The organism is Bradyrhizobium sp. 195 (genome assembly GCF_023101665.1).
Lineage (GTDB): Bacteria > Pseudomonadota > Alphaproteobacteria > Rhizobiales > Xanthobacteraceae > Bradyrhizobium.
This window is the reverse complement of record NZ_CP082161.1, coordinates 514,150-570,211: the sequence shown is the minus strand read 5'-3', so window position 1 is coordinate 570,211 and position 56,062 is coordinate 514,150. Positions and strand designations below refer to the sequence as shown.

General features: G+C 65.4%; 56 protein-coding genes and 1 tRNA gene (2 of these 57 running past the window's edge). 24 read left to right on the top strand and 33 right to left on the bottom strand.

Features of this window, described 5'->3' with window-relative positions:
• Nucleotides 1–56 carry the final stretch of an Lrp/AsnC family transcriptional regulator gene (locus IVB26_RS02570; protein ID WP_126260215.1) on the top strand. Its footprint begins 454 nt before the window's first position, so only the last 56 of its 510 coding nucleotides appear in the window; its start codon lies beyond the left edge, outside the window; it ends in the stop codon at nt 54–56.
• Between the two features lie 162 nt (nt 57–218).
• On the opposite strand, the gene IVB26_RS02565 is transcribed toward IVB26_RS02570, so the two are convergent.
• The 4 genes from IVB26_RS02565 to IVB26_RS02550 all read right to left on the bottom strand — a co-directional run bounded on the left by IVB26_RS02565 (nt 219) and on the right by IVB26_RS02550 (nt 6,511).
• Entirely contained in the window at nt 219–1,718 is a 1,500-nt protein-coding gene (locus tag IVB26_RS02565) for a phosphomannomutase/phosphoglucomutase (RefSeq protein ID WP_247970481.1), read from the bottom strand.
• A 196-nt stretch (nt 1,719–1,914) separates the two neighbouring features.
• Nucleotides 1,915–2,427 carry a TIGR02281 family clan AA aspartic protease gene (locus tag IVB26_RS02560; protein ID WP_247970480.1) on the bottom strand — a complete coding sequence of 171 codons (513 nt, stop codon included), beginning with the start codon at nt 2,425–2,427 and terminating at the stop codon, nt 1,915–1,917.
• 168 nt (nt 2,428–2,595) lie between these two features.
• On the bottom strand, nt 2,596–5,070 hold the full coding sequence (hrpB, locus tag IVB26_RS02555) for an ATP-dependent helicase HrpB (protein WP_247970479.1): 2,475 nt from the start codon (nt 5,068–5,070) through the stop codon (nt 2,596–2,598).
• Nucleotides 5,071–5,194: 124 nt separating this feature from the next.
• Nucleotides 5,195–6,511: a UDP-glucose dehydrogenase family protein gene (locus IVB26_RS02550; RefSeq protein ID WP_247970478.1), complete on the bottom strand. Its 1,317-nt coding sequence runs from the start codon at nt 6,509–6,511 to the stop codon at nt 5,195–5,197.
• 194 nt (nt 6,512–6,705) lie between these two features.
• Between IVB26_RS02550 and IVB26_RS02545 the strand changes: the two genes are divergently transcribed.
• From IVB26_RS02545 to IVB26_RS02535, 3 genes are all read left to right on the top strand, one after another.
• On the top strand, nt 6,706–7,773 hold the full coding sequence (locus IVB26_RS02545; RefSeq protein WP_247970477.1) for an acyltransferase family protein: 1,068 nt from the start codon (nt 6,706–6,708) through the stop codon (nt 7,771–7,773).
• 196 nt (nt 7,774–7,969) lie between these two features.
• Entirely contained in the window at nt 7,970–11,038 is a 3,069-nt protein-coding gene (gene polA, locus IVB26_RS02540; RefSeq protein WP_247970476.1) for a DNA polymerase I, read from the top strand.
• 139 nt (nt 11,039–11,177) lie between these two features.
• Nucleotides 11,178–11,813, top strand: a complete 636-nt coding sequence (locus tag IVB26_RS02535) for a LysE family translocator (protein ID WP_247973397.1) — start codon at nt 11,178–11,180, stop codon at nt 11,811–11,813.
• A gap of 119 nt (nt 11,814–11,932) precedes the next feature.
• On the opposite strand, the gene IVB26_RS02530 is transcribed toward IVB26_RS02535, so the two are convergent.
• Nucleotides 11,933–12,559 carry a glutathione S-transferase family protein gene (locus IVB26_RS02530; protein ID WP_247970475.1) on the bottom strand — a complete coding sequence of 209 codons (627 nt, stop codon included), beginning with the start codon at nt 12,557–12,559 and terminating at the stop codon, nt 11,933–11,935.
• A gap of 186 nt (nt 12,560–12,745) precedes the next feature.
• Here IVB26_RS02530 and pyrE point away from each other — a divergent pair, with 186 nt between their 5' ends.
• Nucleotides 12,746–13,309, top strand: a complete 564-nt coding sequence (gene pyrE / locus IVB26_RS02525; protein ID WP_212277777.1) for an orotate phosphoribosyltransferase — start codon at nt 12,746–12,748, stop codon at nt 13,307–13,309.
• Between the two features lie 248 nt (nt 13,310–13,557).
• Entirely contained in the window at nt 13,558–14,334 is a 777-nt protein-coding gene (locus IVB26_RS02520) for a DUF2865 domain-containing protein (protein WP_247970474.1), read from the top strand.
• A gap of 119 nt (nt 14,335–14,453) precedes the next feature.
• Here IVB26_RS02520 and IVB26_RS02515 read toward each other — a convergent pair whose 3' ends face one another.
• From IVB26_RS02515 to IVB26_RS02485, 7 genes are all read right to left on the bottom strand, one after another.
• Nucleotides 14,454–14,885, bottom strand: coding sequence for a hypothetical protein (locus IVB26_RS02515; RefSeq protein WP_247970473.1), 432 nt, complete (start codon nt 14,883–14,885; stop codon nt 14,454–14,456).
• A gap of 301 nt (nt 14,886–15,186) precedes the next feature.
• A complete protein-coding gene (gene pdeM, locus IVB26_RS02510; RefSeq protein WP_247970472.1) occupies nt 15,187–15,858 on the bottom strand; it encodes a ligase-associated DNA damage response endonuclease PdeM in 672 nt (223 codons plus the stop codon).
• A 53-nt stretch (nt 15,859–15,911) separates the two neighbouring features.
• The gene (locus IVB26_RS02505) at nt 15,912–18,497 is read right to left on the bottom strand and encodes a ligase-associated DNA damage response DEXH box helicase (protein ID WP_247970471.1); all 2,586 of its coding nucleotides are present in this window, start codon (nt 18,495–18,497) and stop codon (nt 15,912–15,914) included.
• A 272-nt stretch (nt 18,498–18,769) separates the two neighbouring features.
• Nucleotides 18,770–19,135 (bottom strand): nuclear transport factor 2 family protein, encoded by a 366-nt coding sequence (locus tag IVB26_RS02500; protein ID WP_247970470.1) that lies wholly within the window; start codon nt 19,133–19,135, stop codon nt 18,770–18,772.
• A gap of 111 nt (nt 19,136–19,246) precedes the next feature.
• Nucleotides 19,247–19,597, bottom strand: a complete 351-nt coding sequence (locus tag IVB26_RS02495; protein WP_212084196.1) for a RidA family protein — start codon at nt 19,595–19,597, stop codon at nt 19,247–19,249.
• Between the two features lie 83 nt (nt 19,598–19,680).
• Nucleotides 19,681–20,598, bottom strand: coding sequence for a CE1 family esterase (locus IVB26_RS02490; RefSeq protein WP_247970469.1), 918 nt, complete (start codon nt 20,596–20,598; stop codon nt 19,681–19,683).
• Between the two features lie 3 nt (nt 20,599–20,601).
• The gene (locus IVB26_RS02485) at nt 20,602–22,260 is read right to left on the bottom strand and encodes an FAD-binding dehydrogenase (RefSeq protein ID WP_247970468.1); all 1,659 of its coding nucleotides are present in this window, start codon (nt 22,258–22,260) and stop codon (nt 20,602–20,604) included.
• A gap of 264 nt (nt 22,261–22,524) precedes the next feature.
• Between IVB26_RS02485 and IVB26_RS02480 the strand changes: the two genes are divergently transcribed.
• From IVB26_RS02480 to IVB26_RS02460, 5 genes are all read left to right on the top strand, one after another.
• Nucleotides 22,525–23,046: a hypothetical protein gene (locus tag IVB26_RS02480; protein WP_247970467.1), complete on the top strand. Its 522-nt coding sequence runs from the start codon at nt 22,525–22,527 to the stop codon at nt 23,044–23,046.
• Nucleotides 23,047–23,223: 177 nt separating this feature from the next.
• A complete protein-coding gene (locus IVB26_RS43305) occupies nt 23,224–23,349 on the top strand; it encodes a hypothetical protein (RefSeq protein ID WP_458309307.1) in 126 nt (41 codons plus the stop codon).
• A 24-nt stretch (nt 23,350–23,373) separates the two neighbouring features.
• A complete protein-coding gene (locus tag IVB26_RS02470; protein WP_247970465.1) occupies nt 23,374–23,964 on the top strand; it encodes an SCO family protein in 591 nt (196 codons plus the stop codon).
• 251 nt (nt 23,965–24,215) lie between these two features.
• The gene (locus IVB26_RS02465) at nt 24,216–25,151 is read left to right on the top strand and encodes a transporter substrate-binding domain-containing protein (RefSeq protein ID WP_247973396.1); all 936 of its coding nucleotides are present in this window, start codon (nt 24,216–24,218) and stop codon (nt 25,149–25,151) included.
• A gap of 179 nt (nt 25,152–25,330) precedes the next feature.
• Nucleotides 25,331–26,974: a lysine--tRNA ligase gene (locus IVB26_RS02460; protein ID WP_247973395.1), complete on the top strand. Its 1,644-nt coding sequence runs from the start codon at nt 25,331–25,333 to the stop codon at nt 26,972–26,974.
• Between the two features lie 101 nt (nt 26,975–27,075).
• Here the strand turns inward: IVB26_RS02460 and IVB26_RS02455 are convergent, their stop codons facing one another.
• Both IVB26_RS02455 and IVB26_RS02450 read right to left on the bottom strand, forming a co-directional pair.
• A complete protein-coding gene (locus tag IVB26_RS02455) occupies nt 27,076–27,828 on the bottom strand; it encodes a carbonic anhydrase (RefSeq protein WP_247970464.1) in 753 nt (250 codons plus the stop codon).
• Nucleotides 27,829–27,935: 107 nt separating this feature from the next.
• Complete coding sequence (locus tag IVB26_RS02450) at nt 27,936–28,547, bottom strand: TetR/AcrR family transcriptional regulator (protein ID WP_247970463.1); 612 nt, start codon at nt 28,545–28,547, stop codon at nt 27,936–27,938.
• Nucleotides 28,548–28,640: 93 nt separating this feature from the next.
• Between IVB26_RS02450 and IVB26_RS02445 the strand changes: the two genes are divergently transcribed.
• The gene (locus tag IVB26_RS02445) at nt 28,641–29,099 is read left to right on the top strand and encodes an ester cyclase (protein ID WP_247970462.1); all 459 of its coding nucleotides are present in this window, start codon (nt 28,641–28,643) and stop codon (nt 29,097–29,099) included.
• Nucleotides 29,100–29,144: 45 nt separating this feature from the next.
• On the top strand, nt 29,145–29,636 hold the full coding sequence (locus IVB26_RS02440) for a DUF3237 domain-containing protein (protein ID WP_246921246.1): 492 nt from the start codon (nt 29,145–29,147) through the stop codon (nt 29,634–29,636).
• 50 nt (nt 29,637–29,686) lie between these two features.
• Here the strand turns inward: IVB26_RS02440 and IVB26_RS02435 are convergent, their stop codons facing one another.
• A complete protein-coding gene (locus tag IVB26_RS02435) occupies nt 29,687–30,340 on the bottom strand; it encodes a S24 family peptidase (protein ID WP_247970461.1) in 654 nt (217 codons plus the stop codon).
• 295 nt (nt 30,341–30,635) lie between these two features.
• Here IVB26_RS02435 and IVB26_RS02430 point away from each other — a divergent pair, with 295 nt between their 5' ends.
• Nucleotides 30,636–30,980 carry a DUF952 domain-containing protein gene (locus IVB26_RS02430; RefSeq protein WP_247970460.1) on the top strand — a complete coding sequence of 115 codons (345 nt, stop codon included), beginning with the start codon at nt 30,636–30,638 and terminating at the stop codon, nt 30,978–30,980.
• Nucleotides 30,977–32,074, top strand: coding sequence for a quinone-dependent dihydroorotate dehydrogenase (locus IVB26_RS02425; protein WP_247970459.1), 1,098 nt, complete (start codon nt 30,977–30,979; stop codon nt 32,072–32,074). The genes IVB26_RS02430 and IVB26_RS02425 overlap by 4 nt, the downstream gene beginning before the upstream one ends.
• Nucleotides 32,075–32,309: 235 nt before the next feature.
• Here the strand turns inward: IVB26_RS02425 and IVB26_RS02420 are convergent, their stop codons facing one another.
• The 5 genes from IVB26_RS02420 to IVB26_RS02400 all read right to left on the bottom strand — a co-directional run bounded on the left by IVB26_RS02420 (nt 32,310) and on the right by IVB26_RS02400 (nt 37,814).
• On the bottom strand, nt 32,310–33,635 hold the full coding sequence (locus IVB26_RS02420) for an MATE family efflux transporter (RefSeq protein WP_247970458.1): 1,326 nt from the start codon (nt 33,633–33,635) through the stop codon (nt 32,310–32,312).
• 1 nt (nt 33,636) lies between these two features.
• On the bottom strand, nt 33,637–34,371 hold the full coding sequence (locus IVB26_RS02415; RefSeq protein WP_247970457.1) for an MBL fold metallo-hydrolase: 735 nt from the start codon (nt 34,369–34,371) through the stop codon (nt 33,637–33,639).
• A 22-nt stretch (nt 34,372–34,393) separates the two neighbouring features.
• Nucleotides 34,394–34,699 (bottom strand): DUF6460 domain-containing protein, encoded by a 306-nt coding sequence (locus IVB26_RS02410; protein WP_247970456.1) that lies wholly within the window; start codon nt 34,697–34,699, stop codon nt 34,394–34,396.
• Between the two features lie 203 nt (nt 34,700–34,902).
• Nucleotides 34,903–36,780, bottom strand: a complete 1,878-nt coding sequence (locus IVB26_RS02405; protein WP_247970455.1) for an ATP-dependent DNA ligase — start codon at nt 36,778–36,780, stop codon at nt 34,903–34,905.
• Entirely contained in the window at nt 36,777–37,814 is a 1,038-nt protein-coding gene (locus tag IVB26_RS02400; protein WP_247973394.1) for a ligase-associated DNA damage response exonuclease, read from the bottom strand. Before IVB26_RS02400 ends, IVB26_RS02405 begins: the two co-directional genes overlap by 4 nt.
• A gap of 132 nt (nt 37,815–37,946) precedes the next feature.
• Between IVB26_RS02400 and IVB26_RS02395 the strand changes: the two genes are divergently transcribed.
• Nucleotides 37,947–38,873 (top strand): class I SAM-dependent DNA methyltransferase, encoded by a 927-nt coding sequence (locus IVB26_RS02395; protein WP_247970454.1) that lies wholly within the window; start codon nt 37,947–37,949, stop codon nt 38,871–38,873.
• A gap of 116 nt (nt 38,874–38,989) precedes the next feature.
• On the top strand, nt 38,990–40,219 hold the full coding sequence (locus tag IVB26_RS02390; protein WP_247970453.1) for an ABC transporter substrate-binding protein: 1,230 nt from the start codon (nt 38,990–38,992) through the stop codon (nt 40,217–40,219).
• Nucleotides 40,220–40,420: 201 nt separating this feature from the next.
• On the opposite strand, the gene IVB26_RS02385 is transcribed toward IVB26_RS02390, so the two are convergent.
• The 11 genes from IVB26_RS02385 to IVB26_RS02335 form a co-directional block, all read right to left on the bottom strand.
• Nucleotides 40,421–41,272, bottom strand: a complete 852-nt coding sequence (locus IVB26_RS02385; protein ID WP_247970452.1) for an amidohydrolase family protein — start codon at nt 41,270–41,272, stop codon at nt 40,421–40,423.
• On the bottom strand, nt 41,269–42,252 hold the full coding sequence (locus IVB26_RS02380; protein ID WP_247970451.1) for an aldo/keto reductase: 984 nt from the start codon (nt 42,250–42,252) through the stop codon (nt 41,269–41,271). The genes IVB26_RS02385 and IVB26_RS02380 overlap by 4 nt, the downstream gene beginning before the upstream one ends.
• Before the next feature lie 100 nt (nt 42,253–42,352).
• A complete protein-coding gene (locus IVB26_RS02375) occupies nt 42,353–43,285 on the bottom strand; it encodes a sugar-binding protein (protein ID WP_247970450.1) in 933 nt (310 codons plus the stop codon).
• A 93-nt stretch (nt 43,286–43,378) separates the two neighbouring features.
• Complete coding sequence (locus tag IVB26_RS02370; RefSeq protein WP_247970449.1) at nt 43,379–44,449, bottom strand: ABC transporter permease; 1,071 nt, start codon at nt 44,447–44,449, stop codon at nt 43,379–43,381.
• Nucleotides 44,449–45,207, bottom strand: coding sequence for an ATP-binding cassette domain-containing protein (locus IVB26_RS02365; protein WP_247970448.1), 759 nt, complete (start codon nt 45,205–45,207; stop codon nt 44,449–44,451). The genes IVB26_RS02370 and IVB26_RS02365 overlap by 1 nt, the downstream gene beginning before the upstream one ends.
• A gap of 12 nt (nt 45,208–45,219) precedes the next feature.
• Entirely contained in the window at nt 45,220–46,542 is a 1,323-nt protein-coding gene (gene xylA, locus IVB26_RS02360; RefSeq protein WP_247970447.1) for a xylose isomerase, read from the bottom strand.
• Nucleotides 46,543–47,997 (bottom strand): xylulokinase, encoded by a 1,455-nt coding sequence (gene xylB, locus IVB26_RS02355; protein ID WP_247970446.1) that lies wholly within the window; start codon nt 47,995–47,997, stop codon nt 46,543–46,545.
• An 81-nt stretch (nt 47,998–48,078) separates the two neighbouring features.
• Nucleotides 48,079–49,122, bottom strand: a complete 1,044-nt coding sequence (locus tag IVB26_RS02350; protein ID WP_247970445.1) for a LacI family DNA-binding transcriptional regulator — start codon at nt 49,120–49,122, stop codon at nt 48,079–48,081.
• 94 nt (nt 49,123–49,216) lie between these two features.
• A complete protein-coding gene (locus tag IVB26_RS02345; RefSeq protein WP_247970444.1) occupies nt 49,217–49,678 on the bottom strand; it encodes a GNAT family N-acetyltransferase in 462 nt (153 codons plus the stop codon).
• A gap of 2 nt (nt 49,679–49,680) precedes the next feature.
• Nucleotides 49,681–50,193, bottom strand: coding sequence for a GNAT family N-acetyltransferase (locus IVB26_RS02340; protein WP_247970443.1), 513 nt, complete (start codon nt 50,191–50,193; stop codon nt 49,681–49,683).
• Entirely contained in the window at nt 50,193–50,774 is a 582-nt protein-coding gene (locus IVB26_RS02335) for a helix-turn-helix domain-containing protein (RefSeq protein ID WP_346732896.1), read from the bottom strand. The genes IVB26_RS02340 and IVB26_RS02335 overlap by 1 nt, the downstream gene beginning before the upstream one ends.
• Nucleotides 50,775–50,944: 170 nt before the next feature.
• Here IVB26_RS02335 and IVB26_RS02330 point away from each other — a divergent pair, with 170 nt between their 5' ends.
• A complete protein-coding gene (locus IVB26_RS02330) occupies nt 50,945–51,937 on the top strand; it encodes an alpha/beta fold hydrolase (RefSeq protein ID WP_247970441.1) in 993 nt (330 codons plus the stop codon).
• 6 nt (nt 51,938–51,943) lie between these two features.
• Here the strand turns inward: IVB26_RS02330 and IVB26_RS02325 are convergent.
• Nucleotides 51,944–52,017: transfer RNA gene (locus IVB26_RS02325), tRNA-Gly, on the bottom strand.
• Between the two features lie 173 nt (nt 52,018–52,190).
• On the opposite strand from IVB26_RS02325, the gene IVB26_RS02320 reads away from it, so the two are divergent.
• From IVB26_RS02320 to IVB26_RS02295, 6 genes are all read left to right on the top strand, one after another.
• Nucleotides 52,191–52,769 (top strand): methylated-DNA--[protein]-cysteine S-methyltransferase, encoded by a 579-nt coding sequence (locus IVB26_RS02320; protein ID WP_247970440.1) that lies wholly within the window; start codon nt 52,191–52,193, stop codon nt 52,767–52,769.
• A 94-nt stretch (nt 52,770–52,863) separates the two neighbouring features.
• Nucleotides 52,864–53,703, top strand: coding sequence for a helix-turn-helix transcriptional regulator (locus IVB26_RS02315; protein ID WP_247970439.1), 840 nt, complete (start codon nt 52,864–52,866; stop codon nt 53,701–53,703).
• A 131-nt stretch (nt 53,704–53,834) separates the two neighbouring features.
• Nucleotides 53,835–54,194 carry a hypothetical protein gene (locus tag IVB26_RS02310; protein WP_247970438.1) on the top strand — a complete coding sequence of 120 codons (360 nt, stop codon included), beginning with the start codon at nt 53,835–53,837 and terminating at the stop codon, nt 54,192–54,194.
• A gap of 104 nt (nt 54,195–54,298) precedes the next feature.
• Nucleotides 54,299–54,658 (top strand): VOC family protein, encoded by a 360-nt coding sequence (locus IVB26_RS02305; protein WP_247970437.1) that lies wholly within the window; start codon nt 54,299–54,301, stop codon nt 54,656–54,658.
• Nucleotides 54,659–54,840: 182 nt separating this feature from the next.
• Nucleotides 54,841–55,239, top strand: coding sequence for an SRPBCC family protein (locus IVB26_RS02300; protein WP_247970436.1), 399 nt, complete (start codon nt 54,841–54,843; stop codon nt 55,237–55,239).
• Between the two features lie 113 nt (nt 55,240–55,352).
• Nucleotides 55,353–55,838: a hypothetical protein gene (locus IVB26_RS02295; protein ID WP_247970435.1), complete on the top strand. Its 486-nt coding sequence runs from the start codon at nt 55,353–55,355 to the stop codon at nt 55,836–55,838.
• On the opposite strand, the gene IVB26_RS02290 is transcribed toward IVB26_RS02295, so the two are convergent.
• Nucleotides 55,835–56,062, bottom strand: partial view of an MATE family efflux transporter gene (locus IVB26_RS02290; protein ID WP_247970434.1) — the 3' portion only. 1,218 nt of this gene lie beyond the right edge of the window; the window shows 228 of its 1,446 coding nt (coding positions 1,219–1,446); its start codon lies beyond the right edge, outside the window; the stop codon is at nt 55,835–55,837. The genes IVB26_RS02295 and IVB26_RS02290 overlap by 4 nt on opposite strands.

Below are 56,062 nucleotides of genomic sequence, written 5' to 3'. Positions count from 1 at the left end.
TGGAGAAGATCAAGTCGGTCACCGCGCTGCCGATCCCGGCGGTGGTGGCGGCGTAGGGCGCACCCACACAGACTGTCATCGCCCGGCGAAGACCGGGCGATCCAGTATTCCAGAGATGTCAGTGATTGAGCCGAGAGGCTGCGGCGTACTGGATTCCCCGCTTTCGCGGGGAATGACAGCGGAGAGGGAGGCATGGATCACGCCTCTCACGAGCAACATCAAATCGTCTGGTTGTACTCGCCCACCTCGGGATGCGTGCGCAGCACGCTGTTCACCATCTCGAACATGTCGTGCATGCGCTGCTCGGAGACCGGGCTCTCGACCACGACCACGAGCTCGGGCTTGTTGGAGGAGGCGCGCACCAGGCCCCAACTGCCGTCCTCGACCGTGACGCGCACGCCGTTGACGGTGACGAGATCGCGGATCGACTGGCCGCCAATCTTCGTGCCCTTCGCCTGCAGGCCCTCGAAGTGCTTCACCACGGCGTCGATGACACCGTATTTGGTCTCGTCGGCGCAATGCGGCGACATGGTCGGCGACGACCAGGTCTTCGGCAACGCGTTCTTCAGATCCGCCATGGACTTGCCCGGCGCGCGGTCGAGCATGTCGCAGATCGCGATCGCCGAGACGAGGCCGTCGTCATAGCCGCGGCCATAGGGCTTGTTGAAGAAGAAGTGGCCGGACTTCTCGAAGCCGGCGAGCGCGCCGGTCTCGTTGGTGCGGCGCTTCATGTAGGAATGGCCGGTCTTCCAATAGTCGGTCTTGGCGCCCTGCTTCTGCAGCACGGGATCGGTCACGAACAGGCCGGTCGACTTCACGTCGACGATGAAATGCGCGTCCTTGTGGATCGCCGACATGTCGCGCGCCAGCATCACGCCGACCTTGTCGGCAAAGATCTCCTCGCCGGTATTGTCGACGACGCCGCAGCGGTCGCCGTCTCCGTCGAAGCCGAGGCCCACATCGGCCTTGTGATGCAGCACCGCATCGCGGATCGCGTGCAGCATCTCCATGTCTTCCGGGTTCGGATTGTATTTCGGGAAGGTATGATCGAGCTCGGTGTCGATCGGGATCACCTCGCAGCCGATCGCTTCCAGCACCTGCGGCGCGAACGCGCCGGCAGTGCCGTTGCCGCAGGCGGCGACGACCTTGAGCTTGCGCGTCAGCTTCGGACGAGAGGTGAGGTCGGCGATATAGCGCGCCGGATAGTTCTCGTGGAATTGGTAGGAGCCGCCGGCCTTGTTCTTGAAATCGGCGCCCAGCACGATCTCCTTCAACCGCGTCATCTCGTCGGGGCCGAAGGTCAGCGGACGGTTGGCACCCATCTTCACGCCGGTCCAGCCATTGTCGTTGTGCGAGGCCGTGACCATGGCGACGCAGGGCACGTCGAGATCGAACTGCGCGAAATAGGCCATCGGCGTCACCGCGAGCCCGATGTCGTGCACCTTGCAGCCCGCAGCCATCAGGCCGGAGATCAGCGCATATTTGATCGAGGCCGAATAGCCGCGGAAATCGTGGCCGGTGACGATCTCCTGCTTGACGCCGAGCTCGGCGATCAGTGCGCCCAGCCCCATGCCTAGCGCCTGCACACCCATCAGGTTGATTTCCTTCTGGAACAACCAGCGCGCGTCGTACTCGCGAAAGCCCGTGGGTTTCACCATCGGCTCGGATTCGAAGGCGTAGGTGTTGGGCAGCAATACGGATTTCGGCTTCGGGAACATTGCGACGGTCTCGTGAAAAGGGGGGGCAGGATTTGCTGCAGCCTTAGCGAATGCCGGGCCGCAACGAAAGGCGGGAATGAAGGCTTATGGCCGTTAATTGCGGCAGTTTGGTAACGAAGAAACGTTACCGCGAGGGCGGTCGACGCAAAGAAATCTCTTTTGAAATGGAGGGCGCCTGATCGCGGAAAGGCTCCGCCTACTGCTCCAGCACCATCTGGCCGTTGGCGTATTCGAAGCGCTTGAGGCGGGACAGGAAGGAGAGGCCGAGCAGGTTCTCCGACAGCGCCGCATCGGGCAGCACCATGGCATCGACGTCGCGCACAATGAGGCCGCCGACATCGAGCATCGCGATGCGGGTGCGAGCGGCCTTGATGGTGCCGTTGGCGGTGGAGACGGTGGCGTTGTACTCACCGCGCGAGGGACGCAGGCCAAAGCGGGCGGCCGAGGTCTCATTCAGCGCAACCACGGAGGCGCCGGTGTCGACCATGAATCCGATGCGCTGGCCCTCGATCCTGCCCTCGGTCTGGAAGTGACCACGGCCGTCGCGGGAAATGGCGAGGCTGCGGCCCCCGGCCGGTGCCGCGGCCGCGACGGCAACCGTCGTACGCGGCGCCGAGGTTGCGGAAGCGGAGCTCATCTTGTCCGCCATCTGCGCCATGAAGGTGCCGAGGCCGATCATGACGGCCGCGATGATCATAATGTTACGCATTACACCACTTCCGAGCCGAAAGCTCGATTTCACCACGCGACACGCCGGGCCGCGAGCGGAGCTGCGGCCGGAGCGCTGCTATTTTGACGAAAAGGATGAGCGGAGGGTTAATGCGACCGCGCAGAACCCCTCACCGCGCGTCATGCCCGGGCTTGTCGCCGGGGGCAGTCACGTCCCGCGCGGCTTCGCCCGCCGGGTCGGCAGCGCAGTGGCGGGATCGTCCGGCCAAGGATGGCGCGGGTAGCGGCCGCGCAGGTCGGAGCGCACCGCGGCATAGCTGCCGCGCCAGAAGCCTGGAAGATCACGCGTCACCTGCACCGGGCGCTGTGCCGGCGACAGCAGCTCCAGCACCAGCGGCACCTTGCCGGCGGCGATCGAGGGATGGGTGTTGAGACCGAACAATTCCTGCAGCCGCACCGCGATGGTCGGTCCCTGCTCGGCCTCGTAGTCGATCGCGAGCACGCTTCCGGTCGGCGCCTCGAAATGCGTCGGCGCCTCGCGGTCGAGCCGTGCGCGCATCTCCCACGGCAGCAGCGCCATCAGCGCGTCGGAGAGATCGCCCGGCGAGATGTCCTTGAGCGCGATCTTGTCGTAGAGCGCCTGCACCAGCCAATCGTCGCGCCGCGCGATCAATCCATCATCCGACAGGTCAGGCCAGCTGTCGCCCTCGGCCTTGCGCAGGAACATCACGCGGTCGCGCCACTGCTTTGCGGCCTTCGACCAGGGCAGCCGGTCGAGACCGGCGGCGATCAAGCCGTCGGCGAAAATGCGCGCGGTGTCCTCGGAGGGCGAGACGGCAAGTGTCGCCTCCGAGAGTGTGATAGCGTGCAGCACGCGCTTGCGCCGCGCGCGCAACGCCATCGCGCCGCGATCGAAAGTGATCTCGTCGGCGGTCTCGATATGCTCGGCGAAATGGTTCTCGATCTCGCCCTCGGTGATTTGCGCAGCGAGCAGGATGCGGCCGCTCGCCGCCGTTCCCGTCATCTCGCCGATCGCGATGTAGGGTGCGCGGGCGAGCGAGGAGGTCTGCTCGACGGCGGCGCCGCGGCCATTGGCCAGCACGAAGCTGCCATTGCCTCGATTGCGCGCGACACGGTCCGGGAACGCATAGGCGAGCATGAGGCCGGTCGAGAGATCCTCCTGCTGCCCTGCTTTCTCCGATGCCGCGACCTGCGAAGCCCAACGCCGCGCCAGATCGCGTGCGCTGGCGGCGCGTGGCGAGCGGTCGCGGCGGAACTGGTCGCGGCGGTGCTCGAGATCGACGCTGTCGCCGCCCAGCCCGCGCTCGGTGATGATCGCGGCAATCTCCGCGGCAGCTTCGCCCTCGCCGGCACGATGCGAATCCACGATCATCCGCGCGAGCCGCGGCGGCAGCGCCAGTGCGCGCAGGCTCTTGCCTTCCGCGGTGATGCGGCCGTCACCATCGAGCGCGTTGAGCTCGGAGAGAAGGCTCTTAGCCTCCTTCCAGGCCGGCGCGGGCGGCGGGTCGAGGAACGACAGGGCTGAGGGGTCAGCGACGCCCCATTGCGCGAGATCGAGCACCAGCGAGGACAGATCGGCGCTGAGGATTTCCGGTTGGGTGTAGGGCGCGAGCGACGCCGTCTGCGGCTCGTCCCAGAGTCGGTAGCAGACACCCGGCTCGGTACGGCCAGCGCGGCCGCGGCGCTGGTCCACCGCCGCACGCGAGGCGCGCACGGTCTCGAGCCGCGTCAGCCCGATGTCCGGCTCGTAGCGCGGCACGCGGGCGAGCCCGGAATCGACCACGATGCGCACGCCTTCGATCGTCAGCGACGTCTCCGCGATCGACGTCGCCAGCACCACTTTTCGCGAGCCCTTCGGCGCCGGCGCGATGGCGCGGTCCTGCACGGCGGCATCGAGCGCGCCGAACAGCGGCACGATCTCGATCGAGGCGTCCTGCACGCGCTCGGACAGGAAATTCTGGGTGCGGCGGATTTCGGCAGCGCCCGGCAGGAACGCGAGCACCGAGCCGCTATCGGCGCGCAGTGCGGATGCGATCGCATCCGCCATCTGCCGCTCCACCGGCGCGTCCGCCTTGCGGCCGAGATAGCGCGTGTCGACGGGGAAAGCGCGGCCCTCGCTTTCGACGACGGGGGCTTCGCCGAGCAGCTTTGCCACGCGCGCACCGTCGAGCGTTGCCGACATCACGAGGATGCGCAGATCCTCGCGCAGGCCGGTTTGCGCATCACGGGCCAGCGCGAGACCCATGTCGGCATCGAGCGAACGCTCGTGGAATTCGTCGAACAGGATGGCGGCAACGCCTGACAGTTCGGGATCGTCGAGGATCTGGCGGGTGAAGATGCCTTCGGTCACCACCTCGATGCGCGTGGCGCGCGAGATCTTCGAGCCGAACCGGACGCGATAACCGACGGTCTCCCCAGCGCGCTCGCCCAATGATTTGGCCATGCGATCCGCGCTGGCACGCGCGGCGATGCGGCGCGGCTCCAGCACGATGATCTTCTTATCCCTGGCCCAGGGCGCATCGAGCAAGGCCAGCGGCACGCGCGTGGTCTTGCCGGCGCCCGGTGGCGCCACCAGAACGGCGGCGTTGCTGGCCCCCAGCGTGCGCGACAAATCGTCGAGCACGGCGTCGATCGGCAGGGGCGTGTCGAAGCTGCGAGGCAAGGTCTATCCACTCGTCACGCCCGGGCTCGTCCCGGGCATCCATGTTCTTTCTGGCGAGAGTGAACAGACGTGGATGGCCGGGACAAGCCCGGCCATGACGATTTTGACGGATAATTGTCCGTCGTCAGCCCTGCACCGGCGGGCGGCCAACGCTGTCATAGGTGAAGCCAGCGGCTTCCATGTCTTCGGGGCGGTAGATGTTGCGCAAGTCGACGACGACGGGCTGCGCCATGACGGTCTTCAGCCGATCGAGATCGAGTGCGCGGAACTGCACCCATTCGGTGACGATGACGAGCGCATCGGCGCCTTGCGCGCAGGAATAGGCGTCCTCGCAATAGGTGATGTCAGGCAGCTCGCCCTTGGCCTGCTCCATGCCGACGGGGTCGAACGCCTTCACGGTTGCGCCCATGTCGATCAGGCCTGTCACCAGAGGGATCGACGGCGCATCGCGCATGTCGTCGGTATCGGGCTTGAAGGTGAGGCCGAGCACGGCGATGGTCTTGCCGCGCAGCGAGCCGCCGAGCGCCTGGCTGACCTTGCGGGCCATCGCGCGCTTGCGGTTCTCGTTCACGGCCAGCACGGATTCGACGATGCGCAGGGAGACGTCGTAATCCTGCGCGATCTTGATCAGCGCCTTGGTGTCCTTCGGGAAGCACGAGCCGCCGAAGCCGGGACCTGCATGCAGGAACTTGGTGCCGATGCGGTTGTCCAGGCCAATGCCGCGGGCGACTTCCTGCACGTTGGCGCCGGCCTTTTCGGCGAGATCGGCGATCTCGTTGATGAAGGTGATCTTGGTCGCGAGGAACGCGTTCGCGGCGTATTTGATCATCTCGGCGGTGCGACGTTCCGTGAACATCAGCGGCGCCTGGTTCAGCGACAGCGGGCGGTAGATGTCGCCCATCACCTTGCGGCCGCGTTCGTCGGAGGTGCCGACCACGATGCGATCGGGAAACTTGAAGTCGCGGATCGCCGCGCCCTCGCGCAGGAACTCGGGGTTCGAGGCGACCACGATGTCGGCGTTGGGATTGGTCTCGCGGATGATGCGCTCGACCTCGTCGCCGGTACCGACCGGCACAGTCGACTTCGTCACCACGACGGTGAAGCCTTGAAGCGACTGCGCGATCTCGCGCGCGGCGGCGTAGACGTAGGACAGATCGGCGTGGCCGTCGCCGCGGCGCGAGGGCGTGCCGACCGCGATGAAGACGGCATCGGCATCCGCGACCGGCTTCTTCAGGTCGGTGGTGAAGTCGAGCCGCTTGGCCTTGACGTTGGTCGCAACGAGTTCGTCGAGGCCGGGCTCGTAGATCGGGATCTCGCCGCGATGAAGGCTGGCGATCTTCCTCTCGTCCTTGTCGACGCAGGTGACGTCGTGACCGAAATCCGCAAAGCAGGCCCCAGACACCAGTCCCACATAGCCCGTGCCGATCATCGCGATGCGCATGAAAATCCCTGTTTCAGATTGGTTAACGAAACCCCGACGCGTGGCGGTTTAGCATTTTCACGGCGGGAGGGAACAGTCCGCATGCAAAAAAGCGGCATGGGAATTGAACCGGTAAAGAAGTCGGAAACCGCTGGGGCCCCACACTGCCCCACGCTCGAACAGGACGGGCGAAAGGCGCCTCGAAAAGGGACACCATGGCACCATCAGGCACAATCGCAGGGAGCCGAGGCACCAGAGCCCTTTCTGCCGCGCGTGTCGACTGGGTCGACTACGCCAAGGGCATTTGCATCATCATGGTCGTGATGATGCATTCGGTGCTGGGGGTCGAGCTCGCCGCCGGCGAGACCGGTTTCATGCATGTCGCCGTCGCCTTCGCAAAGCCGTTCCGGATGCCGGATTTCTTCCTGATCTCGGGTCTGTTCCTGTCGCTGGTGATCGACCGGGACTGGCGAACCTATCTCGACCGCAAGGTGGTGCATTTCGCCTATTTCTATGTCGTCTGGGTGACAATCCAGTTCGGCTTCAAGGCACCCGCTTTCGCGGCGGAGACGAGCTGGCACCACGTTGGCATGTTGTATCTCGAATCCTTCATCGAGCCGTTCGGCACCCTGTGGTTCATCTATCTCTTGCCGATCTTCTTCGTCGTTACAAAACTGACACGCAAGATTCCGTCGCTCGCGATCTGGGTCATTGCCGCCGCGCTGGAGACGGCACGCATCACGACGGGGTGGACCGTCATCGACGAGTTCTGCTCGCGCTTCGTCTATTTCTATTCGGGCTATCTGTTCGCGCCTTACGTGTTCGCGCTGTCGGACCGCGCGCGGAAGCATCCGGCGCTTGCGCTCGCAGCGCTCGCGACCTGGGCGCTGGTCAATACCGGCCTTGTCGTGCTGGGGGCCGGCGAATGGAAGATCGTCTCGCTCGTGCTCGGTTTTGCCGGCGCCTGCGCGATCATCACGATGGGCACGCTGCTCGCACGCGCCCAATGGATGAATTTCATGCGCTTCTGCGGCGAGCATTCGATCGTGATCTATCTCGCCTTCTTCCTGCCGATGGCGGCGACCCGCACGCTGCTGCTGCGCACCGGCATCATCCCCGATATCGGCACGGTGTCGCTGATCGTCACCGTCGCCGGAGTAATCGGTGCGCTCGCGATCTGGCGGGCCGCCTTGCGGCTCAATGCCCGCTTCCTGTTCGAGCGGCCCGATGCGTTCTGGATTGCGCCGAAGAAGGCGGGCGTGCGGTTGCAGGCGGCGGAGTAGCCGCACCCCAGGTGTCGTCGCCCTGCTTGACAGGGCGACCCAGTATTCCAGAGACAGTCGTGATTGACCAATCGGCCGCGGCGTACTGGATTCCCCGGTCAAGCCGGGGAATGACAGTGGGGATAGCGTCGGCCAGTTGCCCAAAAATCCCCCTCCTAAGGCTGTCAAAGCCCGCAAAAATTCATACATTGCGGCCATGCCCAAAACCTCCCCGAAGACCTCCGCCAAAGCTGACACCAAGGCTGCGCCAAAAGCCGCCGACGCCAAGCCCGCCGCCGCGACAGCTGCTGCCAAACCTGTAGCAGCCAAGGCCGCCGGCAAGGGCGACCACGTGTTCCTGGTCGACGGTTCCTCCTATATCTTCCGCGCTTACCACGCGCTGCCGCCGCTGAACCGCAAGTCCGACGGGCTGCAGGTCAACGCCGTGCTGGGCTTCTGCAACATGCTGTGGAAACTCCTGCGCGACATGCCCGCCGACAACCGGCCGACGCACCTCGCGATCGTGTTCGACAAGTCGGAGGTCACCTTCCGCAACGCGATCTATCCCAAATACAAGGCGCACCGGCCGCCGGCACCCGACGATCTGATCCCGCAATTCGCGCTGATCCGCGAAGCGGTGCGCGCCTTCGACCTGCCCTGCCTGGAACAGGGCGGCTTCGAGGCCGACGACCTCATCGCGACCTATGTGCGCGAGGCGTGCGAGCGCGGCGCGAGCGCGACGATCGTGTCCTCCGACAAGGACCTGATGCAGCTCGTGACCGATTGCGTCACCATGTACGACACCATGAAGGACCGCCGCATCGGCATCCCCGAGGTGATCGAGAAGTTCGGCGTGCCGCCGAACAAGGTCGTCGAGGTGCAGGCTCTGGCCGGCGATTCCACCGACAACGTGCCCGGCGTGCCCGGCATCGGCGTCAAGACCGCGGCGCAGCTGATCACCGAATATGGCGACCTCGACCAATTGTTGTTCCGCGCCGGCGAGATCAAGCAGCCGAAGCGCCGCGAGGCGCTGCTCGAGAACGCGGAGAAGGCGCGGATCTCGCGAAAACTCGTGCTGCTCGACGACAAGGTCAAGCTGGACGTGCCGCTCGACGACCTCGCCGTCCACGAGCCCGACGCGCGCAAGCTGATTGCCTTCCTGAAGGCGATGGAATTCACCACCTTGACGCGCCGCGTCGCCGACTATTCGCAGATCGATCCCGCCAATGTCGATGCCGATGCGAGCAATAGCAGCGGCGCCAGGGCCGGCGACGGCGCATCGAAAGCAAGAACGTCCGAGGCTTCCGGCGATCTCTTCGCCGCTCCTGCCGCGAGCGCAACGGGCGGCGACAAGGGCGACAAGGGCGCCAGCCTGAAGGGCGCGCCGATCTCGCTGGCTGCGGCGCGCGAAGACGCCATGCGCAAGCTCCCGGTCGATCGGAGCAAGTATCAGACGATCAAGACGCTCAAGGAGCTCAACGCATTCGTCGCGCGCATCCATGATGCCGGCCATGTCGCGATCGAGATCAAGGCAAACTCCATCGATCCGATGCAGGCCGATCTCTGCGGCATCGCGCTGGCGCTGGCGCCGAACGAGGCCTGCTACGTGCCGCTGGCGCACAAGCAGTCCGGCGGCGGCGGCGGCCTGTTCGACGCCGGCCTTGCGCCCGACCAGGTCAAGCATGCGGATGCGATCGAGGCGTTGCGGCCGGTGCTGGAATCATCAGGCATCCTCAAGATCGGCTTCGACGTCAAATTCACTGCCGTGATGCTGGCGCAGCACGGCATCACCTTGCGCAACACCGACGATGCGCTCCTGATCTCCTACGTGCTCGATGCAGGCCGCGGCTCGCATGCGCTGGACTCGCTGTCGGAGCGCTGGTTCGGTCATGCCCTGCTCAAGGAAAATGAGCTGCTCGGCAGCGGCAAGGGCAAGATCACCTTCGACCAGGTACCGATCGACAAGGCTGCGGCGCTGTCGGCCGAAGGCGCCGACGTCGCGTTGCGCGTCTGGCACGTGCTGAAGCCGCGCCTCGTCGCAGAGCACATGAGCGCGGTCTACGAGACGCTGGAGCGGCCGCTGGTGTCGGTGCTTGCGCGCATGGAGCGGCGCGGCATCTCGATCGACCGCCAGGTGCTGTCGCGGCTTTCCGGCGACTTTGCCCAGACGGCGGCGCGCGTCGAGGCCGAGATCCAGGAGATCGCGGGCGAGCCGGTCAATGTCGGCAGTCCCAAGCAGATCGGCGACATCCTGTTCGGCAAGATGGGATTGTCAGGCGGGTCCAAAACGAAAACCGGGGCATGGTCGACCACCGCCCAGGTGCTGGACGAGCTCGCCGAGCAGGGCCACGACTTCCCGCGAAAGATCCTGGAGTGGCGCCAGGTCTCGAAACTGAAATCCACCTACACCGACGCGCTGCCGACCTATGTCAATCCGCAGACCCATCGCGTGCACACGACCTACGCGCTGGCAGCAACCACGACGGGCCGGCTGTCGTCGAACGAGCCGAATCTGCAGAACATCCCGGTGCGCACCGAGGATGGCCGCAAGATCCGCCGCGCCTTCATTGCGACGCCCGGGCACAAGCTTGTCTCCGCGGATTATTCGCAGATCGAGCTGCGGCTGCTGGCCGAGATCGCCGACATTCCTGTGCTGAAGCAGGCGTTCCGCGACGGGCTCGACATTCACGCCATGACCGCGTCGGAAATGTTCGGGGTGCCGATCCAGGGCATGCCGAGCGAAATTCGCCGCCGCGCCAAGGCGATCAATTTCGGCATCATCTACGGCATCTCGGCGTTCGGCCTCGCCAACCAGCTCGGCATCGCGCGCGAGGAAGCGTCCGCCTATATCAAGAAATATTTCGAGCGCTTCCCCGGCATCCGCGCCTACATGGACGAGACGCGCGATTTCTGCCGGAGCCACGGCTACGTCACCACGCTGTTCGGCCGGAAGATGCACTATCCCGACATCAAGGCGTCCAACGCCTCGGTGCGCGCCTTCAATGAGCGTGCCGCGATCAACGCGCGGCTCCAGGGCACCGCGGCCGACATCATCCGCCGCGCCATGACGCGGGTCGAGGATGCCCTCGCCGCAAAGAAGCTGTCGGCGCAGATGCTGCTGCAGGTGCATGACGAATTGATCTTCGAGGTGCCGGACGCCGAGGTCGAGGCGACGCTCCCCGTCGTGCAGCACGTCATGCAGGACGCGCCGTTCCCGGCCGTGCTGCTCTCGGTGCCGCTGCATGTGGACGCGCGGGCGGCGAACAACTGGGACGAGGCGCACTGATTTTCTTCACCTCTCCCCGCAAGTGCGGGGCGAGGGAGCGCACCTGCGCAACACCCTCAATTGTCCTCCGAGCAATTGCGCGATGGCCCCACGAGGCCGCGCATATTAGAACCGTGCCGTCTTCCGCACCGGTCCAATGATGCCCCACACCTCCGCCCTGCTCGGCTTCGCTCTCGTCTGCCTCGGTCTCGTGCTCACGCCCGGGCCGAACATGATCTATCTGATCTCGCGCTCGATCACGCAGGGGCCTGCGGCCGGCATCGTCTCGCTCGGCGGCGTAGCACTCGGCTTCGTGTTCTACATGCTGTGTGCGGCGTTCGGCATCACGGCGCTCTTGCTCGCCATTCCCTTTGCTTATGACGCGCTGCGCTTCGCCGGTGCGGGTTATCTGTTGTGGCTTGCGTGGCAGGCGGTGAAACCGGGCGGGCGCTCGCCATTCCAGGTGAAGCAGCTCGCCATGGACAGCCCGCGCAAATTGTTCGCGATGGGCTTCGTCACCAACCTGCTCAACCCGAAGATCGCGATGCTCTATCTGGCGCTGCTGCCGCAGTTCATCGATCCCGCCGCCGGCAGCGTGCTGGCGCAGTCGGTGGTGTTGGGGGCGATCCAGATCGCGATCAGCGTCAGCGTCAATGCGATGATCGCGCTCGCGGCCGGATCGATCGCGCTGTTCCTGACGAACCGGCCGAGCTGGATGCTGGTGCAGCGCTGGCTGATGGGCACGGTGCTGGCGGGTCTCGCGGTGCGGATGGCGGTGGAAGCGAAGAAGGTGTGAGGCACACTGTCATGCCCCGGCTTGACCGGGGCATCCAGTACGCCGTGGCCTCTCAGCTCAATCACCGCCGCCTCTGGAATACTGGATCGCCCGCCTTCGCGGGCGATGACACCGTCCAATCAATCCAGCTTCGCGTCCATGCCCCGCTTCACGGCCGGACGGGCGATCAGGGCCTCATACCAGCGCTTGACGTTGGGGAAGTCCGCCAGCTCAACCTTGTGGCGAGGATGGCGCCAGGCCCAGCCCAGGATGGCAAAATCGGCAATCGAGAGGTCGCCGGCGACGAAGTCGTGCCCCTCGAGCCGGCGGTCGAGCACGCCGTAGAGCCGGCGCGTCTCGGCCATGTAGCGCTTCAGGCCGTAGGCACGGTCCTGCTCGTTCTCGAGCGCGATGAAATGGTGCACCTGGCCGGGCATCGGGCCGAAGCCGCCCATCTGCCACATCAGCCATTCGTACACGGGGATACGGGCGCTGAGCGATTTCGGCAGGAATTTGCCGGTCTTTTCACCGAGATAGAGCAGGATCGCGCCCGATTCGAAGATGCTGACGGGCTTGCCGTCCGGGCCCTCGGGGTCGACGATCGCGGGGATCTTGTTGTTCGGGGAGAGCTTGAGGAACCCCGGCGCCATCTGCTCGCCCTTGGTAATGTTCACCGGGATCACCTTGTAGGGAAGCCCCATCTCCTCCAGCGCAACCGAGATCTTGCGGCCGTTCGGCGTGTTCCAGGTGTGCAGCTCGATGGTCATTCCCATGTCCTTCCCGAGGAGGCGTCGTGCCCCGACTTGGGCTCTCAACTACTCCAGAAGGTCGCGCCCCCACAACCGGCAGCCCTGGATGGCCCGATCCCTGTTGACGAGGGACGCCCCCTCTGGAATGTCGCGGCCGTCGCGGATAAATTCCGCCTCCTCTAAAAAGCTGTTCGAGGGACCGTCGTGTCGAAATCTGCCTCCCGCGCCCGCCTGTTCGAAATCATCCGTCGGCGCTCCTTCGGCCGCGGCGAGGTGACGCTCGCGTCAGGCCGCAAGAGCGATTTCTACTTCAACCTCAAGCCGACCATGCTCGACCCCGAGGGGGCGACCCTGCTCGCCGAGCTGACCTATGAGGCGCTGAAGGACGACAACCTCGATTTCATCGGCGGCCTCGAGATGGGCGCGGTGCCGCTCGCTGGCGCATTGGCGCAGATCTCCTGGATCAAGGGCCATCCGATCGCAGCCTTCTTCGTGCGCAAGAAGCCGAAGGAGCACGGCGCCAAGCTCGCGATCGAAGGCCTGCCGAAAGGCGAGACGCTGGAGGGCAAGCGCGTCGTGATCGTCGAGGACGTCACCACTACCGGCGGCTCGGCGATGAAGGCGGTGGAATCCGTGCGCGAGACCGGCGCCGAGGTCGTGCTGGTGCTGACCATGGTCGACCGCGAGGAAGGTGCTACCGATACGTTCGGTGCGGCCGGCCTGCCGTTCCGCTCGCTGTACAAGGCCTCGGAATTCTTGAAGGCTTGAGTCCGAAAAAAAGCCCACGCCGGCATGCCCGGGCGTGGCCCGGAAGCAACGATCCGTCGGAAGCTGGGTCCGGCCTCAAAGAGGTCACGGCCTCGACTTGAAACCGCCTCCGCTCAACTGCTCATTTACCATCCCGCTTTATGGTGAATCATGTGCCAAGACCTCGCTGGTCTTGGCCGGTTCAGTAGCGTCGGGTGGAGTGAGCATTGCGTACAATCATGTCCCATGCGCGCCGGCGGCGTCGCGCGATGCTCATAGCCGCCACACTGGCAGCCCCGCTGCTTGCAGCTCCGGCCCCGGTTTCGGCCGAAGGCCTGTTCGACTTCTTCTTCGGCGGCATGCAGCAGCGGCCGCAACGTGAGGTGCCGCAGCAGGCGAGTTCCTACACCGATCCCTTCACCGGTCAGCAAAATGCCGCGACCCCGCAATATGTGCCGCCGACACGCGCTGCCGCGGCAGGCGGTTCGGGCCCGGCCTTCTGCGTACGCAGCTGCGACGGCAAGTATTTTCCGCTGATGCGCGGCCTCGCCTCGCCGGCACAGATGTGTCAGGCGTTCTGTCCTGCCGCCGCGACCAAGGTCTTTTTCGGCTCCTCGATCGACGGTGCCGCTTCGCAGACCGGCGAACGCTACGCCGACAGCGAGAACGCGTTCGCCTACCGCAAGGCGCTGCGCGCCGACTGCACCTGCAACGGGCGCGAGCCGGTCGGCCTTGCCCCGGTCGATCTCGCGCTGGACTCCTCGCTGAAGGCCGGCGACGTGATCGCCACCACTGACGGCCTCGTCGCCTATACCGGCATCCGCGTCGGCAACGACCAGGCGGCGGACTTCACCCCTGTCGCCTCCTATCCCGGCCTCACCGCGCAGGTCCGCGCGAGGCTCGGCGAGATGAAGGTGGCGCCGGTGCGGGCAGAGACGGTGTCGGCAGATGCGCCGGCTGCGGAGATCGTGCGTGAGACGCTGCCTGACGTAACGGTGCCGAAGGCGGCGGCGCAGAAATCGGCGAAGCGCGCGGGATTGGATTAAGCCCAAACTCTCACCACGCCGTCATTGCGAGGAGCCCTTGCGACGAAGCAATCCAGACTTCCTCCGCGGAAAGATCCTGGATTGCTTCGCTACGCTCGCAATGACGGAGTATGGCGCGATCACCTCCCGATGATCACCCCGATCACGTTCGGCGCCGCCAGATATTTCTCTTCAATCGCCGCGCGTGCGGCGGCACGGTTGTCCGGCGTCAGGAGGCCGCGCTTCTCGGCCAGGATCATCCAGCAGAAGCCCCACCAGTCCGTCAGCATGCCCTGATCACCAACGAGGTCGTAGCCCTGCTCGGCCGCGAAGATGCGCGCATGCGCTTCGTCCAGCGCATCGAGAAACAGATGATCCTCGGTCGAGAACAGATCATCGCTGACGTCGTCGATGGTGTAGCCCCAGATCGACTGGCACACCGCGTTGAATTCGCGGTCGAACTGGTCGTCGTCGATCCTCTGGCGCCGCGCCGCCTGATGCAGCCGCGAGAGCGAGCGCGCGAAATCGGCGATTCGGGTGAGGGCAAATTGATCGAAGGCGATGGTGGACATGTAGTCCTCGCAAAGTCTGACAGACGCTAGATATTGTGTCGGCAACGTGCCGAATCACAATGATATATCAAAGACTTGCTAAAGTGTTCTTAATTTGTTCCGAGTTCGGTAGCGATCCTTCTAAGCCCGCTTTGGACCGCCGGAATCGAAAGGGGCCGCCTCGCAGCGGCCCCTTGCCGGTTACAATCTTGTTCGGGATCAGAAATTCCAGCCCCGGCAAGCGTGACGTTAGAACCGGCAACGGGGCTTGGGCGATTCCGGAAAACTACCGAACGTAGTGCTGTCCCAATTTCGGCCGGACTCAATAGCAGCGCGAGGCCGCAATGGCGTGGACGCGGCGGTCGCCCAGCAGATGGGCGACAAAACCATTGGTCGGAAAGATCTTTGCGAATGCCACGTCGCGGATGCTGAGGCCGCCAGCATAGGCGCCGAACGCCGGCATCACCGCGCGCATCCCGTCGGAGACGAAGCAGCGGCGCTCCATCGAGCGGCCGCGTGCGGAGACGCGCGCCTTTGGATGAAGATGCCCGGCGATCTCGCCGCGCGCACCCGTGGGCTCATGACGGAAGGTGATCGGGCCGATCGCGACTTCTTCGGCGATGGTGCCGCCGAGATCGCGCGGCAGCATGGGATCGTGATTGCCGGAGATCCAGATCCAGTCGCGGCCGGTCTGAAGCGCGGCGACGGCGTCGCGGTCGTCCGGCGACAGCCGCTCATGCGCCCTGCGATCGTGAAAGCTGTCGCCGAGCGCGATGACGATGCGTGGATCATGGCGGGAGATGGCAGCAGCGAGACGGCCGAGCGTCGCGATGGTGTCGTAAGGCGGCAGCAGCACGCCGCGCGTGGCGAAGCTGGACCCTTTTTCCAGATGCAGGTCGGAGACGACCAGCAGGCGCTGCTCTTCCCAGAACAGCGCGCCGGAGAGATCGGCGGCAAAGGTCACATCGCTGATGGTGACTCTGGACACGCGCATGTCGTCGACATCTCCCGAAACCTGCGCGCCAATCGTCACGTCCGAACCTGCTCTTATCCCATCGCCTCTTTGACGAGCTCATCGGCGGCTTCCGCCAAAAGCTCGTCTGCAGCTTCGCCATAAACCGACTCGCGCCCGATTTCCAGCATCACGGGCACCGCGAGCGGGGAGACGCGGTCGAGTTCCCTATGCGTGATGCGGCCGTGGATGCGGGCGAGCATGTCGCCAAGGCGGCGCAGGTCGAGCAGGCCGGTGGCGGCGTCGGCGCGGGCGGCGCGTAAGAGGACGTGATCGGCCTGATGCTTGCGCAGCACGTCATAGACGAGATCGGTCGAGAACAGCACCTGGCGACGGCTCTTCTCCTCGCCGGTGTGCCGGCGCGTGATCAGGCCGGAGATGATGGCGCAGTTGCGGAACGTGCGCTTCATCAGCGCGGATTCGGCGAGCCACGCCTCGAGATCGTCGCCGAGCATATCGGGGTCGAACAGGGCGTTGAGGTCGATCCGGCCATCGCGGATCATGAAGGAGAGATCGCCGAGCCCCCAGATCGCCACAGCATATTCATTGGCGACGAAGCCGAGCGGCCGCGCGCGGGCGCGCTCGAGGCGCCGCGTCAGCAGCATGCCGAGGGTCTGATGCGCGAGGCGTCCCTCGAAGGGGTAGCAGACCAGGTAATGCTTGTTGGCGCGCGGAAAGCTCTCGACCAGGAGCTCGCGCACCGCCGGCACCTGCGAGACGTCCTTTTGCAGCGACAGCCAGTCGCGCACCTGCTCCGGCAAGCCGCCCCAGGCGCGGCCGTCATCGAGCAGCCGGCGCACGCGTTCGGCGAGATAGGTCGAGAGCGGAAACTTGCCGCCCATATAGGACGGCACTTTCGGGTCCTTGTCATGCGCGCGCGAGACATAGACCTGGTCCTCGACCAGGGTCTCGTAGCGCACCACCTCGCCTGAGAACACGAAGGTATCGCCGGGGCTCAAGCCCTCGATGAAGGCTTCCTCGATCTCGCCGAGCAACCTGCCGCCGCGCGCGATCACCCCGGTCGAGCCACCTGCTTTTCCTTGACCGCCGCGCGAGCGCACCAGCCGCACCTTCAGCATGTCGTCCTCGACGATGGTGCCGACATTCATCCGGTAGCTCTGCCGCACCTTGGGATTGGCGACGCGCCAGCGTCCTTCCTTGTCCTGCTTGATGCGGGCGAAGCGCTCGTAGGTCTTCAGTGCGTAGCCACCGGACGCGACGAAATCGACGACGTCGTCGAAATCCTGCCGCGACAGGTCGGCGTAAGGCGCAGCGGTGCGGATCTCGGCATAAAGTTCATCGGAGAGAAACGGCTCGCCGCAGGCACAGCCCAGCACATGCTGGGCCAGCACGTCGAGGCCACCGGTACGCAACGGCGGCGTATCCTGCGCGTTCTCGGCGATCGCGTCGATCGCGACGCGGCACTCCAGCACTTCAAAACGGTTGGCCGGCACCAGCACCGCGCGCGAGGCTTCGTCGAGGCGGTGGTTGGCGCGGCCGATGCGCTGCATCAGGCGCGACGATCCCTTGGGTGCGCCGATATTGACGACGAGATCGACATCGCCCCAGTCGACGCCGAGGTCGAGCGAGGAGGTGCAGACCACGCCGCGCAGTCTGCCCGCCGACATCGCGTCCTCGACCTTGCGGCGCTGGGCGACGTCGAGCGAGCCGTGATGCAGCGCGATCGCAAGGCCGTCGTCGTTCATGCTCCAGAGATTCTGGAACAGCATCTCGGCCTGGCTGCGGGTATTGACGAAGACAAGCGTGGTCTTGTTCGCCTTGATCAGCTCGTAGATTTCAGGGAGCGCATGGCGCGCGCTGTGGCCGGCCCAGGGCAGGCGTTCGCGCGTATCGAGCATCTCGACCTCAGGCGGCGCCGCACCGCTGGCGATAACGATGTCGGCGGCAGCTTGCTTGCCGCCAGGCTGAGGCACCAGGAAGCGCGCGAGCTGATCCGGCTCGGCCACAGTTGCCGACAGGCCGATCGCACGCATCGGCGGCGCCAGCCGCCACAGCCTTGCCAGGCCGAGCGAGAGCAGATCGCCGCGCTTGGACGTCACCAGCGCATGCAGCTCGTCGAGCACGACGCGCTTCAGGGAGGAGAACAGGAACGGCGCGTCGTCGGAGGAGAGCAGCAGCGCGAGCTGCTCGGGCGTCGTCAGCAACACGTCCGGCGGATAGCGCCGCTGCCGCTGGCGCCGGGATACCGGCGTGTCGCCGGTGCGGGTCTCGACCTTGATCGGCAGGCCCATCTCGGCGATCGGCCACTCCAGATTACGCGCGATGTCGACGGCGAGCGCTTTGAGCGGCGAGATGTAGAGCGTGTGCAGGCCGCCGGTCCGTTGCACGCTGCGGCCGGTGGAGACGAGGCTTTTCTTCCCACTCGCCTCCCGTTCGATGGGTTGCATCGACAGTTCCACCAGCGTCGGCAGAAATCCCGCCAGCGTCTTGCCGGCGCCGGTCGGCGCGATCAGCAGGGCGCTGGCGTCCTCGCGCGCCTTCTCCAGCAGCGCCAATTGATGCGCACGCGGCGACCAGCCGCGGCCAGCGAACCATTGCTGGAAGCGGTCGGGCAGCAGCGAAGGCGTCTCGGCCTGAATTCTAGGGATACGGCGCGTCACACCATGACAGGTAAGCCGTAGGGATGGCTTCGTCGAGGGGCGTAACCCTCCCCGTCTGGACCGAGGGAGGTCGCCGCATCCAGCATTTTGCGCGACCTGAGCGCGCGCCTCGTCCTTCGAGACGACCGCTTCGCGGTCTCCTCAGGATGAGGCTAAGCGGCGTCGGTGCCCGTTGAAACTAGCGCAACGCACTCCATCCTCATCCTGAGGGCCCGCCAGCGGCGGGCGTCTCGAAGGATGGCCGCAGGCGAGCTCGTTTCCACGCAGCGATCTCACGCCCCGGCTGGCACCTGATCGAGAAATCCGGTCACGCTTCTGATACGGCCGTCCTTCAGCACGGCAAAATCAGTGCCCTTGATCGGGCTGTCGGTGCCGTCGGGACCCAGCCCCCACGAAAAGCGGACGTGGTCGCCGTAGCCATTGGGCTCGCCGATCAGACTGAACTGGAAGTCGGGAAAGCGCTGCTGCACGCCTGCGATCAGCGCCTCGATGCCGTCGCGGCCCTCGCCCTTCATCAGGGGATCGACATAGCTCGCATCCGTCGTCCAGTTTTCACTGAGCAGCTCACGGCGTCGGCCGGCGGTGCGCTCGTTCCAGAGCTCGATGTAGCGGCGGGCGATGGTGATGGGGTCGGTCATGGTGCTCTCCTTCGATGGCGCCGTATTCGGCTGACCGTCACTATCGAAGGTTCACGCGCGCTGATCGATTACCTCGGAGGTCATCAGCGCGCGCAAATGTTTTCGCGAAAACTACTTCGCCGCAATGACCATGATCTCGACGGTGTATTGCGGCGCCGCCAGCTTGGCTTCGACGGTGGCACGCGCCGGGGTGTTGCCGGGCGAGACCCAGGCGTCCCACACCGCGTTCATCTCGCCGAAGGTCTTCATGTCGGTGATGTAGATCGTGGCCGAGAGCAGCTTCGACTTGTCGGTGCCGGCCTTGGCGAGATGGCCGTCGATGGTCGCCAGGATGTCCTGGGTCTGCTTCGTCACGCTTTCGCCGGCGGCTTTGTTCGCGACGACACCCGCGAGATAGACGGTGTTGCCGTGCACGACGACCTGGCTCATGCGCGGGCCGGTTTCAAAACGCTCAATGCTCATTGGGGATCTCCTCACTGGAATGGCGGCCCTGTCTAGCCCAGCACCCCGCGCTCTGCCACCCCCGGGTTGCATGCGCTGCCCGCTCAATGAGACTGGCTGAAGAACGACCAGATCGTCTCGGCGCCGTCGATGTCGCCATTCTGCGGGCCCAGCATCTTGGTCGCGACCCTCGGAAAACGGGCATCCGGAGAAAATCCGGGCATGCGGTGCCCCCCATGGTTGACACGATAGAGCACGACGTCGTGCCCGCTCGGACAGCGCGAGGAAATCCGCGTCACCGTGGATTGATCCGCAACGTTCCTGTCGGGCAGATCAGTCACGCTGGCGTCGTCGGTCTCGCAGCCATTGAGCTTGCGCCAGAATGCCAGTGTCTCCTCGGTCGACCAGAATCCGTCTGCGGCATAATAGCTCGATCCGCGTCCGCCCTCGTAAGGCACCAGCGGATCGGCCGTGCCATTCATGAGCAGCATCGGCAGCGGCCGTGACGGATGGCAGGTGACCGCGGCCTCGTCGGTAAGATTCATGATCACGCTCGCGCCCGCGGCAAACAGATCGGCACGGGCGCAAACCAGTGTCATTGCCATGGCGCCGCCATTGGAGATGCCGGCGACATAGACGCGCTTTGCATCGGCCGTGCCGTCGGCCACCAGCTTTTCGACGAGCTTTGCGATGAAGGCGATATCATCGGTACCTATTGGTGGTCCACGCAGCGCCGGTCCCGCCTTCGTCCGCGCATCAGCCCAGGCGTGGTTGAGGCCGTCGGGAAACACCACGGCAAAACCTTCTCGTTTCGCGACCTGCGGCCACGCCGTCCGCGCGATCATGTCGGCGCCGCGCTGGGTCTTGCCATGCAGCACGATCACCAGCGCTGCAGGCTTCTTAGCCGGCAGTTGCGCGGTGTAGGAGCGCTTCACCCCGCCAACGTCGATCGTCTCGGCGGATGCAGCCGAAGCGGCGACCAATGCCGCGACCAGCGCCCCGAAGCGCATCCACCGCCGCATGATCTAGCCCACCGCCTTGGCCGCGGCACGGCCCGCATTGCGGCCCGAGAACAGGCAGCCGCCGAGGAACGTGCCTTCCAGCGAGCGATAGCCGTGCACCCCGCCGCCGCCGAAGCCGGCGGCTTCGCCGACCGCATAGAGGCCCGGAATGACGTGTCCCTCGCTGCCGAACACACGCGAGTCGAGATCGGTCTCGAAGCCGCCCAGCGTCTTGCGGGTGAGGATGTTGAGCTTGACCGCGATCAGCGGCCCGTGCGCGGGGTCCAGGATCCGGTGTGGGGAGGCGGTGCGGATCAGTCTGTCGCCGATATAGCGGCGCGCATTGTGAATGTTCATCACCTGCGCATCCTTGACGTAGGGATTGGCGATCTCGCGGTCGCGCGCCTCGATCTGCATCCTGATGTGCTCGAGCTTGAGGAGGTCGCTGCCGGCAAGCTTGTTCATCTCCGCAACAAGGTCCTCGATCTTGTCGCGTACGATGAAGTCGACACCGTGGCTTTTGAACGCTTCCACCGGCGCCGGCGCGCCCTTGTTGGTGGCGCGGCGCAAGGTCATGAGCCAGCTCTTGCCGGTCAGGTCGGGATTCTGCTCCGAGCCCGACAGCGCAAACTCCTTCTTGATGATGCTCTGAGTCAGGATGAACCAGGAATAATCGTACCCCGTCGACATGATGTATTGGAGCTGGCCGAGCGTGTCGGAGCCGGGGAACAGCGGCGCCGGCAGCCGCGTGCCTGTTGCGTCGAACCACATCGAGGAGGGCCCGGGCAGGATGCGAATGCCGTGGCGCGGCCAGATCGGTGACCAGTTCTGGATGCCCTCGACATAATGCCACATGCGGTCGCGGTTGATCAGCCGCGCGCCCGATTTCTCGGTGATGCCGATCATCCGGCCGTCGACATGTTCGGGCACGCCGGAGATCATGAATTTCGGGGGATCACCGAGCCGCTTCGGCCAGTTCTGCCGGACCAGCTCGTGATTGCCGCCGATGCCGCCGGACGCCACGATCACGGCCTGTGCCTTCAGCGCGAACTCGCCAACGACGTTGCGCGACGAGCTCTTGCCGCGCTCGACATCGTCGGGCGCGAGCACGGCGCCGCTGACGCCATCTACCGTGCCGTTGGTGATCGAGAGCGCGTCGACGCGGTGGCGAAACCTGAAGCTCAGCCGGCCGCTCCTCATCGCCTCGCGCGCGCGGCGCTCGAATGGCTCGACGATGCCGGGGCCGGTGCCCCAAGTGACGTGAAAGCGCGGCACGGAATTGCCGTGGCCCATCGCGTCGTAACCGCCACGCTCGGCCCAGCCGACCACGGGAAAGATGCGATGGCCCATGGCCCGCAGCCATGTGCGCTTCTCGCCGGCCGCGAACGCCACATAGGCCTCGGCCCATTGCCGCGGCCAGAAATCCTCGTCGCGGTCGAAGCCCGCCGCACCGATCCAGTCCTGCATGGCCAGGTCGAAGGAATCCTTGATGCCGAGCCGGCGCTGCTCCGGCGAATCGACCAGGAACAACCCGCCGAACGACCAGAACGCCTGACCGCCGAGCGACTGCTCGCCTTCCTGGTCGACCACGATCACGCGCTTGCCTGAGTCGGCAATCTCGGTGGCGGCCACAAGGCCCGACAGCCCCGCGCCGACGACGACGACGTCTGTATTCTCAGCCATGCATTCCCCCTCCATGAGTTCCCCCCGGTAATTGCCCGGATTGAAGCCAACGGTTGTAACTGAGATCAAGTGTGTGGCGCGCAAGACATCGTTAACTTGTTCCACTTTGGGATAGAGACGTGCCGAGTGCAGCGCGGACGCAACACTGGATTTGAATTTGTTTTGAGCGAGCCGGCCTGCCTAGACAAAACCTCGGTTACGACGGACGCTAGCCGTGCATCACCACCTGACACGCAGATTCGAATTCGACCGGGGCGGGGGCCAATGAAGTTTCTGACGGGGTTGCTTGCGGCGGTTCTGTTAATCGCTGGCATGGGGGCTTCTCACGCGGTGGTTCGAATCGCGGATGACCGCGGCGGCCGGATTGGAACCTACGTCGACAAGTATCAGGACCTGCGTCAATCAGGCGAAACCGTCATCATCGACGGCCTCTGCGCCTCCGCCTGTACCATCGTCCTCGGCGCCATCCCGCATGACCGCATCTGCGTGACCTCGAGCGCGACGCTTGGTTTCCACGCGGCCTGGGATTTCGGGTCCAACGGCCGTGCCGTCACCAATGCTGAAGCGACGCAGATGCTTTATGCGATGTATCCCTCCCAGGTGAGGCGCTGGATCAACCAGCGCGGCGGTCTCACCCCGCACATGCTGTTCCTGAAGGGCAGGCAGCTCCAGGCCATGTACAAGCCCTGCTACCTGGATGCCCAGGCCTCGGCGATCAAGCCGTCGCGCCGGCCTCTCCCGCAAGCGGACCAGATCGAATCCGCCCGGGGCCAGCTCCTGCACTGACGTTCTCGGCCTGACAGGGGCGTTCTGGCCCGCCGGCGGCGCCTTGCCCGCAGGCGGGCCGAAGCCTATCTGAGGGTTGGGAACCCGGGCTTTTGCCCCATCATTGCCATGGCTCAACCAGTGCATCCGGCACATCGCCTACAGGACAATTCGCCCACTGCCGGCCGGACGCCATCCGTGCTGCTGTTGGCGGGCGTGGCGATCGGTGGATTGCTGGTGCTCGGCGCGCTGGCGCTGTGGTTCCACTACGGCACGCAGATGTTCTTCGAAATGATCAGGATCGGTTTCGCCGCCTGCTTCTGATCCGCGACAGGAAGTTTTCCGCTCATGAGTTCCGCCGCCCGTCCGCTGGTGATCGCGACCGCCTTCGCCGCAAGCCTTGTTGTCGGCCTCCTGATCATGTTCTGGGCCATGGGCGGGGTCAGCAAGGTGGCGCAGCCGGCCGCGATCGGCGGCCCGTTCCAGCTCACCGACCAGAACGGCAAGGCCGTCACCGACAAGAACCTGAAGGGCAAGCCGACCCTGATCTTCTTCGGCTATACCCATTGCCCCGACGTCTGTCCGACCTCGCTGTTCGAGATCTCGGAGGTGCTGCGCGCGATGGGCAAGGACGCCGACAAGGTCAATGCCGTCTTCATCTCGGTCGATCCCGAACGGGATACGCCGGCGACCATGAAGGAGTATCTGTCGAGCTTCGATCCGCATCTCGAAGGGCTCAGCGGCGATCCCGCCGAGACCGCCAAGGTCATCACTTCCTATCGGGTCTACGCCAAGAAGGTCCCGACCAAGGACGGCGACTACACCATGGACCACACCGCGCTGATCTATCTGATGGACCGCGATGGGAGGTTCGTGTCGCCATTCAACCTGAAACGCACGCCCGAAGAGGCGGCGGCGGATTTGAAGAAGTATCTCTAGGCATTTGGCAGAATGATCGGGCGGCGATCCCGATGAACCTCTCCCGCATGCGGAGAGGTCAGCGCAAAGCGCCGAGTGAGGGCTCTTTCCTCTGGGGGACTGTCCCTTTGTCGAGACACCCTCTCCCCCTCCCTCCCCCGCAAGCGGGGGAGGGAGGGCACCTTCGCCTTGGCCACATTCCGCGCTCGCGTTCCCGGCGGGATGGTCTATAACGCCCTCCGATCCCAATGAAATTCGTTCATTTCCGGCCGATGGCTCCATCGCACCAGGCGAAATCGTCTAAATCTGCCCGCGGCTTGCTGACCGGGCTAGCCGTCGGCGCCTGCCTGGTCATGGGCCTGGGCGCCGCAAACGCTCAGGCTCCCGCCAAACGGCCCCCGGCGGCACCTCAGGCCACGCCGCAGGTCGCGCCCCAGGCTGCCCCGCAGGCCGTACCCGGCTTCTGGGATCCGCGGCGGCGACCGGAACGGCCGGACCTGTCGCGTCTGACCGTCATCCGCTTCCTGACCGAGACCGACTATCCGCCGTTCAACTACACCGGTGCCGACGGCAATCCGGCCGGCTTCAATGTCGACCTCGCACGTAGCCTGTGCGAGGAGATCAAGCTCACCTGCACCGTGCAGATGCGGCGCTTCGAGACGCTGGTCGATGCGCTCTCCTCCAATCGCGGCGATGCCATCATCGCCTCGATGGCGGTGAGCCCGCAGCTGCGCGCCCGGGTCGACTTCACCGATCCCTACTACCGGGTGCCGGCGCGCTTCGCCTCCCGCAAGGACGCGGTGATGCCGGAGATCCGGCCCGAATACCTCGAGGGCAAGAAGGTCGGCGCCATCGCCGGCTCCGCGCACGAGGCCTATCTCAAGGCCATGTTCACCGACGCCGAGCTGCATCCCTATCCCAACGACGACGCGATGCGCGCCGCTTTGCGCAAGGGCGAGGTCGATTTCATCTTCGGCGACGCCATCTCGCTTGCGTTCTGGATCAACGGCACCGATTCCGGCGATTGCTGCGCCTTCTCCGGCGGCCCCTTCGTCGAGAGCCGCTTCTTCGGCGAAGGCATCGGCATCGCCGTGCGCAAGGGCAACGACGTGCTGCGCCAGGCCCTGAACTGGGCGCTGTTCCGCGTCTGGGAAAAAGGCCGCTACACCGATCTGTGGCTGCGGTATTTTTCGGTGAGCCCGTTCTAACCCCGGTGCGGCGAGCGAACTACCGTAGGGTGGGCAAAGGCGCGCAAGCGCCGTGCCCACGTCTTTGAGGTGGTGGGCACGCTTCGCTTTGCCCACCCTACGATTCCGCGATAGCTGCGCCGCAGCTTTTGCATTCTGCCCGGAAATCGCTATTTTCCGCGGCCCGGAGGCCCTTCTTGATGTCCGTTATCGATCCCAGCATGAGCCCGAGCGATCTGCGTGCGCTCGCCGAACAATCCAACGCCTGGCCGTTCGAGCAGGCGAAGACCATTGTCGCGCGGCTGAAGAAAAGCCCGAAGGACGAGGTGCTGTTCGAGACCGGCTACGGGCCGTCAGGCCTGCCGCATATCGGCACGTTCGGCGAGGTCGCGCGCACCTCGATGGTGCGGCACGCGTTCCGCGTGCTGACCGAGGACAAGATCAAGACACGTCTGCTCGCCTTCTCCGACGACATGGACGGGTTTCGGAAGGTGCCCGACAACGTGCCCAACAAGGAGATGCTGGCCGAGCATCTCGGCAAGCCGCTGACGCGGGTGCCGGATCCGTTCTCGAACGAGTATCCTTCGTTCGGCGCGCACAACAATGCGCGGCTGCGCGCCTTCCTCGATCATTTCGGCTTCGACTACGAATTCGCGAGCTCGACCGACTATTACACATCAGGCCGCTTCGACGCGACCTTGCTGAAGATGCTGGCCGCCTACGACAAGGTGATGGCGATCATCCTGCCGACGCTCGGTCCCGATCGCCGCGCCACCTATTCGCCGTTCCTCCCGATCAGCAAGACCACCGGAATCGTGCTGCAGGTGCCGACGATCCGCCGCGACGTCGCCGCGGGCACGGTGACCTATGTCGACCCTGATACGAACCAGGAAGTCGAAACGCCCGTCACCGGAGGCAATGTGAAGTGCCAATGGAAGGCCGACTGGGCGATGCGCTGGGTCGCGCTCGGCGTCGACTACGAGATGGCCGGCAAGGACCTGATTGATTCCGTGAAGCTGTCCGGCGCCATCGCGAAGGCGCTCGGCGCCACGCCGCCCGAAGGCTTCAACTACGAGCTCTTCCTCGACGAGAAGGGCCAGAAGATCTCGAAGTCGAAGGGCAACGGCCTCACCATCGACGAGTGGCTGCGCTATGCCTCGCCGGAATCGCTGTCGCTGTTCATGTATCGCGAGCCGAAGGCGGCCAAGCGGCTGTATTTCGACGTCATCCCGCGCAACGTCGACGACTATCAGCAGTTCATCGACGGCTTTGCCAAGCAGGATGGCAAGCAGCAGCTCGGCAATCCGGTCTGGCACATCCACACCGGCAAGCCGCCAAAGTTCGACATGCCCGTCACCTTCCAGCTTCTGCTGACGCTGGTGTCGTCGTCGAACGCGGAGAATGCCGAGACGCTGTGGGGCTTCATCGGCCGCTATCGCCCGGGCGTGAGCCCGCAGACGCATCCGAAGCTGGATGCGATGGTCGGCTATGCCATCAATTATTACCGCGACTTCGTCGCGCCGACGAAGCAGTTCCGCGTGCCCACGGAGACCGAGCGAGCCGCCTTGCAGGATCTGCGCGATGCGCTGTCGCAGCTTGCGCCGGACGCATCGGCCGAGGACATCCAGAACGTCGTCTACGAGATCGGTCGCCGCGAGCCGTTCCTCGACCAGGTGAAGAAGGGCAAGGACGGCCGGCCCGGCGTCACGCTGGACTGGTTCAACATGCTCTACCAGGTCCTGCTCGGCCAGGAGAAAGGGCCGCGCTTCGGCTCCTTCGTCGCGGTGTACGGCGTGCAGAACGCGGTGAACATGATCGACGGCGCGCTGGCGCGATCAGCGTAACAGTGTGTAGCCCGGATGGAGCGAAGCGAAATCCGGGTCTTCACGAACGGCATCAGCGGGCCCGGATTGCGCTTCGCTTCATCCGGGCTACGAACTCCCGCTCAGATCGACCTTAGCACGTAACGCCGGTTATCCTTCTGCACCGGGCGCGCGTTCATCGGGTAGAGCTTTGCGAAGGCGGCGATATCCGTGGCCGAGACCTGAATCGGGTCGGTCAGCAGCAGCCATTCGACCACCTCCGAGCAGGGCGGCGTCGTCAGCGAGCCGGGATAGCGGAAATAGCTGAGCCGCTGCGGCAGCATGGCGTGGGGATCGATGGCCGCATCCGCCTTCACCGCGGGCCCTTCCGCCGCCGGCATGGTCTTGACGATCTTGCCGAAGGCCGCGTTAGGCCTGCCCTCGGCCATCAGCACGCCGACCACGGCGAGGCCGCCGGCCTCGTTGCGATGAACGAAATGCGCCTCCATCGGGAAATTCTTGCCGCCGATCATGTGCTCGCTCGGCCGGTGGAAGTGCACCTGAAGCAGCTTGTACTTGACGTTGCCGAGAATGAGCGTGCTGCCCTCGGCGAAGTTGAGCTGGATCGTATGCCCGTTGTTAACGATGGTGTCGGCGCTCTTGCCCCAGTCCAGCTTCAGCGCAGGCAATTGCGACTTGACGGTCGCCTCAATGTCGATCGGCGATTGCTGCAGGCCGACCGCGCAGGCCTTGTTGGCCGCGTCGAGATCGCCCCATTTGGCCGGAGCGCCGGCGCCCTCATAGCTCCAATGCGCACCCTCGGCGGCGAAGACCGGCTTGCAGAGCGGACAAAGCGCAAGACCCGCCAGGGCCTTCAACGCGTGACGGCGATTCATCGTATTCCCCTAAGATAAAGCTGGAGCGGTAATATCGGCCGCAACCTATGCGAGAGGGCCGGTGAGTCGCAATGGCGATCGGGGGCGATCGCGAGGTCGAAGCGGGTTCACGCCTTCTGGCGGAACGTCTCCAGCACGGCCGCGACGATCTTCTGTCCGTTTCTGCGCAGCTTCCTGGAATCCTCCGCGTGCGGGAGCAGCAGCCCGATCTTGCAGATCATGGCGTCGATCATCCGGCTCAGCAGATCGACATCGTCCGCGTTCAATTCGCCATCGCGCTTCAGGGCCCGCAGCGTCGCGATCAGCAGCGCGGTCGGATAGGTCTCCTCGATCTCGCGATAGCGCGGTTCGCCGAGCACGGCCTGCGCTTCCTGGATCACGATGCGCGCATAGTCCGGCTCTTCGCAGGCGTCGAGATAAGCGTCAATGCCGGCGCTGAGACGATCCCAGATCTTGCGCTCGCCCCGTGCCGCGGCCTCGATTTTGGCTGCGGCCTCGCGCTGCATGGCGACCACCACGGCGTCGAACAGCGCCTTCTTGTCCTCGAAGTGATGGTAGAACGCGCCGCGCGTGACCCGCGCCGCCCGCGAGATCGCCTCCATGCCGGCGGCCTGATATCCGTGGGCCGCAAACGCTTCGCGGCCAGCATCGAGCAGCGCCTGCCTCGTGGCCTCGCTGTACTCTTCCCGACGACTCTTCGGAGGATCCTTCGCCCGCATCACGCGCAACCTAATGCTTGACGCGCAGGTATCAAACCGCATATAACATACACAATGTATGTATTAAACACGTAGAATTTCAGGAGGCGAGCGATGGACGGCAAACGCATGTTCGAGCTGGCGGAACGGCTGGCGATCGCGAAGAGCCGGCAGGATGTCGCTGCAGCCCTGGAGGTTCTGCATCCGGATATGGTGCTGGAGACGCCGGCCTTCGGCAGCCAGGTGCAGGGCCTCGCGGAAAACGAGAGCATCCTGACGCGCTTCTTCAAGTCCTTCCCGGACTATCACGTGACGCTCGATGGCCACGCCTGCTCCGACGGCACGCTGGTCTGCTGGGGCACCGTGCGGATGACGATGACGGGCGATCGCTTCGGCGTCGTGCCGAACGGCCGTCGTGCCGAGCTGCCGGTGTTCATCACCTTTGCCTTTCGTGACGACAGAATCGCGCGTGAACGCTTCGTCTTCGATCTCTCCGAGCTCTGCGCCCAATCCGGCGTCTCGACCGATGCGGTCAGGCGCAAGCTGTTTGGCGACCCTGCGCAGGCCGCATAGATCGCCGACACCCTTCCGTCCACGACTACCGGGGAGCATCAGACCATGGCCGATCCACGCGTGAAGTCCGCCGGTGACCTTGCGACCCGGCATCTCTTCGACATCGTCGTCGATCTCGATCCGCGCCTCAATTTCGGCGCGGGGCCTGTCGGGCAGCGCGTGCTGTTCGGCGCAGCCAAGGGCTCGTTCGAAGGCCCGCGGCTGCGCGGCGAGGTGCTGCGGGGCGGCGGCGACTGGGCATTGTTTCGCGCCGACGGCGCCATGACACTCGATGTCCGCCTGTCGCTGCGCACTCATGACGGCGAGCTGATCTACATGACCTATGGCGGCCGCTGGGTGACGCCGCCGGGTTTGCGCGCCGAGATGGCGGATCCGGCGCGACGCACCAAGGTCGACCCCGCCGGATATTACTTCCGCACCAATCCGCTGTTCGAAACCGGCTCGCAAACCTATGCCTGGCTCAACGACATCGTCTGCGTCGGCAAGGGCTATCTCGTCGAAGGCGCCGTCGCCTATAAGATTTTCGAAGTGCTGTGAAGCCGCCTGTCGGTTCAACGGGAGGCCCGTGACCGGAACTATCTCCGCAATCACTGGCTCGCCCAGACGATCCGCGCGATCCAGACGACCTCGCTCGCCGAGATCGTCCGTGCCATTTGCGATGCATCGAGCGGCTGCAAGTCCAACGCCTTCGCGGTGCGGCGCTTCAGCGTCGCGATCGTCACCTCGTCCGTCCTCGTCTTCACCACGACGCGATCGCCCTTGCGGATCGGCGTGCCGGGCGAGACCAGGATGATGTCGCCGTCGCGATAGGCAGGCAGCAGCGCATCGCCGGAAATCTCCAGCGCAAAGGCGTGGCCGTCCTCGGCGGTGGGAAGCGCGATTTCGGTCCAGCCCTTGCCGGCGGGAAGGCCGGACTCGTCGAAAGCGCCGCTCGCGCCGGCCAGCGCGAAGCCGAGCAGCGGTACCGAGCGGCCGTCGCGGGCCTCATCGTCGATCAACCTCGCAAAACTGTCGATCGAGGCGCCGGCCGCCGTCAGCGCCTTTGCGATCGATTCGGTCGAGGGCCAGCGCTCGCGGCCGTCAGAGGTGACGCGCTTCGACCTGTTGAAAGTGGTGGGATCGAGCCCGGCGCGCTTGGCAAGGCCGGACGGCGACAGACCGGCGCGCTCCGCCAGCCGATCCAGCGCGACCCAGATCTGGTCGTGAGTCAGCATCCTCTGCGCTTTGGCCTGTTTGACCATGGAAGGTCCAGCCCGTCGCAACCCAGGAAAACTGTCCTCAAATCAACCGGTTTTCCGGTTTTCGCGCAAGAGGCGGCGGGAGAGGCGCTTTCAACCAAGACGGACACCGGTTCGTGTCCAGAAAACGCGTCAAAAACAGAAATTTGGAGCCTCGTTCCGATTTCATCGGAACGGAATAGGCTCTAAGCCTTGAGTTCGGAAGGGGCGGCCTTTACGGTCGCCCCCGGGGTTTTGAGAACCCGCAATAGACGAAAAAACCCAAAAGACTCAAAGAGCAAACAGGGCTGCGGTAGCGGTGGTCAAGATCTACAAAATCTGTCCGGCCTCGGCTTGGCGCGAGGCGGAACGACAGGGTGTCTACCGGGGCAGCGCGGACGATGCGCGCGACGGATTCATCCATTTCTCGACCGCTACCCAAGTGCCCGAAACCCTCCGCAAGCACTATTTCGGGCAACGCGCGCTGTTCCTGGTCGAGGTCGACGGTGACGCGCTCGGAGCTGCGCTGCGCTGGGAGCGCTCGCGCAATGACGAGCTGTTTCCGCATCTCTATGGCGAGCTCGATCTCGGCGCGGTGATCGCGGTGACGAACCTCAACATGCGCTCCGACGGCAGCCATGACACTCCGGAGCTCTTGCCGTGATTCGTGCTTTCGACGCCTTTTCGCTGCCGGTGCTGCGCTGGCTCGATCCGGAAGACGCGCATCGCCTCGCGATCCAGGGCCTGCGCTTCCTGCCACCGATCAAGCCACGCACTGATGATCCCAAGCTCGCGATGCGCGCCTTCGGGCTCAACTTTCCCAATCCGATCGGCATGGCCGCAGGCTTCGACAAGAGCGCGGAGGTGCCGGACGCGTTGCTGCGGCTCGGCTTCGGCTTCGTCGAGATCGGCTCGGTGACGCCGAAGCCGCAAGTTGGCAATCCGCGGCCGCGGCTGTTCCGGCTCGAGCGCGACGAGGCGATCATCAACCGCATGGGTTTCAACAATGACGGCGCGGATGTCGCGTTGCGCCGGCTCGCCGCGCGCGCGCAGCACGGCGGCATCGTCGGCGTCAATGTCGGCGCCAACAAGGATTCGCCGGACCGGGTCGCCGACTACGTCAAGCTGATCGAGACCTTTGCGCCGGTCGCGAGCTATTTCACCGTCAATGTCTCCTCGCCGAACACGCCCGGCCTGCGCAATCTGCAGGAAGGTGCCCTGCTCGACGATCTCCTCGCGCGCGTGATCGATGCCCGCGAGCGGGTGCGCCAGAAGGCCGGCGACACGCCGGTGCTGCTCAAGATCGCGCCTGATTTGAGCCTTGCCCAGCTCGACGACGTCGTGCAGGTCGCGCGCTCGCGCCGGGTCGACGGCATGATCGTGTCGAACACGACGATCGCGCGGCCGAGCACGCTGCGCGAGGAGATGCGCGCCAAGGAGCAAGGCGGCCTGTCCGGCCGGCCGCTCTTCCGCCTGTCGACGCGGATGGTCGCGGAGACCTATGTGCGTGTCGAGGGTGCATTCCCGCTGATCGGTGTCGGCGGCGTGGATTCCGGGGGCGCCGCGCTGACCAAGATCCGCGCCGGCGCCAGCCTGATCCAGCTCTATTCGTCGCTGGTCTACAAGGGCCTCGGCCTCGTCGATGAGATCAAGCGCGACCTCACTTCGACGCTGCTCCGCACCGGGCGGGATTCCTTGTCCGAGATCGTCGGCGCGGATGCCGCGACGCTGACGGCGGAAGACTGGCCGGGAATGTAAGACAGTCTCGTGCCCCGGATGCAGTGCAGCGCGCCGTCTTCGGCGTGGTGCGCTGCTGATCCGGGGCCCATGTGGCAGCGCTCTGGGTCCCGGCTCTGCGTCGCATCACTGCGTGCTGCGCCGCGTCCGGGACACGATCGTCATTGGAGACAGCGTAGCCCGGATGGAGCGCAGCGCAATCCGGGAATCCGTCCGCGGGCTCGAAGGCCCCGGATTACGCTGCGCTCCATCCGGGCTACGGCTTCGAAAACGTCATCCTGAACTGCACCGGATAGCGCGCGGCCTGCAAGCCGCCGCGCGAGAGGTAGGAGGCCATCAGCGCGCACCACAGTCCGGCGTTGCCGAACGATTGCAGCGCCCACCAGGTGCCGAGGAAGATCGCGAGCGAGGCCAGCATCAGATTGCGCATCTCGCGCGCCCAGGTCGCGCCGATATAGATGCCGTCGAAGCCAAAGGCGAACACGCCGGGGATCGGCGCGAGCACGACGAACGGCAGGAATTCGCGCGCGGCACGGCGGACGTCTTCACTCGCCGTCATGACATCGATCAGGGCCGGCCCGCACAGCGCGAATAGCACGGCGACGACGATTGCAAAGCCGAGCCCCCACAGCAGCACCAGCCGGGTCGAATCGGAAAATCCCCTTGGATCGCGCGCGCCGAGGGTGCGGCCGCAGAGTTGCTGCGCCGCGTTGGCGAGACCGTCGAGGAAGAAGGCGCTGACCAGCAGGAAGTTGTTGAGCACGGAATTGGCGGCCAGCGTGACGTCGCCGGCCTGCGCGCCCTTGGCGGTGAAGAACAGGAACACGGCGATCAGCGCCGCGGTGCGGATCATGATGTCGGAATTCACCGCCAACATCCGCAACAGCTTCTCGCGGTCGAGCAGCGTCATGGACGGCACTGCGAAGCCGCCCTCGGCGTAATGGCGGCAGACGATCACCCCGAGCGCGAACCCGACCGCTTCCGACAACAGCGCCGAGATCGCGGCACCGGCGATGCCGGTATCGTAGACCAGCACCAGCAGGACAGTCGCCGCCATGTTGACGAGGTTGATGACGACCTGAAGCAGCAAGGCTGAATTGGCGCGGGCCTTTCCGATCAACCAGCCGAGGATGACGTAATTGGCGAGCGCGAACGGCGACGACCAGATCCGGATCTTGAAGTAGGTCTGTGCTGCCCGCGTCACCCCCTCGCTGCCGCCCATGAGGTCGAACAGCACAGTGGCCAGCGGCAGTTGCAGCACGATCAGCGCAATACCGATCAGGCCGGCGACGATCAGGCCGCGCGCCAGGATCGCGGTCGGCTCGCGCACCTCGCCCGCGCCCAGCGACTGCGCGGTGAAGGCGAGCGTGCTCATGCGCAGGAAGCCGAACAACCAGAACAGGCAGTCGAAGATCACCGACGCGATCGCGACGCCGCCGAGCAGCGCTGCATCGTCGAGCCGGCCGATCGCCGTGGTCGAGACAATGCCGATCAGTGGCGTGGTAAGGTTCGCGACCATCGCGGGACCTGCGATGGCGAACACCTGGCGGGAGCCGATCTTGAGGGGAACGGGGGCGTGCATCTCAGAATACGAGGACCATGCCGTCTTCGGCGGCGAGATGCGCAATATCGTCCAGGCGTGAGAGCATGTCGTCGTTCATATGGGTGAGGACGAGGCGTTTTGCGCCGACGTCAGGCAAATGCTTTTCCAAGGTCTTCAGGCTGAGATGGTTCTTGACCACCTTCTCGTACATATAGGCTTCGGCGATGAAAAGGTCGGCGCCGTGCGCCAGCGGAATGAGCGTGTCCGTCCATTCGGTATCGGCGCTGTAGGCGAGCGTGCGGCCCTCGGCCTCGACGCGGTAGGCGAGGAAGGGACCACCGGATTCGCCGTGCACCACCGGATAGGGCGTCACCATCACCGCGCCGAAGGTTTTGCTTTGCTCGGGCGCGAGCTCCACGACCTCGAGCTCGAATCGCTGTTTGGTCTTCGAGGAGTGCTCGAACAGCGCCTCCATCACCTGGTTAAGCCGCGTCTCGATGCCCGCAGGGCCCGCGATCGTGAGCGGCCGCGTCCGCCGCGAAAATTGCGCGTCGAGCAGGACAAACGGCAACCCGGCAAAATGGTCGCCGTGGAAATGCGTGATCAGGATCAGATCGATCTCGTTGCGATCGATCACGAGCCGCTTCAGCGCCGGCAGGGCCGACGCGCCGCAATCGATCAGGAAGTTGGCTTTGCGCCCCGAGACGTGGAAGCAGGTGTTGAGCCTGCCGCCGGAGCCAAAGGCGTCGCCGCAGCCGACAAAGCGCAATTGCATCGGCTGCGCAACTCCTTGATGGTCACCGGCCGCGCGGCGCGCCGAACACGCGCGAGAGCAGCCAGATCGGAATCACGATGACCGCGCCGAGCAGGAAGTAGCGCCACAGCCAGTTCACGGTGTCGAAGCCGAGATCCCACAGACGCTGGAACAGCAGGCGGATGCTATAGAGGATGTTCCAGGGATCGAAGCCGATCGTCGCCAGCACGACGCCGACCAGGATCGAGAGCAGGACCAGGCGAAACGCGACCGCGAGCGGCGAGCCGCCGAGAAAGCGGTTCAGCCCGTCGTTGCGGCCGGCCGGCAAATCTCTGACGTCTTGGACCATCTCAAACTCCTCAGGGGATTCGACCCCATTATAGGGCACGGCGAGGGACATGGGGAACCCGGATCGGTGCGTCAATCGGGTTACGGGAGTTTAATTCGGGCGGAAGACTGGGCTTTGATTTGGGCAAGCTGCCGGCCGCGGGCTCCTCACCTCTCCCGCAAGCGGGAGAGGGAGCGCATGGCCACCGAGGCGAGATCGATGCCTCAAACCTCCACCTCGGCCGGCTCCGCCTTCAGCATCCTCTCCAGCGTCTCCAGCCGATCGGCCTCCTTGGGCGGCTTGTCCCAGCGCAGGCGGCTGATGCGGGGAAAGCGCATGGCGACGCCGGATTTGTGCCGCGGCGAGCGCTGCAGGCCCTCGAATGCCACCTCCAGCACCAGCCCCTGCTCCGGCTCGTGCACGACATGGCGAACGGGGCCGAATTTCTCCGTGGTGTTGCGGCGGACGAAGCGATCGATCTGGAGCAGCTCCTCGTCCGTGAAGCCGAAATAGGCCTTGCCGACCGGCACCAGTTCGTCGCCGCCATCGCCGGCGGTCCAGACGCCAAAGGTGTAGTCGGAATAATACGACGAGCGCTTGCCGTGGCCACGCTGCGCATACATCAGCACGGCATCGATGATGTGCGGATCGCGCTTCCACTTCCACCACTGGCCCTTGGGTCGGCCCGGCAGATAAGGTGCATCGCGCCGCTTCAGCATCACGCCCTCGACGGCGTCCGCATCCTCGCCGGCGCCGGCGCTTGCCGGATCGGCGCGCGCCGCAGTCAGCGCCCCCCAGCTCGTGAAGGACACGGTGGGCGACAGATCGATGCGGGTATCATCGAGCTTTGCGATGAAGGTCTCCAGCCGCTCGCGCCGCTCCGCGAACGGCAGCTCGCGCAGATCGTTCTCGTCATCGCCGAGCAGATCATAGGCGCGCAGATGAATCGGAAACTCCTTGATCAGCTTCGGCGAGACGACCTTGCGGTTGAGCCGCTGTTGCAGGACGTTGAAGCTCTGCACGCGGCCTTCGCGCAGGATCAGCAGCTCGCCGTCGATCGCGCCGGGCAGACGCAGTGACGGCACGAGGTCCGGGAAGCTTCCCGTGATGTCCTCGCCGGTGCGCGAATAGAGCCGCGCCGTGACGTGGCCGTGCTCGTCCCGCCCCGCCACCGCCTGCACCCGGATGCCGTCCCATTTCCATTCGGCGATGTAGTCGGCGGGATCGAGGCTTTTGAAATCCGTCTCCTCGATCGCATGCGCCAGCATCACAGGCCGGAACGGCGCTGGATCGCGATTGACCGGCTTCTCGGCGCGGCCTTCCAGCCAGGCGAACAGGTCGAGATAAGGCGGCGCAAGGCCCGGCCAGATCAGCTCGACCTCATGCGGGTCCTTGTCGCCGAGCGCGGCGGCCGCGGTCTTGGCGAGGCGTGCGGAGATGCCGATGCGAAGCGCGCCGGTGACGAGCTTCAAGAGCGCCCAGCGGCCGGTCTCGTCCAGCTCGTCGAGCCAGCGCTCGAGCTGCTTCGGCAGCTCGGTCTTGCCGAGCGTGCGGAGCGTGGTGACGACTTCGCTGAGCGATGGGGGCGGCGGGTTGTTGTGGTTGCTTGGGTGGGGCGCATCGCTGACGTCTCGCCCGCGGTACCCCCCTCCCTGCCCCTCCCCCACAAGGGGGGAGGGAACGGTGAGAGCAGTGCGTCCATCACTCGCTGAATCGCTCTCACTCGTCGAACTCGCCTGCCGCCGCGCGCGCAACTGCGCTCCCTCCCCCCTTGTGGGGGAGGGCTGGGGAGAGGGGTAGCCCGGAAAAGACTCGCCGTTGTCTGCGGCTCGCCGCGGCCACATCAGCGCCACCGTCTCCGAGAGATCGCCGACATAGTCGTAGGACAGTCCAAACAGCACCTCATCCGTGCGCGACGCAATGAGATCGCGGATCAGCGCCGGCTTGGCATGCTTGAAGCTGAGCGCGCCGGTGAGCGCGGCCAGCGCGTAGCCGCGGTCAGGATCGCCGACCTCACGAAAATAGCCGGTGATCAGCCGCAGCTTGTTGTTACGGCCGGGTTCATAAGCGAGGCGGTCCAGAAGTTCGGCGAAGCGGTTCATGCTTCGGCCTCGTCAGCGATCGGCGTCTCGCTCTCCTCCTCGTCGCCATAGCCGACGAGATCGAGCGGCTGCGCTTTCAGGCCTTTGCTCCGGCACCAATGCACCAGCGCATCTTCCTGGCCGTGTGTGACCCAGATTTCGCCGGCGCCGGTCGCGCCGATCGTGGCGGTGAGGCCGTCCCAATCGGCGTGGTCGGAGATCACCAGCGGCAACTCGACGCCGCGCTGCCGCGCCCGGGCGCGCACGCGCATCCATCCCGAGGCGAACGCGGTGACGGGATCGGGAAAGCGCCGCGTCCAGAGATCCGATGTCGCCGAGGGCGGTGCCAGCGTGATGGTGCCGGCGAGCGCGGCCTTTTTCACCCCCTTGACCGGCCTGAGCTCACCGAGCGCGATGCCGCGCCTCTGATAGTACTCGGTGATCTTCTCCATCGCGCCATGCAGATAGATCGGCGCGTCGTAGCCGGCCTGCCGGAGCAGCGCGATCACGCGCTGCGCCTTGCCAAGCGAATAGGCGCCGACGAGATGCGCACGCTCGGGAAACAACGCGACGGAAGCCAGCAGCTTCTTCACCTCGTCACTAGCACTGCCATGCCGGAACACCGGCAGCCCGAACGTTGCCTCCGTGATGAAGACGTCGCAGGGCACCAATTCGAATGGCGTGCAGGTCGGGTCCGGCGCGTCCTTGTAGTCGCCGGAGGCAACGATGCAGGTGTCCTTGCAGGTCACGGCGACCTGCGCCGAGCCCAGCACGTGGCCCGCCGGATGAAACTTCACGCGGACATCGCCGAGCCGGACCTCCTCGCCATAGCGGATGGCTTGCGTCGATCCGGCAAAGTTCTCGCCGTAGCGCAGCCGCATCATGTCCAGCGTTTCCTGCGTCGCCAGCACCGCGCCGTGCCCGGCGCGGGCATGGTCGGAATGGCCGTGGGTGATCACGGCCCGCTCCACCGGCCGGACAGGGTCGATATGGAAACCGCCGGGCTTGCAGCACAGACCGCTCGCGACTGGCAGCAGGATGTCTTGGGGACGCATCGTGGTCATATAGGCACCGGTGCCCCACTATTCACCCTTCATGCGCGGGCTTGACCCGCGCATCCATCCACTTAAACAGTGCCTTTTTTGATGGATTGCCGGGTCAAGCTCGGCAATGACAAGTGGTTCCCAATGCCCCTGCGCCTATTCCAGTCCTCCGGCGATCTCATGGCCGACCGCCGCTTCGAGTTCGCGCGCGACCTCCAGCTCAAGGGCGATCTGCCCGCAGCCGCGGACCTCCTGGAGCAGGCGCTCGAGCTCGCGCCTGACTTCACATCAGCCTGGTTCACGCTTGGCGAAATCCGTCAGCAGCTCGGCGAGCGGGCCAAGGCGATCGCGGCGTTTCGAGAGGCGCGCCGATCCGACCCTGGCGATCAGCACGGCGCCGGCCTGCATCTGATGCGGCTCGGCGATGCAGAGATGGCGGAGATGCCCAAGGCCTATGTGGAGGCGCTGTTCGACCAATACGCGCCACGCTTCGAGCATACGCTGATCAACGATCTCGGCTATCGCGCGCCCAGCCTGATCTTCAAGGCGGTGGTGGCCGCACGGGTCGCCGCCAGGAAGCCGGCCTACTTCAAGCGCACCATCGATCTCGGCTGCGGCACCGGCCTTGCGGCCGCCGCCTTCGCCAAGCAGGTCGACCATTGCATCGGCATCGATCTGTCGCCCGGCATGATCAAGCAGGCGCGCGCCAGCAACCTCTATGCCGAGCTCGAAGTCGCCGACATGATCGAAGGCCTGCGGGGCAAGGCTGATACCAGCGCGAACCTCGTCGTCGCCGCAGATGCGTTCGTCTATCTTTCCGATCTGGCGCCGGTCCTCAACGAGGCCAGGCGCGTGCTCGTATCAGGCGGCGTGCTCGCCTTCACGGTGGAGACGTTCGACGGCAGCGGCGTCGTTCTCGGCGAAGGCCTGCGTTATGCCCACTCGGCGGAATATGTGCGCGGCACCCTCGCAAAGGCGGGACTGAAGCTGTTGACGCTGGAGCCGGCCTCGCCGCGCATCGAGAACAACGAGCCGGTGCGCGGCCTCGTCGTCGTCGCCGAGAAAACTTGAGTCTAGGCGCTAGTTACCCTGCAATTTAAGCGTCATTGCGTCGCAATGCTGCGACTTCCCACTTGCGACGTACTGGTCGGAGCCAGCACAATGAGCGCACCAGGGAGAAACAAATAATGACAAAGAATCCATCTCGGCGCGATTTCAGCGCCGCCGCGCTCGCCACCATCGCCGCATCCACCTTGCCCGCGCCTTACGTCTGGGCCGCGGACAAGAAATATGACGCGGGCGCCAGCGACACCGAGATCAAGATCGGGCAGACCGTGCCGCATTCCGGTCCCGGCTCGCTCTATGGCGTGCTCGGCCGCATCGGCGAGGCCTATTTCCAGATGCTGAACGAGAAGGGCGGCATCAACGGGCGCAGGGTCAAGTTCCTCACCATGGACGATGCCTACAGCGCGCCGAAATGCGTCGAGGCGACGCGGCGCCTGGTCGAGCAGGAAGAGGTGCTCGCTCTCTACGGCTCGCTCGGCACCGCGCCCCAGACCGCCGTGCACAAGTACCTGAACTCCAAGGGCGTGCCGCAACTGCTGCTCAACACCGGCGCGTCGAAGTGGAACAACCCGAAAGAGTTCAAATGGACGATGGCGGGCCTGCCGCTCTACCCGACGGAAGCGCGCATTCTCGCGCGGCACGTCGTGAGCGTGAAGCCGAATGCCAAGGTCGGCATCCTCTACCAGAACGACGATTTCGGCCGCGACTTCCTGGGGCCGTTCAAGAAGGTGCTGGCGGATGCCGGCGGCACCGCGCAGGTGATCATGGAGCAGACCTATGATCTCACCGAGCCGACCGTCGATTCCCAGCTCATCAATCTCTCCAAGTCGGGCGCGGACGTCTTCTACAATATCTCGACCGGCAAGGCCTCGTCGCAGTCGATCCGGAAAGTGGCCGAGCTCGGCTGGAAGCCGCTGCAGCTGTTGTCGGCGGGCTCGACGGGCCGCTCGATCCTCAATGCCGCGGGGCTCGAGAACGCCACCGGCATCGTCGCGATCCGCTACAACAAGGAGGTCGGCCTGCCCAAATGGGAGAAGGACCCCGACGTGATGGCGTTCGAGGAATTGCGCAAGAAATACACGCCGGCGATCGACCCCGACAACACCATCGCCTTCGCCGGCTACGGCCAGGCCGTCAGCATGGGCGAGATCCTGCGCCGCTGCGGCGACGATCTCACCCGCGCCAACGTGCTGAAGCAGGCCTCGAACCTCAAAGGCTTCCACTCACCCTACTTCCTCGACGGCGTGACCTACGACTACACGCCCGAGGACTACACGCCGATGAAGACGCTGTTCATCTCGACCTTCTCCGGCAAGGACTGGGATATCTCCGACAGGCCGATGTCGGAATAGGGCTAGGTTTTCTCGCCACCTGCCTGCTGTGTGTCTCCCTCTCCCGCTTGCGGGAGAGGATCAGGGAGAGGGTGTCTCCACGCTGGGACAATCCCCTAGAGGAGAAAGCCCTCACCCGGCGCGCGGGACGATGCTTCGCATCGCCCGGACGCGCCGACCTCTCCGCAAGCGGGAGAGGTCAACAACCCGCAGCGGAGCGCTTTAGGTCGCGATCGCCAGCCGATACGCCCGCGCCGCATTCACACCAAAAGCCTTGTCCCGCACCTGCGGGCCAAGCTTCGCCAGGCACGCCTCCAGCGCGCTCTTGATCTCGCCGTAGCTTCCCGCAAGCAGGCACACCGGCCAGTCCGAGCCGAAGATCAGCCTGTCCTCGCCAAAACATTCTGCTGCGTGCGCGACGAACGGAAACATCCGTTCCGCATCCCAGTCGTTCCAGACCGCCTCGGTCGCGAGCCCCGAGATCTTGCACCAGACATTGTAGCAAGTCCCGAGCGCCTTGATGCGATCGGACCATTCGGCGCTGCCGCCGTCGGCGATCGGCGGCTTGGCCGCGTGGTCGAGCACGAAGCGCGCTTGCGGAAAGGCCTGTGCGGTTGCGACAGCGGCGGGCAGTTCGCGGGCGCGGACGAGAAAATCGTAGGCGAGATCGTGCGCGAACACAGCTGTGAGGCCGCGCTGGACATCCTCGCGCAGCAGCCAATCGGGATCGGCCTCGTCATGAACCTGATGGCGAATGCCGACGAGCTTGTCCCCGCCCGGCAGGCCGCGCAGCCGGTCGAGCGTGTCGCCGAGCGCACCGTCGGTCAGATCGACCCAGCCGACGACGCCAATCACTGACGGCGTGGCCTGCGCGATGCGCAAAAATTCCTCGGTCTCCTCCAGCGCTGAGCGGCATTGCACCACGATGCTGGCGTCGACGCCGTTCACCTTCAGCAGCGGCGCGAGATCGGCGGGACCGAAAGCGCGGCGGATCGGCGTCAGTTCGGGTGCGTCCATCCAGGAATAGTCGGCGCGCGCCGGATCCCAGAAATGCTGGTGGGCGTCGATGATCATGCCTTACGCCCACCCGGGAGCGGCGCGCGCACATCGACGAGATTTCGCGCACGCAGCTCCTGCCAGAACGCCGCCGGCACCGCCGTCTCCGACATTGCGATGTTGTCGGCGACCTCGCCGGCATTGCGCGCGCCCATCACCGCGACCGTCACCGCGGGATGAGCCATGCAGAACTGGAGCGCGGCGGCTTTCAGCTCGGTGCCGTGCTTGCGGCAGAGCGCGTCGAGCTCCAACGCCCGCGCAACCAGCGACGCATCGGCGTCTTGATAGTTGAACTTCGCGCTCGCGCTCGGATTGGCCAGGATGCCGCTGTTGTAGATGCCCCCGAGCAGGATGCCGATGCTCTTGGCCGTGCAGACCGGAAACAGCGCATTCAGCGCGCCCTGGTCGAGCAACGTGTAGCGGCCGGCGAGCAGGAAACAGTCGACCGGTACGGCCTCGGCAAATCGCGTCAACATCTCCGACTGGTTCATGCCGGCGCCGATCGCCTTAACGGTCCCGTTTTCTCGCAGCCGCTGCAGCGCGCGGAAGGCGCCGGTGACGGCATCGTCATAGTGATCGTCGGGATCGTGCACCAAGAGGACATCGACGTTATCGAGCCCGAGGCGGGCGAGGCTTTCCTCCACCGAGCGCATCACGCCGTCATAACTGAAATCGAACACGGGGCGCTCAGGGGATGTGCCTTTGTAGTGCTCGTCCTCGGCAGCGTCACCATCGGGGGCGCGCAGCAGGCGGCCGACCTTGGTCGAGATGGCATAGGACTCGCGCTTCTGCTGCCGCAGGAAGGTGCCGAGCCGCCGTTCCGCAAGGCCAAAGCCGTAGAGCGGCGCGGTATCGAAGAATCGCACCCCGAGCGACCAGGCCCGCGCGATCGTCGCGTCCGCATCGGCGTCGCTGACCGGGCTGAACAATCCGCCGAGCGGGGCGGAACCGAGACCGATTGAGGTGACGTCGAGCGAGCCGAGCCGCGACCGTTTCATTCCCATTGCCTTCCAATTCCAACGATACAAATATCATCTCCCCCGCTCGCGGAAACCGCAAGCGGGGGAGGCACGCAGGAGCGCGGGGCTGGCGGCGCTCCTACTTTAACATCTGCGCGACGTTGTCCTTGGTCACGAGATCGAGGCCGGTGTAGACGATCTCGGGCACCTTCTCGCCCTTCTTGATGGCAAGCAGCGTGTCCATCGCTTTTTCACCCATCTCGAACGGACGCTGGCCGACCAGCGCATTGGCATAGCCGTCGCGCAGCAGCTCGAGCTGCATCTTCAGCGTATCGGCAACGACAAGCGTGAACTTGCCGGAATCGATGTCCTTCTTGTTCCTGCTGGCGAAGGCCTTGAACCCTTCGGGCGCGAACATCGGCCAGCCGCCGATGGGAACGATGGCGGCGAGATCAGGCGTTGCGGTGCGCATATCCGTCATCTGCTGCACCGCCAGCGCTGGATCGTCATTACAGAAGGTCGGCGAGCCCGCAACCTCGGTCCATTTCGAGCCCTTCAGCGCCTCGCGCACGCCATCGACGCGCTCGGCGAGGTTCTTGGCGCCGGGGCCGCCCGAGACCATGGCGTACTTGCCGCCGTCGGGCCGCATCTTCAGCAATTCCTTGCCGAGCGCGACGCCGAACTCCTTGTTGTTGGTGCCGATATAGGCGATGCGCTTGGAGCCGGGCGCATCGGCATCGAAGGTGATGACCGGAATGCCGGCGGCCGTCGCCGCCTCGATCGACTTGGTCATGGCCGCGACGTCGGCGACCGAGATGGCGAGACCATCGACCTTCTGGGTGACGAAGTCCTGGATGATCTGGGCCTGCGTCGCCGGCTCGTGCTCGACCGGTCCCTTATAGATGCACTCGATGTTGCCGAGCTCCTTGGCGCGCTTCAGGCAGCCGTCGCGGGCGAAATCGAAGAACGGATTGTTCATCGCCTTGGGCACGATCACGAAGCGGTAGTTCGCGGCGAATGCCGGCGTCGCCATCATCGCCACCGCGATGCCGGCAAGAAGCAGTTTCCTCATTGTCTCCTCCACCCTTGTTTGGTGCCCATCCTCTCGAAACGCCCGGGAAGCGGACAGGCAGTGTTATCGTTGTCTTCCCGAAGCGACGTCATTTCAGGTCATCCGCGAGCGGATGCGGTCGACCAACACGGCCAGGATGATGATCACGCCCACCAGCGTCTGCTGCCAGTAGGAGGAGACCTGCGCCAGCACGAGACCGTTGCGGATCACTTCCAGCAGCACGCAGCCGACGATGGCCCCGAGCGGGCCGCCGATGCCGCCGGCGAGATTGGCACCGCCGATCACGGCCGCCGCGATCACGTTGAGCTCGTAGGACGTCGCCATGTTGGCCGGCGCCGACCCCAGCCAGCCGGAGATGATGATGCCTTGCAGGCCTGCGGCGAGCGCGCAGATCACATAGACTTCGATCTTCACCCGCACGACCGGAATGCCGGTGAGTTCGGCCGCCTTCTCGTTGCCGCCGAGCGCAAAGACGTGGCGCCCGAACGAGGTGTGATGCAGCACCACGGCCATGGCCAGCGCGAGCACCACGAGATAAATGAAGGGCACGGGCAGCCCGAGCACATCACCCGAGGTGAGCGCGTAGAAACGATCGGCATCGGGCCCGCCGGGAAAGCTGCCACGGCCGTTTGAGACGACATAGCCGAGCCCGCGCACGATCGAGAGCATACCGAGCGTGGTGACGAAGGGCGACAGGCCGAGCACTGCGATGCAGAAGCCATTGACGAGCCCTGCGATCAGCGCGACGCCGAGCCCGGCGAGGATCGAGACCAGCAGAATCAGGCCGGGCATGTTGGCCAGCACCGTCTTGCCGTCGGCCGCCATATGCACCAATGGCGAGCCGGGCGCCGACAGCTCGGTCATCACCATCGAGGTGATCATGGCGGAGAAGCACATCATCGATCCCACAGAGAGGTCGATGCCGCCGGTGATGATGACGAAGGTGACGCCGAGGGTGGCAATGGCGATGAAGGAAAAGTTCTTCGCCACGTTCTGCATGTTGCCTTCGGTGAAAAAATACGGGCTGGCGAAATGCATGATCACCAGCAATACCGCCAGCGCGAGCAGGACATAGCCCGTCTGAGAGGCAAAGATGCCGCGCTGCCACCATCTGATCTTGCCGACATTGGAGAAGGTGATCGGAGATTCCATGGGCATGGCCATCACGCCGCCTCCTTCGCGCCGGTGATGAGGGCGGTGATCTCCTCAGGGGAGGTCTGGTGGATCGCCTTGTCGGCCCGCTTCTCACCGCGGCGCATGACGATCACGCGGTCGCACACCGCGAACACGTCAGGCATGCGGTGCGAGATCAACATCACCGCAACGCCCTGCTCCTTCAGCCGGTGTATCAGGCCAAGCACCTGCTCGACCTGGCGCACCGAAATCGCGGCGGTCGGCTCGTCCATCATCACCAGCCGTGCATTGGAGAGCCGCGTCCGCGCGATCGCAACCGCCTGGCGCTGGCCGCCGGACATCTGCTTGACGAGATCGTCGGGGCGCGTCTCCGAGCGCAATTCGCCGAACAGCTCCAGCGCCCGCGCCGCCATCGCCTTGTGATCGAGCAGGGCAATGGGGCCGAATTTGCGCTTGAGCTCGCGGCCGAGGAACACGTTGGCCGCCGCCGTGAGATTGTCCGATAGCGCGAGGTCCTGGTAGACGACCTCGATGCCGACGGCGCGGGCATCGATGGGCCGGCTGAAATGGACCGCGTTGCCGGCAAAGCGGATCTCTCCGTGGCTGGGACGGAAATTGCCGGCGATGATCTTGACCAGTGTCGACTTGCCGGCGCCGTTGTCGCCCATCAGGCCGACCACCTCGCCCGGGAAGACCTGTAGGTCGACGTCATGCAGCGCGCGGATCGCACCGAACTCCTTGCCGATGCCGGTCAGCTCGAGGACCGGTGTCGCGTCAGCATTTGCCATCAGCGGACTTCCTCAGACATGACGGTTGATCAGGGATTCCAGATATTCCTGCCGGCCCGAACGCGGCTGCGGGTCGAAGCCGGGACGAAGCGCGCGGTCGGCGAGATCGGCAAGCGAACGCTGGCCGCCGAGAATGGCGCGGCCCTCGGGCCCGGCCCATCCCTCGTAGCGTTTGGCAAGCGGCGCGGTGAGCGCGCCGGCATCGAGCATGTCGGCCGCGGCGAGGAAGGCGCGCGCGCACGCATCCATCGAGCCGACATGGGCGTGGATCAAGTCGTCCGGGTCGATCGACTGGCGTCGGATCTTGGCGTCGAAATTGAGCCCGCCCGTGGTAAAGCCGCCGCGGTTCAGGATCTCGTGAAACACCAGTGCCAGCTCCGGAACGTTCATCGCGAATTGATCGGTGTCCCAACCGAGAAGATCGTCGCCGCGGTTGATGTCGAGTGAGCCGAACACGCCGAGCGCTTCGGCGAGCGCGACCTCGTGATGAAATGAATGGCCGGCGAGGATGGCGTGGTTCTGCTCGATGTTGAGCTTGACGTCTTTCAGGAGATCGTAGCGTTCGAGGAAGCCGTAGCAGGTGGCGACGTCGAAATCATATTGGTGCTTGGTCGGCTCCTTCGGCTTCGGCTCGATCAGGATCGGGCCCTTGAAGCCTATCCTGTGCTTGTGCTCGACGACCAGCGCGACGAAGCGGCCGAGTTGGTCGAGCTCGCGCTTGAGATCGGTGTTGAGCAGCGTCTCGTAGCCCTCGCGCCCACCCCACAGCACGTAGTTCTGGCCGCCAAGCCGGTGCGTCACCTCCAGGGCGGCGCGGACCTGGCCGGCGGCATAGGTGAAGATCTCGGGGTCGGGATTGGTCGCTGCGCCCGCCATGTAGCGGCGGTGCGTGAACAGATTGGCGGTGCCCCAGAGCAGGCGGACCTTCGCGGATGCCATCTTCGCTTCGAACAGATCAGCGATGGCATTGAGATTGGCGACGGACTCGGCGAGTGAGGCGCCTTCCGGCGCCGCGTCGACATCGTGGAAGGTGAAATAGGGCACGTCGAGCAGGCGGAACAGCTCGAAGGCGACATCGGCCTTGGCCCGCGCCTGCGCCATCGCGTCGCCGCCCTGGTGCCACGGCCTCAGGAACGTCTCGCCGCCAAAGGGATCGCCGCCCGGCCAGCAGAACGAATGCCAATAGCAGACCGCAAAGCGCAAATGATCCTCGAGCCTACGGCCCTGCACGAGGCGATCCTTGTCGTACCAGCGGAAGGCAAGCGTGCTGGCGGCATCCTCGCCGGCGAAGGCGACCGGTGCACTCGCATCGAAGAATTTGGCTGACGCGTTCACTTAAAAGGACTCCTTCAATGCGGGATAAAGCGCGCGCCATCGCCGATAGGCCTCGTCATAGGCCTCAGCGACGGATGCGCGGGGCGTGAAGCTCGCGAGCCTCCGCGGACGGGTGCAGACTTGCGCCGGATCCTCGCCTGTCGCGGCAAGCCGGCCGAGCCGTGCAGCGCCGAGGGCCGCTCCCACCTCGCCCTCTTCGACGCGGTGGACGGGAATGCCGAGCACGTCGGCGCAGATCTGCGCCCACAACGGCGAGCGCGAGCCGCCGCCAACGAGATCGAGCTCGGCAACGGTCCCGCTCGCCGCGCTCAGCGCCGCCAGATTGTCACGTGCAGCAAAGGCCACGCCTTCGAGCACGGCCTGCACGATCTGCGTCCGCCCGGTCGCACCGCGCAGGCCGACAAAGGCGCCGCTCGCGGCAGCATCGTTGTGCGGCGTGCGCTCGCCGTCGAGATAGGGCAGGAATTTGATCGGGCTCGGCCCGTCGACGCGCTCGCCGAGCGGCGCCAGCAGCGCTGCGGCCGGCGTCTCCATCACATCGGCAAGCCAGGCCAGCGAGGCCGCAGCCGAGAGCATCACACCCATCTGGTGCCAGAGGCCGGGCAGCGCGTGGCAGAAGGCGTGCACGGCCTGGGTCGGCGCCGGCGCGAAGCGATCGGTGACACGGAACACCACGCCTGATGTGCCGAGCGACAGGAACGCATCGCCGGGCGCGATGGCGCCGAGCCCGATCGCACTCGCAGCGTTGTCGCCGGCGCCGCCCGCGACGACGACATTCCCAGCCATGCCCCAGCGCTGCGCGTATTCCGGTGCCAGCACCGCGCTCACCGCGCTGCCCTCGACGAGGCGCGGCATATGATGAAGGTCGAGCCCGGTCGCATGCAGCAGCAGGGCCGACCAGCGGCGCTGGCCGACGTCGAGCCAGAGCGTGCCGGCGGCATCGGACATGTCCTCGATCATCTCGCCGGTCAGGCGATAGCGGACATAGGCCTTCGGCAGCAGCACTTTTGCCACGCGCGCGAAAATATCGGGCTCGTGCCGCGCGACCCAGAGCAGCTTCGGCGCGGTGAAACCAGGCATCGCCAGATTTCCGGCGATCGTGTGCAGCGAGGGACAGCGCCGCTCCAGCAGGGCGCATTCGCTTTGCGAGCGGCCGTCGTTCCAGAGAATCGCGGGACGCAGCGGCCGGCCATCCTCGTCGAGCAGCGTCGCGCCGTGCATCTGGCCCGACAGGCCGATGCCGGCGACCCGCGCAACCTCGCGCGGATGACGGGCGGCGAGATCGTCGACCGCGCCGATCGCCGCACCGACCCAGGAATCGGGGTCCTGCTCGGACCACAGCGGCGCCGGATGCGACAGCGCAAGCTCGCGCGTGGCCGTCGCGACAATCGCGCCGGCCTCGCTCACGAGCACCGCTTTCACACCGGATGTGCCGATGTCCAGTCCGAGATACAAATCATCCTCCTCTCTACCCATGACGGTGCGCGATCTTAAGGTCACGCTCCCCGCCAGAGGCCGTTCGATATCCACCTGCCGCTAAGGCAGATTGTCCCGCATCACGATGTCGATCCTGATCTTCTCCTGTTCGCGCAAGATCGGCTCGCCGCGGGCGAGCGCGAGCAGCACGCGCACGGCGGCGCGCGCTTCATGTCCGGGGTTCTGCGAGATCGCGGCATCCATCACGCCCTGCAGCAGCAACCGCCGCGTCAGCACGGTGACGTCGTGTCCGACGAAGACCACCTGCTTGTCGCGGCCGGCATCGCTCAACGCCTTGGCGACGCCCTGCGTGCCGGCGCCGACATTGTAGAGGCCGACAATGTCGGCATGCCTGCCCAGCAGCCGTGCCAAAACCTGCTCCGAGCGATCGTCCTCGTCGCGCCCCTCCAGCACCGGCAGCACACCGAGACCAGGGAATTCCGACGCCATCACCTGGTTGAAGCCGAAGATGCGCTCGGCATGGTCGCGCAGGCCCTGCGAGCCCGCGACGATCGCGACCTTGCCGGACTTTTGGCCGACCAGCCGCCCGACGAGTGCACCGGCGGTGCGCCCGGCGGCGATGTTGTCGATGCCGATATAGTGGTGGCGGCGCGACGACGGCACGTCCGAAACCAGCGTCACCACCTTGGTGCCGGCATCGACGAGATCGTTGAGCGCGGCGCGGACGCTCGGATGATCCAGCGCCACCACGGCGACGCCGTCGCAATCGCCCGACAGCGCCTCCAGGGTGCCTGCGAGCACCGATGGATCGAACACGTCGGTTGCGACCATCTCGACGCTGAGGCGGCGCGCCGAGAGCCAGCCCGACATCTCGCCGAGATAGGCCTCGATCTGCTGCATGAAAGGGTTCGACCCCGACGGCATCACGAAGGCAAAGCGACGGACGCGGCCGCGGGCGAGCTCCGCGGCGGCGACATGCGGCTGGAACGAATTGCGCTCGATCGCCGCCTTGACGCGCCGCACCGTATCGGGCCGTACGCCCGGCCGGTTGTGCAGGACGCGGTCCACCGTCGCCAGGCTCACGCCCGCCTCGCGGGCGATGTCCTTCAGGGTCAATGCGGTCGGGGTGAGAGTCTCGGCCATGCCTGAAGGCTAGCAGAGGTGTTTTGAGGTACGCAACTCATTTGAGGGGTGGCACCGCATTTCCGAGTCAGGGCTGGCGGAGCGCGATGCGAGTTCAGCAGCTCAGGTCGAGCGTCAGGAACAGGCTGTTGGGATCCTCGACATAGAATTCGAACGGGCCGCAGAGGACGAAGCCGTGCGCTTGGTAGAGCGCAAGCGCCGGCTTGAAATAGTCCCACGAGCCGGTCTCGAGGCTCAGCCGCTTCAGGCCGCGCGCGCGGGCCTCCGTGATGAGGTGGCGCAACATCTCGCCGCCGAAGCCGCGCCGCCGTGTGGTCTGAAGCGTGTGCATCGACTTCACCTCGCCATGGCTGGTCGAGAGCGCCTTCAGCGCGCCGGTGGCAACCAGTAGCTCGCCGTCCCATCCAGTCCAGAACGCGATATCCGGCGCGCGAAGGCCCGCCAGATCGAGCGCATGCGCGCTGCCCGACGCGGTCTGCTCCCGCGCTGCCGTGACGTGAAAATCAAGGAGCGCGATGACGCGCGGATCGAAGGTGTCGCCGCTACGGATCTGCATCGTCAGGGCCTCACGCTGCTTGCAAGCAGCTTCTGCATGAAGACGAGGTCGAGCCAGCGGCCGAACTTGCAGCCGACCTCCGGCATGCGCGCGACCTCGGCGAAGCCGAGCGAGGCGTGCAGCGCGATCGAGGCGACGTTGGTGCCGTCGATGCCGGCGATCATCGCGTGCTTGTTCATGGCGGTGGCGCGCTCGATCAGCGCAGCCACAAGGCAGCGCCCGATACCAGCCCTGTGGTGCCGCTCGTCAACATACACGGAGTTCTCCACGGTGTGGCGATAGCCGGGAAACGGGCGGAAATCGCCGAAGGAGGCGAAGCCGACGACATCCCTGCCCTTCATCGCGACCAGCACGGGAAAGCCGGCGTCCTGTCGCGCCAGCATCCATTCACGCCGCGAACCCAGATCGGCCGGCCCGTCGGTCCAGACCGCGGTGGTGTTGAGCGCGGCGTAGTTGTAGATGGCCAAAATATCTTCGGCATCCACCAGCGTTGCGTCCCGTACGATCAGCGGCATCACATTTTCCCGTAGGCAGAGCCGCGCCGCGTGATGATGACGTAACGCGCATCCTGTTTGGCTTCGTTCTCGAAGATCACCGCGCGCATCACGTCGAAATCCAGGCAGTCGCCCTCGCGCAGGCGCACCGTCTTGGCGTCGATGTACACGGCGATCGCACCTTCCAGCATCAGCAGCTGCTGGGTGAAGGCGTTGCGGCCCCAGGGGCTGTACGGCACCCGCGCGCCGGCCGGCAGGTCGACGACGATGATCTCGATGCCGCTGGCCGCATCCGTCGGTGAGGCGTGCCGCCTTCGATAGCCGCTCTCGGGATCGCGCCAATGCGGCTGGTCGGCGAGGCGCACCAGCCGCTCCGGCGGTTTCTCGGCGAGCGCGACCACGTCGCTCAGCGATACGTCGAGCGCGGCGCAAAGCTTGCCGAGCAGCGAAGCCGTGGCGCTGCTCTGCGCCCGCTCGACCCGCCCGATCATGGCCCGGCTAACACCGGAACGGCCAGCGAGCTCGTTCAACGTCATGCCCGCTTGCGTCCGCAGCGTCTTCAAGCGGCGACCGATCGCGCGGTCGAGTTTCTGCTGGTCCATGGCCCTCTTCCAGATATCGCCCGGCGCAGGGTCCGCATCCACCGAGCGAGAGCAGCTTAGGACGGGCGAAGCGGGCATGCCGGGAGCTAGAGGCTAACATATTAGAATCTTTGCGGAGCCGGCAGGGCCGATTAGAATGTGCCCAACCGCGATGACCCGGAGGCGATGACATGGGCGAGCCGACGCAGCGGAGGATCGAGGCGAACGGCATCAGCCTCAACGTCGCCGAGCAGGGCAAGGGGCCGATGGTGCTGCTCTGCCACGGCTTTCCGGAAGGCTGGTACTCCTGGCGCCACCAACTCGAGGCGCTGGCGGCGGCCGGCTACCACGCGGTCGCACCCGACATGCGCGGCTATGGGAAGAGTGACCGGCCCGAAGCGATCGATCAGTACACGATCCTCCACATGATCGGCGATCTCGTCGGCGTGCTCGACGCCTTCGAGGCGAAGGACGCCGTCATCGTCGGGCATGACTGGGGCGCGACGATCGCTTGGCACACAGCGCGCCTGCGGCCCGATCGCTTTCGCGCCGCCGCCATCCTCAGCGTGCCCTATCGGCCACGGAGTCCGGTGCGGCCAACGAGTGTTATGCCGCAGACGGCGGATGCGCAGTTCTACCAACTATACTTCCAGGAGCCGGGGGTCGCCGAAGCAGAGTTCGAACGGGATCCGCGCGCAACGCTCAGTGCCATGCTCTTTGGCGGCTCCGGTGAAGGGGCGGCAGCGATCCGCGCCAATGCCGAGCGCGCCGGCAGGACCGTTGGCGTCGGCATGGTCTCACGCAAGGACGGCATGTTGCCGAAGGTGCAGGTGCCGCTACCGTCCTGGCTGAGCGCCGCCGACCTCGATCATTACGGTGCCGAGTTCGCCCGCAGCGGATTTCGCGGACCGCTCAACTACTACCGCAACATCGATCGCAACTGGGAGCTGATGGGGGCTTTCGAGGGGGTGAAGGTGGCCGTGCCTTCGCTCTTCATCGCCGGCGACCACGACATGGTCGTCGCCTTCCCCGGCGCGGCCGAGCATCTCGCCAACATGAAGCAATGGGTGCCGCAGCTGCGCGAGATCAGGATGCTGCCCGGCTGCGGACACTGGACGCAGCAGGAGCGGCCGGCGGAGGTGAATGCAGCGATCGTTGAGTTTCTGCGCAGCCTGCCGAACTAAGAGCTTTGGAGCGGGCGAAGGGAATCGAACCCTCGTATGCAGCTTGGGAAGCTGCCGTTCTACCATTGAACTACGCCCGCGGATGCGCTGGTCACGCGCGCTCTGATTAGCCGAGACGGCGCTTCCCGCCAAGCGGTTTGGCGCATTCGACCCGACGCTCCTTAACTTTTCAGTAAGATTTTGGGTGCGCCGGATTGTGGCGGTGTTATGATCTCGTGTCTGGGGAGAGACGTGCACTGAGTGGGGCGTGTGCATGGTGGGGCGTGGCTATTCGATATTCGACACGACGATCGGGCGCTGCGGCATCATCTGGAGCAGCACCGGCGTGGTCGCCGTGCAATTGCCGGAGGCGCGGGAGATCGACACCCGCCGCCGGATTTTTCAAATCCATCCCGAGGCGCGCGAGCAGCGGCCGTCTGAAAATGCCGAGCTTGCAATCGAGGGCATCGTGGGCCTGCTGCAGGGCCGCGATCCCGATTTTTCCGACGTCAGCCTGGATGCCGGCGGCGTGCCCGGTTTCAATCGGCGCGTCTATGAGTTCGCCTGCTCGATTCCGCGCGGGGAAACGCGAACCTATCACGAGGTCGCCAGGGCGCTGGGCGCCTCGGGTGCGGCGCATTCGGTGGCGCAGGCGATCGCCAAAAATCCTTACATGCTGGTCGTACCCTGCCACCGGGTGCTGGAGGCCGGCAATTACACCGACCGGCTGTCGCCTTACGGCGGGGTGATCTCTAAGCGTCGGCTGCTGGCGCTGGAGGGCGCCCATCCCGTCGCCAGCAAGACGCTGTTCGAGGTGCTGCTGCCCGTTGCTCCGCCGCGCGCGCCTAGCTAAGGCGCGATCTGATCGCACCTTAGCTTGTTTTTTGGGGCATGATCTTGTCGGACAAGAGCTACACACTTGTCCGGATCATGCCTACATAGGCGGGATGGACGCGACCACGCTGCTGAAGTCACAATCGATCACGGTCTTCGAGTTTCGCTGCGATGCGGGACCTGATGATACGCCATTTGCCGAATGCCGCACCGGGCATTCTATCGCCTATGTCCGCTCGGGCAGCTTTGGCTGCCGTTGCCGCGCCGGATTCTTCGAGCTGGTGGCGGGCTCGATGCTGGTCGGCGCGCCCGGCGAGGAATACACCTGCACGCATGAGCATGTCAGCGGCGATGTCTGCCTGGGGTTCTTCCTCAGCGAGGACATGGTCGATGCCCTCGGTGGGCGGCGTGAGATCTGGCGGGTCGGCGCCACGCCGCCGCTGCCCGAATTGATGGTGCTGGGCGAGCTCGCCCAGACGGCGGCAGATGGCAACAGCGACATCGGCCTCGACGAAGTCGGCCAGATCCTAGCCGGCCGCTTCGTCGACGTGGTCTCGGGCAAGGCGCGCAAGCCGGCCACACCCACCGCGCGCGACCGCCGCCGCGCAGTCGAGGCCGCGCTGTGGATCGACGACAACTCGCATGAAGAGGTCGATCTCGAACAGGCGGCAAAGCAGGCGGGCCTCAGCCCGTTTCACTTCCTGCGGCTGTTCTCCAGCGTGCTCGGCGTCACCCCGCATCAATATCTGGTGCGCTCGCGGCTGCGGCACGCGGCACGGCTGCTCGCTGACGACGACATCGCGGTCACCGATGTCGCTTATGACGTCGGCTTCGGCGATCTCTCCAACTTCGTCCGCACCTTCCACCGCGCCGCCGGCGTATCGCCGACCAAGTTCCGCCAGGCCTCGAAGGGGGAGCGCGGGATCTTCGCCGAACGCCTCGTCCTCAACTGAGACAGGTCGGCCGGCATCGCAGGTAACAGTCTGTTGACCAGACAGGCGCGACGCACTGGCGCTCGCGGCACGTTGCGCGATAGTACAACCAAAGGGCGAATCAACGTCCGTTCGAGGCGGCGAGCCGGCAGATGAACAGTGCCCCGAGTGACGTGATTGGCGCCACACTGATCGCGCTTGCCGTCGGTCTTGCCTTCATCGCCGGCTGCGCCGTCTATTATGGCCGCCAGATCACCTCGCGCAGGATTCCGATGCAATGGGGCACTGACGGTCAGCCGGCCTGGTTCGCACCACGCCTGATCGGGCTCTGGTTCAGCTTCGGCGTGACGGCGGGCTTGTCCGCGTTCCTGCTCGTTCTCGCCCTTCATGACCCGCAAAAGCTCACGGCGCTGATCGTCGCAACGGTCAGCGTGATTGGAACGAACATGTGGGTTCAGGTCCATCACCTGAAACGGGTGATCCGGTGGCAATCGGAGGCGCCGGCGAACTAGCCGGGTTCCGAGCGCAAGATTCTCCAAGAGCCGCCCGCCTCTCCCCGACTAGCTTCGTCTCCGGCGCGCGCCAGTTGCGGCGCGCTTTGCAAATGGAGACGAACATGTACGACCACATCGGACTTCGCGTTGCCGATCTCGACGCCGCGACGCGCTTCTACACCGCGGTGCTGGCGCCGCTCGGCTACGTCCTGTGCTCCAGCGGCGACGGTTATGCCGGCTTCGGCCCCAAGGGCGAGCCGGCGCTGTGGCTACACCTGAACAAGGGCCGCAAGGCCGACGGCGCGCACATTGCGTTCCGCGCCAAGGACCATGACGCAGTGAAGGCATTTCACAGCGAAGGCCTGAACAGCGGCGGCCGCGACAATGGCGGCGCGGGTCCGCGCAAGGATTACAGCCCGACCTATTATGCGGCGTTTTTGATCGATCCTGATGGCAACAATGTCGAGGCGGTTTGCGTGTGAGCCACGACGACGCCAACCACAAACGGGCGGTCATGCCCCGGCTTGACCGGGGCATCCAGTACGCCGCGGCTTCTCGGTTCCATCACAGCGGCCTCTGGAATACTGGATCGCCCGATCAAGTCGGGCGATGACACCTGAGATGATAGCCCGATCGCCGTATCTCCACGTCATAGGAGTCAACCATGGCCTCCATCCACAACGACATCCTCATCAACGCTCCCGCGTCGAACGTCTGGGACGCGGTGCGCGACTTCGGCGCGCTGCATCAGCGGCTGGCGCCCGGATTCGTCACGGCCTGCACGCTCGAGGCCGATGCGCGCATCGTCACCTTCGCCAACGGGTCGGTGGCCCGCGAGGTGCTGGTCGATTGCGACGATGCCAGACGGCGCCTCGTCTACGCCATCAACAACGAGCGACTGAAGCACTACAGCGCCTCGGTGCAGGTGATTGCCGACGGTGAGACGCGATGCCGCCTGGTCTGGACCATCGACATGCTGCCCAACGAGCTTGGGCCCTACGTTCAGGGGCAGACCAAGGAGGCCGTGGCCGCGATACACCAGGCGTTTCCGCCCGCGGCCTGATCCGCCTCTGTGTATTTTGTCACAGAGCTGCGCCCTCGCCGACAGCAATCATGGCCGCGTGCGTCCGGTTGGCTCCGCTCTCCCGGCGGCGCTGCGCACGCGAGGAGCATGCCATGAAAGGTGCGGACAAGGTGATCTGCCAAGCGGCGGCTGTGCTGCTGCTGTTTTCCGTTGCGAGCTCGCCGGCGAAGGCGCAGTTCCTCGGCGGCGGAGGTGCCGGCGGCGACGACATGATGACCCAGATGGCGCCGATGCTGGAGATGATGAAGGCGAAGATGGGCAAGCGCCGCTTCGCCATGATGATGCAGACCATGGGGCCGATGATGAGCCGCATGATGGAGAATGGCGGCGGTGGGCTCGGAGGCATGATGGGCGGCGGCGGCACTCTCGGCGGCGGCTTCGGCGCGCCCAATTACGGCGGCTACACGCCGATGGGCGGAGGCGGTTATATGCCGACCGGGCTCGGCGGCATGGGCGGCGGCGACATCATGGGCATGCTCGGTGGTGCCGGTGGCGGCGACATGATGGCGATGATCCCGCAGCTGATGCGGCTCGCCAATGTCGGCGGCGGCGGCCATCGCCGCCACAGGCATCGCTAATCGGCGGCGCCGGACAGAGCTGGTCTGATCGCAGCCTTGCTGGCGCGCGGTCCCCAGCGCGTCAGCAAGACGCTGGAGGACGAGAGCAGGCCGAGCACGACCATCGAGCTCGCAGCCAGCCAGAAGAAACTCTGCGCGGTGGCCTCGTGGGTCGACAGCCACCAGCCCACGGCGGAGATGTAGATCAGCCGCGCCGTCTGCGCCAGCACCGGCCCGATCACCTT

Bases quoted from the DNA above. Each gene is read 5' to 3' on its own strand.
- IVB26_RS02565 (WP_247970481.1), bottom strand. From the start codon at position 1,718: ATGTTCCCGAAGCCGAAATCCGTATTGCTGCCCAACACCTACGCCTTC.
- IVB26_RS02560 (WP_247970480.1), bottom strand. From the start codon at position 2,427: ATGCGTAACATTATGATCATCGCGGCCGTCATGATCGGCCTCGGCACC.
- IVB26_RS02550 (WP_247970478.1), bottom strand. From the start codon at position 6,511: ATGCGCATCGCGATGATCGGCACGGGCTATGTGGGACTGGTGTCTGGG.
- IVB26_RS02545 (WP_247970477.1), top strand. From the start codon at position 6,706: ATGGCACCATCAGGCACAATCGCAGGGAGCCGAGGCACCAGAGCCCTT.
- polA (WP_247970476.1), top strand. From the start codon at position 7,970: ATGCCCAAAACCTCCCCGAAGACCTCCGCCAAAGCTGACACCAAGGCT.
- IVB26_RS02535 (WP_247973397.1), top strand. From the start codon at position 11,178: ATGCCCCACACCTCCGCCCTGCTCGGCTTCGCTCTCGTCTGCCTCGGT.
- IVB26_RS02530 (WP_247970475.1), bottom strand. From the start codon at position 12,559: ATGACCATCGAGCTGCACACCTGGAACACGCCGAACGGCCGCAAGATC.
- IVB26_RS02520 (WP_247970474.1), top strand. From the start codon at position 13,558: ATGCTCATAGCCGCCACACTGGCAGCCCCGCTGCTTGCAGCTCCGGCC.
- IVB26_RS02515 (WP_247970473.1), bottom strand. From the start codon at position 14,885: ATGTCCACCATCGCCTTCGATCAATTTGCCCTCACCCGAATCGCCGAT.
- pdeM (WP_247970472.1), bottom strand. From the start codon at position 15,858: ATGCGCGTGTCCAGAGTCACCATCAGCGATGTGACCTTTGCCGCCGAT.
- IVB26_RS02500 (WP_247970470.1), bottom strand. From the start codon at position 19,135: ATGACCGACCCCATCACCATCGCCCGCCGCTACATCGAGCTCTGGAAC.
- IVB26_RS02495 (WP_212084196.1), bottom strand. From the start codon at position 19,597: ATGAGCATTGAGCGTTTTGAAACCGGCCCGCGCATGAGCCAGGTCGTC.
- IVB26_RS02490 (WP_247970469.1), bottom strand. From the start codon at position 20,598: ATGCGGCGGTGGATGCGCTTCGGGGCGCTGGTCGCGGCATTGGTCGCC.
- IVB26_RS02485 (WP_247970468.1), bottom strand. From the start codon at position 22,260: ATGGCTGAGAATACAGACGTCGTCGTCGTCGGCGCGGGGCTGTCGGGC.
- IVB26_RS02480 (WP_247970467.1), top strand. From the start codon at position 22,525: ATGAAGTTTCTGACGGGGTTGCTTGCGGCGGTTCTGTTAATCGCTGGC.
- IVB26_RS02470 (WP_247970465.1), top strand. From the start codon at position 23,374: ATGAGTTCCGCCGCCCGTCCGCTGGTGATCGCGACCGCCTTCGCCGCA.
- IVB26_RS02465 (WP_247973396.1), top strand. From the start codon at position 24,216: ATGGCTCCATCGCACCAGGCGAAATCGTCTAAATCTGCCCGCGGCTTG.
- IVB26_RS02460 (WP_247973395.1), top strand. From the start codon at position 25,331: ATGTCCGTTATCGATCCCAGCATGAGCCCGAGCGATCTGCGTGCGCTC.
- IVB26_RS02455 (WP_247970464.1), bottom strand. From the start codon at position 27,828: ATGAATCGCCGTCACGCGTTGAAGGCCCTGGCGGGTCTTGCGCTTTGT.
- IVB26_RS02450 (WP_247970463.1), bottom strand. From the start codon at position 28,547: ATGCGGGCGAAGGATCCTCCGAAGAGTCGTCGGGAAGAGTACAGCGAG.
- IVB26_RS02445 (WP_247970462.1), top strand. From the start codon at position 28,641: ATGGACGGCAAACGCATGTTCGAGCTGGCGGAACGGCTGGCGATCGCG.
- IVB26_RS02440 (WP_246921246.1), top strand. From the start codon at position 29,145: ATGGCCGATCCACGCGTGAAGTCCGCCGGTGACCTTGCGACCCGGCAT.
- IVB26_RS02435 (WP_247970461.1), bottom strand. From the start codon at position 30,340: ATGGTCAAACAGGCCAAAGCGCAGAGGATGCTGACTCACGACCAGATC.
- IVB26_RS02420 (WP_247970458.1), bottom strand. From the start codon at position 33,635: ATGCACGCCCCCGTTCCCCTCAAGATCGGCTCCCGCCAGGTGTTCGCC.
- IVB26_RS02415 (WP_247970457.1), bottom strand. From the start codon at position 34,371: ATGCAATTGCGCTTTGTCGGCTGCGGCGACGCCTTTGGCTCCGGCGGC.
- IVB26_RS02410 (WP_247970456.1), bottom strand. From the start codon at position 34,699: ATGGTCCAAGACGTCAGAGATTTGCCGGCCGGCCGCAACGACGGGCTG.
- IVB26_RS02405 (WP_247970455.1), bottom strand. From the start codon at position 36,780: ATGAACCGCTTCGCCGAACTTCTGGACCGCCTCGCTTATGAACCCGGC.
- IVB26_RS02400 (WP_247973394.1), bottom strand. From the start codon at position 37,814: ATGCGTCCCCAAGACATCCTGCTGCCAGTCGCGAGCGGTCTGTGCTGC.
- IVB26_RS02395 (WP_247970454.1), top strand. From the start codon at position 37,947: ATGCCCCTGCGCCTATTCCAGTCCTCCGGCGATCTCATGGCCGACCGC.
- IVB26_RS02390 (WP_247970453.1), top strand. From the start codon at position 38,990: ATGACAAAGAATCCATCTCGGCGCGATTTCAGCGCCGCCGCGCTCGCC.
- IVB26_RS02385 (WP_247970452.1), bottom strand. From the start codon at position 41,272: ATGATCATCGACGCCCACCAGCATTTCTGGGATCCGGCGCGCGCCGAC.
- IVB26_RS02380 (WP_247970451.1), bottom strand. From the start codon at position 42,252: ATGAAACGGTCGCGGCTCGGCTCGCTCGACGTCACCTCAATCGGTCTC.
- IVB26_RS02375 (WP_247970450.1), bottom strand. From the start codon at position 43,285: ATGAGGAAACTGCTTCTTGCCGGCATCGCGGTGGCGATGATGGCGACG.
- IVB26_RS02370 (WP_247970449.1), bottom strand. From the start codon at position 44,449: ATGGCCATGCCCATGGAATCTCCGATCACCTTCTCCAATGTCGGCAAG.
- IVB26_RS02365 (WP_247970448.1), bottom strand. From the start codon at position 45,207: ATGGCAAATGCTGACGCGACACCGGTCCTCGAGCTGACCGGCATCGGC.
- IVB26_RS02350 (WP_247970445.1), bottom strand. From the start codon at position 49,122: ATGGCCGAGACTCTCACCCCGACCGCATTGACCCTGAAGGACATCGCC.
- IVB26_RS02345 (WP_247970444.1), bottom strand. From the start codon at position 49,678: ATGCAGATCCGTAGCGGCGACACCTTCGATCCGCGCGTCATCGCGCTC.
- IVB26_RS02340 (WP_247970443.1), bottom strand. From the start codon at position 50,193: ATGCCGCTGATCGTACGGGACGCAACGCTGGTGGATGCCGAAGATATT.
- IVB26_RS02335 (WP_346732896.1), bottom strand. From the start codon at position 50,774: ATGGACCAGCAGAAACTCGACCGCGCGATCGGTCGCCGCTTGAAGACG.
- IVB26_RS02330 (WP_247970441.1), top strand. From the start codon at position 50,945: ATGGGCGAGCCGACGCAGCGGAGGATCGAGGCGAACGGCATCAGCCTC.
- IVB26_RS02320 (WP_247970440.1), top strand. From the start codon at position 52,191: ATGGTGGGGCGTGGCTATTCGATATTCGACACGACGATCGGGCGCTGC.
- IVB26_RS02315 (WP_247970439.1), top strand. From the start codon at position 52,864: ATGGACGCGACCACGCTGCTGAAGTCACAATCGATCACGGTCTTCGAG.
- IVB26_RS02310 (WP_247970438.1), top strand. From the start codon at position 53,835: ATGAACAGTGCCCCGAGTGACGTGATTGGCGCCACACTGATCGCGCTT.
- IVB26_RS02305 (WP_247970437.1), top strand. From the start codon at position 54,299: ATGTACGACCACATCGGACTTCGCGTTGCCGATCTCGACGCCGCGACG.
- IVB26_RS02300 (WP_247970436.1), top strand. From the start codon at position 54,841: ATGGCCTCCATCCACAACGACATCCTCATCAACGCTCCCGCGTCGAAC.
- IVB26_RS02295 (WP_247970435.1), top strand. From the start codon at position 55,353: ATGAAAGGTGCGGACAAGGTGATCTGCCAAGCGGCGGCTGTGCTGCTG.